Annotated in this window: 56 protein-coding genes and 1 pseudogene (2 of these 57 cut by a window edge); 25 read left to right on the top strand and 32 right to left on the bottom strand. The window is 71.3% G+C overall.

Going from position 1 to position 55,305, the window contains the following annotated elements:
• Positions 1-81: the final stretch of a hypothetical protein gene (locus tag VA596_RS43020; RefSeq protein WP_323335558.1), read on the top strand. It extends 111 nt beyond the left edge of the window; 81 of the gene's 192 nt are visible here — the last part of the coding sequence; its start codon lies beyond the left edge, outside the window; it ends in the stop codon at positions 79-81.
• Here VA596_RS43020 and VA596_RS43015 read toward each other — a convergent pair.
• Positions 51-3,320, bottom strand: a complete 3,270-nt coding sequence (locus tag VA596_RS43015; RefSeq protein ID WP_323335556.1) for a tetratricopeptide repeat protein — start codon at positions 3,318-3,320, stop codon at positions 51-53. The genes VA596_RS43020 and VA596_RS43015 overlap by 31 nt on opposite strands.
• 244 nt (positions 3,321-3,564) lie before the next feature.
• Entirely contained in the window at positions 3,565-4,293 is a 729-nt protein-coding gene (locus VA596_RS43010; protein WP_323335555.1) for an alpha/beta fold hydrolase, read from the bottom strand.
• A gap of 46 nt (positions 4,294-4,339) precedes the next feature.
• On the opposite strand from VA596_RS43010, the gene VA596_RS43005 reads away from it, so the two are divergent.
• The 3 genes from VA596_RS43005 (at position 4,340) to VA596_RS42995 (ending at position 7,354) form a co-directional block, all read left to right on the top strand.
• Positions 4,340-5,602, top strand: a complete 1,263-nt coding sequence (locus tag VA596_RS43005) for a cytochrome P450 (RefSeq protein ID WP_323335554.1) — start codon at positions 4,340-4,342, stop codon at positions 5,600-5,602.
• Positions 5,602-6,513, top strand: a complete 912-nt coding sequence (locus tag VA596_RS43000) for a LysR family transcriptional regulator (RefSeq protein WP_323335552.1) — start codon at positions 5,602-5,604, stop codon at positions 6,511-6,513. The genes VA596_RS43005 and VA596_RS43000 overlap by 1 nt, the downstream gene beginning before the upstream one ends.
• A gap of 94 nt (positions 6,514-6,607) precedes the next feature.
• Positions 6,608-7,354 carry an SDR family NAD(P)-dependent oxidoreductase gene (locus VA596_RS42995; RefSeq protein ID WP_323335550.1) on the top strand — a complete coding sequence of 249 codons (747 nt, stop codon included), beginning with the start codon at positions 6,608-6,610 and terminating at the stop codon, positions 7,352-7,354.
• Positions 7,355-7,371: 17 nt separating this feature from the next.
• Here the strand turns inward: VA596_RS42995 and VA596_RS42990 are convergent, their stop codons facing one another.
• Together VA596_RS42990 and VA596_RS42985 are read right to left on the bottom strand one after the other, a co-directional pair.
• Entirely contained in the window at positions 7,372-8,193 is an 822-nt protein-coding gene (locus tag VA596_RS42990) for a carbon-nitrogen hydrolase family protein (RefSeq protein WP_323335548.1), read from the bottom strand.
• Complete coding sequence (locus tag VA596_RS42985) at positions 8,190-8,984, bottom strand: DUF1295 domain-containing protein (RefSeq protein WP_323335547.1); 795 nt, start codon at positions 8,982-8,984, stop codon at positions 8,190-8,192. Before VA596_RS42985 ends, VA596_RS42990 begins: the two co-directional genes overlap by 4 nt.
• A 30-nt stretch (positions 8,985-9,014) precedes the next feature.
• Here VA596_RS42985 and VA596_RS42980 point away from each other — a divergent pair, with 30 nt between their 5' ends.
• Both VA596_RS42980 and VA596_RS42975 read left to right on the top strand, forming a co-directional pair.
• Complete coding sequence (locus tag VA596_RS42980; RefSeq protein WP_323335545.1) at positions 9,015-9,506, top strand: EXPERA domain-containing protein; 492 nt, start codon at positions 9,015-9,017, stop codon at positions 9,504-9,506.
• A 16-nt stretch (positions 9,507-9,522) separates the two neighbouring features.
• Entirely contained in the window at positions 9,523-10,734 is a 1,212-nt protein-coding gene (locus VA596_RS42975) for a threonine synthase (RefSeq protein WP_323335543.1), read from the top strand.
• On the opposite strand, the gene VA596_RS42970 is transcribed toward VA596_RS42975, so the two are convergent.
• The gene (locus VA596_RS42970) at positions 10,731-11,084 is read right to left on the bottom strand and encodes an arsenate reductase family protein (protein WP_323335541.1); all 354 of its coding nucleotides are present in this window, start codon (positions 11,082-11,084) and stop codon (positions 10,731-10,733) included. The genes VA596_RS42975 and VA596_RS42970 overlap by 4 nt on opposite strands.
• Before the next feature lie 53 nt (positions 11,085-11,137).
• Here VA596_RS42970 and VA596_RS42965 point away from each other — a divergent pair, with 53 nt between their 5' ends.
• Together VA596_RS42965 and VA596_RS42960 are read left to right on the top strand one after the other, a co-directional pair.
• Entirely contained in the window at positions 11,138-11,731 is a 594-nt protein-coding gene (locus VA596_RS42965) for a TetR/AcrR family transcriptional regulator (protein ID WP_323335539.1), read from the top strand.
• Complete coding sequence (locus VA596_RS42960) at positions 11,728-12,345, top strand: enoyl-CoA hydratase/isomerase family protein (protein ID WP_323335537.1); 618 nt, start codon at positions 11,728-11,730, stop codon at positions 12,343-12,345. Before VA596_RS42965 ends, VA596_RS42960 begins: the two co-directional genes overlap by 4 nt.
• A 458-nt stretch (positions 12,346-12,803) precedes the next feature.
• Here VA596_RS42960 and VA596_RS42955 read toward each other — a convergent pair whose 3' ends face one another.
• Positions 12,804-14,036 (bottom strand): RNA polymerase sigma factor, encoded by a 1,233-nt coding sequence (locus tag VA596_RS42955; RefSeq protein WP_323335536.1) that lies wholly within the window; start codon positions 14,034-14,036, stop codon positions 12,804-12,806.
• Positions 14,037-14,041: 5 nt separating this feature from the next.
• On the bottom strand, positions 14,042-14,392 hold the full coding sequence (locus VA596_RS42950; protein ID WP_323335534.1) for a YciI family protein: 351 nt from the start codon (positions 14,390-14,392) through the stop codon (positions 14,042-14,044).
• A gap of 91 nt (positions 14,393-14,483) precedes the next feature.
• Here VA596_RS42950 and VA596_RS42945 point away from each other — a divergent pair, with 91 nt between their 5' ends.
• The 3 genes from VA596_RS42945 to VA596_RS42935 are packed head-to-tail and all read left to right on the top strand — an operon-like array spanning position 14,484 to position 16,122.
• Entirely contained in the window at positions 14,484-14,954 is a 471-nt protein-coding gene (locus VA596_RS42945; RefSeq protein WP_410171972.1) for a hypothetical protein, read from the top strand.
• Positions 14,948-15,172 (top strand): helix-turn-helix transcriptional regulator, encoded by a 225-nt coding sequence (locus tag VA596_RS42940; protein WP_323335530.1) that lies wholly within the window; start codon positions 14,948-14,950, stop codon positions 15,170-15,172. The genes VA596_RS42945 and VA596_RS42940 overlap by 7 nt, the downstream gene beginning before the upstream one ends.
• Positions 15,169-16,122, top strand: coding sequence for an NAD(P)-dependent alcohol dehydrogenase (locus VA596_RS42935; RefSeq protein ID WP_323335528.1), 954 nt, complete (start codon positions 15,169-15,171; stop codon positions 16,120-16,122). The genes VA596_RS42940 and VA596_RS42935 overlap by 4 nt, the downstream gene beginning before the upstream one ends.
• On the opposite strand, the gene VA596_RS42930 is transcribed toward VA596_RS42935, so the two are convergent.
• The 4 genes from VA596_RS42930 to VA596_RS42915 form a co-directional block, all read right to left on the bottom strand.
• The gene (locus VA596_RS42930; RefSeq protein ID WP_323335526.1) at positions 16,112-16,933 is read right to left on the bottom strand and encodes a M48 family metalloprotease; all 822 of its coding nucleotides are present in this window, start codon (positions 16,931-16,933) and stop codon (positions 16,112-16,114) included. The two genes, VA596_RS42935 and VA596_RS42930, sit on opposite strands and share 11 nt — an antisense overlap.
• A gap of 53 nt (positions 16,934-16,986) precedes the next feature.
• Positions 16,987-17,805, bottom strand: coding sequence for an NAD(P)H-binding protein (locus tag VA596_RS42925; RefSeq protein WP_323335525.1), 819 nt, complete (start codon positions 17,803-17,805; stop codon positions 16,987-16,989).
• 77 nt (positions 17,806-17,882) lie between these two features.
• Entirely contained in the window at positions 17,883-18,248 is a 366-nt protein-coding gene (locus VA596_RS42920) for a YciI family protein (protein ID WP_323335524.1), read from the bottom strand.
• A 61-nt stretch (positions 18,249-18,309) separates the two neighbouring features.
• The gene (locus VA596_RS42915; RefSeq protein WP_323335523.1) at positions 18,310-19,701 is read right to left on the bottom strand and encodes an MFS transporter; all 1,392 of its coding nucleotides are present in this window, start codon (positions 19,699-19,701) and stop codon (positions 18,310-18,312) included.
• A gap of 25 nt (positions 19,702-19,726) precedes the next feature.
• Here VA596_RS42915 and VA596_RS42910 point away from each other — a divergent pair, with 25 nt between their 5' ends.
• A complete protein-coding gene (locus VA596_RS42910) occupies positions 19,727-20,158 on the top strand; it encodes a MerR family transcriptional regulator (RefSeq protein WP_323335521.1) in 432 nt (143 codons plus the stop codon).
• Here the strand turns inward: VA596_RS42910 and VA596_RS42905 are convergent.
• The 6 genes from VA596_RS42905 to VA596_RS42880 are packed head-to-tail and all read right to left on the bottom strand — an operon-like array spanning position 20,148 to position 27,537.
• A complete protein-coding gene (locus tag VA596_RS42905; protein WP_323335519.1) occupies positions 20,148-20,882 on the bottom strand; it encodes a BPL-N domain-containing protein in 735 nt (244 codons plus the stop codon). The two genes, VA596_RS42910 and VA596_RS42905, sit on opposite strands and share 11 nt — an antisense overlap.
• Positions 20,879-22,066 (bottom strand): heparan-alpha-glucosaminide N-acetyltransferase domain-containing protein, encoded by a 1,188-nt coding sequence (locus VA596_RS42900; protein ID WP_323335517.1) that lies wholly within the window; start codon positions 22,064-22,066, stop codon positions 20,879-20,881. Before VA596_RS42900 ends, VA596_RS42905 begins: the two co-directional genes overlap by 4 nt.
• Positions 22,063-22,200 carry a hypothetical protein gene (locus tag VA596_RS42895; RefSeq protein ID WP_323335516.1) on the bottom strand — a complete coding sequence of 46 codons (138 nt, stop codon included), beginning with the start codon at positions 22,198-22,200 and terminating at the stop codon, positions 22,063-22,065. The genes VA596_RS42900 and VA596_RS42895 overlap by 4 nt, the downstream gene beginning before the upstream one ends.
• Positions 22,197-22,862 (bottom strand): BPL-N domain-containing protein, encoded by a 666-nt coding sequence (locus VA596_RS42890; protein ID WP_323335515.1) that lies wholly within the window; start codon positions 22,860-22,862, stop codon positions 22,197-22,199. Before VA596_RS42890 ends, VA596_RS42895 begins: the two co-directional genes overlap by 4 nt.
• Positions 22,859-23,650 carry a dimethylarginine dimethylaminohydrolase family protein gene (locus VA596_RS42885; protein ID WP_323335513.1) on the bottom strand — a complete coding sequence of 264 codons (792 nt, stop codon included), beginning with the start codon at positions 23,648-23,650 and terminating at the stop codon, positions 22,859-22,861. Before VA596_RS42885 ends, VA596_RS42890 begins: the two co-directional genes overlap by 4 nt.
• Complete coding sequence (locus VA596_RS42880) at positions 23,647-27,537, bottom strand: Pls/PosA family non-ribosomal peptide synthetase (RefSeq protein ID WP_323335511.1); 3,891 nt, start codon at positions 27,535-27,537, stop codon at positions 23,647-23,649. Before VA596_RS42880 ends, VA596_RS42885 begins: the two co-directional genes overlap by 4 nt.
• Positions 27,538-27,990: 453 nt before the next feature.
• Between VA596_RS42880 and VA596_RS42875 the strand changes: the two genes are divergently transcribed.
• A complete protein-coding gene (locus VA596_RS42875; RefSeq protein WP_323335509.1) occupies positions 27,991-29,133 on the top strand; it encodes a serine hydrolase domain-containing protein in 1,143 nt (380 codons plus the stop codon).
• A 46-nt stretch (positions 29,134-29,179) separates the two neighbouring features.
• Here the strand turns inward: VA596_RS42875 and VA596_RS42870 are convergent, their stop codons facing one another.
• Positions 29,180-29,602, bottom strand: coding sequence for a MarR family winged helix-turn-helix transcriptional regulator (locus VA596_RS42870; RefSeq protein ID WP_323335507.1), 423 nt, complete (start codon positions 29,600-29,602; stop codon positions 29,180-29,182).
• Positions 29,603-29,698: 96 nt separating this feature from the next.
• Here VA596_RS42870 and VA596_RS42865 point away from each other — a divergent pair, with 96 nt between their 5' ends.
• Genes VA596_RS42865 through VA596_RS42855 form a run of 3 tightly spaced genes read left to right on the top strand, consistent with a single transcriptional unit; the run spans position 29,699 to position 31,580 of the window.
• Entirely contained in the window at positions 29,699-30,490 is a 792-nt protein-coding gene (locus tag VA596_RS42865; protein ID WP_323335505.1) for an alpha/beta fold hydrolase, read from the top strand.
• Positions 30,487-31,242 (top strand): MBL fold metallo-hydrolase, encoded by a 756-nt coding sequence (locus tag VA596_RS42860; RefSeq protein ID WP_323335504.1) that lies wholly within the window; start codon positions 30,487-30,489, stop codon positions 31,240-31,242. Before VA596_RS42865 ends, VA596_RS42860 begins: the two co-directional genes overlap by 4 nt.
• Complete coding sequence (locus tag VA596_RS42855; protein WP_323335503.1) at positions 31,239-31,580, top strand: putative quinol monooxygenase; 342 nt, start codon at positions 31,239-31,241, stop codon at positions 31,578-31,580. Before VA596_RS42860 ends, VA596_RS42855 begins: the two co-directional genes overlap by 4 nt.
• A 2-nt stretch (positions 31,581-31,582) precedes the next feature.
• Here VA596_RS42855 and VA596_RS42850 read toward each other — a convergent pair whose 3' ends face one another.
• From VA596_RS42850 to VA596_RS42840, 3 genes are all read right to left on the bottom strand, one after another.
• Entirely contained in the window at positions 31,583-32,773 is a 1,191-nt protein-coding gene (locus VA596_RS42850) for an RNA polymerase sigma factor (protein ID WP_323335501.1), read from the bottom strand.
• 4 nt (positions 32,774-32,777) lie between these two features.
• On the bottom strand, positions 32,778-33,131 hold the full coding sequence (locus tag VA596_RS42845) for a YciI family protein (protein WP_323335500.1): 354 nt from the start codon (positions 33,129-33,131) through the stop codon (positions 32,778-32,780).
• Positions 33,132-33,221: 90 nt separating this feature from the next.
• Complete coding sequence (locus VA596_RS42840; protein WP_323335499.1) at positions 33,222-34,073, bottom strand: helix-turn-helix transcriptional regulator; 852 nt, start codon at positions 34,071-34,073, stop codon at positions 33,222-33,224.
• A 101-nt stretch (positions 34,074-34,174) separates the two neighbouring features.
• Here VA596_RS42840 and VA596_RS42835 point away from each other — a divergent pair, with 101 nt between their 5' ends.
• Genes VA596_RS42835 through VA596_RS42820 form a run of 4 tightly spaced genes read left to right on the top strand, consistent with a single transcriptional unit; the run spans position 34,175 to position 36,472 of the window.
• A complete protein-coding gene (locus VA596_RS42835; RefSeq protein ID WP_323335497.1) occupies positions 34,175-35,035 on the top strand; it encodes an SDR family NAD(P)-dependent oxidoreductase in 861 nt (286 codons plus the stop codon).
• Positions 35,032-36,012 carry an alpha/beta hydrolase gene (locus VA596_RS42830; RefSeq protein WP_323335495.1) on the top strand — a complete coding sequence of 327 codons (981 nt, stop codon included), beginning with the start codon at positions 35,032-35,034 and terminating at the stop codon, positions 36,010-36,012. The genes VA596_RS42835 and VA596_RS42830 overlap by 4 nt, the downstream gene beginning before the upstream one ends.
• A complete protein-coding gene (locus VA596_RS42825) occupies positions 36,012-36,197 on the top strand; it encodes a nitroreductase family protein (RefSeq protein ID WP_323335494.1) in 186 nt (61 codons plus the stop codon). Before VA596_RS42830 ends, VA596_RS42825 begins: the two co-directional genes overlap by 1 nt.
• A complete protein-coding gene (locus VA596_RS42820) occupies positions 36,128-36,472 on the top strand; it encodes a nitroreductase family protein (RefSeq protein ID WP_323335492.1) in 345 nt (114 codons plus the stop codon). The genes VA596_RS42825 and VA596_RS42820 overlap by 70 nt, the downstream gene beginning before the upstream one ends.
• 4 nt (positions 36,473-36,476) lie before the next feature.
• On the opposite strand, the gene VA596_RS42815 is transcribed toward VA596_RS42820, so the two are convergent.
• From VA596_RS42815 to VA596_RS42795, 5 genes are all read right to left on the bottom strand, one after another.
• A complete protein-coding gene (locus VA596_RS42815; RefSeq protein ID WP_323335490.1) occupies positions 36,477-36,743 on the bottom strand; it encodes a hypothetical protein in 267 nt (88 codons plus the stop codon).
• A gap of 87 nt (positions 36,744-36,830) precedes the next feature.
• Positions 36,831-38,069, bottom strand: a complete 1,239-nt coding sequence (locus tag VA596_RS42810; protein ID WP_323335488.1) for an MFS transporter — start codon at positions 38,067-38,069, stop codon at positions 36,831-36,833.
• Positions 38,066-38,680 (bottom strand): DUF5825 family protein, encoded by a 615-nt coding sequence (locus tag VA596_RS42805; protein ID WP_323335487.1) that lies wholly within the window; start codon positions 38,678-38,680, stop codon positions 38,066-38,068. The genes VA596_RS42810 and VA596_RS42805 overlap by 4 nt, the downstream gene beginning before the upstream one ends.
• A gap of 10 nt (positions 38,681-38,690) precedes the next feature.
• Positions 38,691-40,538, bottom strand: a complete 1,848-nt coding sequence (locus tag VA596_RS42800) for a RiPP maturation radical SAM C-methyltransferase (RefSeq protein ID WP_323335485.1) — start codon at positions 40,536-40,538, stop codon at positions 38,691-38,693.
• 59 nt (positions 40,539-40,597) lie between these two features.
• Positions 40,598-40,795 (bottom strand): hypothetical protein, encoded by a 198-nt coding sequence (locus VA596_RS42795; RefSeq protein ID WP_323335483.1) that lies wholly within the window; start codon positions 40,793-40,795, stop codon positions 40,598-40,600.
• Positions 40,796-41,026: 231 nt separating this feature from the next.
• On the opposite strand from VA596_RS42795, the gene VA596_RS42790 reads away from it, so the two are divergent.
• Entirely contained in the window at positions 41,027-43,225 is a 2,199-nt protein-coding gene (locus VA596_RS42790) for an ATP-binding protein (RefSeq protein WP_323335482.1), read from the top strand.
• 102 nt (positions 43,226-43,327) lie between these two features.
• Positions 43,328-43,885 (top strand): RICIN domain-containing protein, encoded by a 558-nt coding sequence (locus tag VA596_RS42785; RefSeq protein ID WP_323335480.1) that lies wholly within the window; start codon positions 43,328-43,330, stop codon positions 43,883-43,885.
• A gap of 2 nt (positions 43,886-43,887) precedes the next feature.
• On the opposite strand, the gene VA596_RS42780 is transcribed toward VA596_RS42785, so the two are convergent.
• From VA596_RS42780 to fxsT, 4 genes and pseudogenes are all read right to left on the bottom strand, one after another.
• Positions 43,888-44,154, bottom strand: coding sequence for a hypothetical protein (locus tag VA596_RS42780; protein WP_323335478.1), 267 nt, complete (start codon positions 44,152-44,154; stop codon positions 43,888-43,890).
• A gap of 29 nt (positions 44,155-44,183) precedes the next feature.
• A pseudogene (locus VA596_RS42775) lies at positions 44,184-44,573 on the bottom strand (23S rRNA (adenine(2503)-C(2))-methyltransferase RlmN); the annotation flags it as partial.
• A gap of 797 nt (positions 44,574-45,370) precedes the next feature.
• Entirely contained in the window at positions 45,371-45,889 is a 519-nt protein-coding gene (locus tag VA596_RS42770) for a hypothetical protein (protein WP_323335476.1), read from the bottom strand.
• Positions 45,890-46,507: 618 nt separating this feature from the next.
• Entirely contained in the window at positions 46,508-49,081 is a 2,574-nt protein-coding gene (gene fxsT / locus VA596_RS42765; protein WP_323335474.1) for an FxSxx-COOH system tetratricopeptide repeat protein, read from the bottom strand.
• A 478-nt stretch (positions 49,082-49,559) separates the two neighbouring features.
• Here fxsT and VA596_RS42760 point away from each other — a divergent pair, with 478 nt between their 5' ends.
• Positions 49,560-51,887, top strand: coding sequence for a hypothetical protein (locus tag VA596_RS42760; protein ID WP_323335473.1), 2,328 nt, complete (start codon positions 49,560-49,562; stop codon positions 51,885-51,887).
• A 681-nt stretch (positions 51,888-52,568) separates the two neighbouring features.
• Positions 52,569-53,030, top strand: a complete 462-nt coding sequence (locus VA596_RS42755) for a hypothetical protein (RefSeq protein WP_323335471.1) — start codon at positions 52,569-52,571, stop codon at positions 53,028-53,030.
• A 153-nt stretch (positions 53,031-53,183) separates the two neighbouring features.
• Here the strand turns inward: VA596_RS42755 and VA596_RS42750 are convergent, their stop codons facing one another.
• A complete protein-coding gene (locus tag VA596_RS42750) occupies positions 53,184-53,456 on the bottom strand; it encodes a hypothetical protein (RefSeq protein ID WP_323335749.1) in 273 nt (90 codons plus the stop codon).
• A gap of 29 nt (positions 53,457-53,485) precedes the next feature.
• Positions 53,486-54,592, bottom strand: coding sequence for a 23S rRNA (adenine(2503)-C(2))-methyltransferase RlmN (gene rlmN, locus VA596_RS42745; RefSeq protein WP_323335469.1), 1,107 nt, complete (start codon positions 54,590-54,592; stop codon positions 53,486-53,488).
• 112 nt (positions 54,593-54,704) lie between these two features.
• On the opposite strand from rlmN, the gene VA596_RS42740 reads away from it, so the two are divergent.
• Positions 54,705-55,305, top strand: the 5' portion of a protein-coding gene (locus VA596_RS42740; RefSeq protein WP_323335468.1) for a glycosyltransferase. 599 nt of this gene lie beyond the right edge of the window; only the first 601 of its 1,200 coding nucleotides appear in the window; the start codon lies at positions 54,705-54,707; its stop codon lies beyond the right edge, outside the window.

Here is a 55,305-nt window from a genome sequence, read left to right as displayed (position 1 = left end):
GACCGCGACGCCCAGCGCCTCGAAGGCGACCTGGTCGCCGAAGAGCGCCACTACTCCGCGATGCGGGCCAGCCGCTCCTGAACCAGGATCGCCCCGGGAACGCGTTCCGCGGCGTAACACGCCGACGCGCGTTCCCAGTGTTCCCGCGCGGCATCCGGGTCACTCAGTCCACAGTGGACGTCGCCGAGCCCGCGGTGGGCGCGGCCCTGCTCCGGCAGGCACGCCGTTTCCTTCGCCGCGGCAAGGGCTTCACGGTGGTACGTCAACGCCTGGTCGTGCGCGCCACGCGCGAGCGCGACGAAGCCGAGACTGTTCAGCACGCGGGATTCCACGCCGCGGTCCCCGCATTCACGAGCGATGCCCAGCGCCTCTTCGAGGTGCTGGGCCGCTTCGTCGTGCCGGCCTTGCCCGAGCCGGACGTCACCCAGGTGCTTCAGCGCAACACTGCGGTTGGTCGGGCTTCCGTTCTCCTGCGCGAGTTCGAGTGCCCGCTCCAGGTGGGCCTCGGCTTCGGCATACCGGCCGCGCGCATGCTCGATGTCGCCGAGGATGCCCAGCGCGTACCCCTCGCTGACGCGGACGCCCATGGCGCGGATGTGCTCGAGCCCGGCCTCGAGCGAGCCGACGGCCTCGTCGTGGCGGCCCAGTGCCGCCAGCGAGTCGCCGATGTTCACCAGCGCGTAGCCCTCGCTCGTGCGGTCGGCGATTTCCCTGGCCAGGTCGAGAGCTTCGCCGAGATAGCCGATCGCGTCGCCGTAGCGGCCGATGCCGCGGCTGGTGCAGCCGAGCACCACCAGGACCAGGCCCTCGCTGGTGCGGTCGCCCGATTTCCGGGCCAGTGACAGGGCTTCGGCCGAGTACTCGATGGCTTCGGTGAACCGGCCCAGCGCGCGGCAGGCCAGGCCCAGGGTGTTGAGCACGTGGATCTCGGTGACCCGGTTGCCGGACTCGCGGACGATGACGAGCGCCTCTTCCAGGTACCGCACGGCTTCCCGCGACCGGCCGACCCGCCAGTGCCCCAGCGCGATCAGCGTCAGCGGGTCGGCTTCGCCCGCCCGGTCACCGGCGTCCTGGGCCAGCACGGACGCGTGCGTGTGCAGCACCAGCGATTCCTCGTGGTACCCGCCGACGTCGAGGTAGTGCCACAGGATCCCGGACAGCAGCCGCAGGTGCTCCGGCCGGCCGTGCCGGGTCGCGTGCGCGGCGACGGCCAGCAGGTTGCGGCGCTCGGCCTCCAGCCACGCCGGCGCGTCGAGCACCTTGACGTCCGGGTCCGGCACCTGCGGGCGCAGGTGGCGTTCCAGCGGCAGGACGGCGTCCATGGCCTGCGCAGCGGACCGGACGTAGAAGTCGAACAGCCGCTCCTGCGCGTCGTGGCTCTCGTCCGCGTCCCCGGCCGCCAGCTCGGCGGCGTAGACGCGCAGCAGGTCGTGCAGCTGGACGCGGTCGTGGCCGGACTCCTCGGCGAGGTGGGCCCGCACGAGCGTGCCGGTCAGCCGTTCGGCCTCCGGCAGCGGCAGCTGCGCGAGCGCGGCGATCGCGGCCGGGGTCAGGTCGCGGCCCGGGTGCAGGCCGCAGAGCCGGAACACGCGGGCGGCGTCGGCCGCCAAGTGCCGGTAGGACCACGAGAACACCGCGCGCACCGCCGTCAGCGGGTCGCCGCCGCCGTCGAGCAGGTCCAGCCGCCGCCGTTCGTCGGCCAGCTCGGCCTCCAGCGCCGCCAGCCGCTCCCCCGGGCGGCTCAGCGCCAGCTCCGCGACCAGCCGCAGCGCCAGCGGCAGCCGGGCCGAGTACCCGATCAGCGCCGAGGTCGCCGCCGGCTCGTCGTCGACGCGCCGGCCGACCAGGGTCCGCAGCAGGTCACGGGCCTCGATGTCGGTCAGCAGGTCGACCAGCACGCGGCGGGCGCCGTCGCGGGCGACCAGCCCCGGCAGCGCGTCCCGGCTGGTCACCAGCACCAGGCAGGACGGCGAGCCGGGCAGCAGCGGGCGGACCTGCCCGACCGACCCGGCGTTGTCCAGCAGCAGCACCATCCGGCGGCCGTCGAGCACGGTGCGGAGCTTCGCGGCCCGCTCGTCGGGCTCGGCGGGGATGTCCGCGCCGTCGACGCCGAGCGCGCGCAGGAACCCGGACAGCGCGTCCCCCGGCTCGATCGGCCGGACCGTGCCGTAGCCGCGCAGGTCGACGTACAGCTGGCCGTCGGGGAACTCCGCCCGCGCCCGCCGCGCCCAGTGCACGGCCAGCGCGGTCTTGCCGACGCCCGCCGTCCCGGACAGCACGGCGATGCGCGCGCCGGTGTCGGCCTCGCCCCGGTGCAGCAGCTCGTCCAGCTCGCCGAGCTGGGCCGTGCGGCCGCGGAACCCGTGGACGTCGGCGGGCAGCTGGGCGGGCACCGAGGCCGGCTGCTCCGGGACGCCGAAGTCCTGCGCCAGCACCTGGCGCTGGGCCTCGCGCAGCTCCGGGCCGGGTTCGATGCCCAGCTCGCCGTCCAGCCGCCGCCGGACCTCGTCGAAGACGCCCAGCGCGGCGGCCTGCCGCCCGGACGCGGCGAGCGCCAGCATCAGCCGCGCGTGCGCCGACTCGTTGAGCGGCTCCTCGGCGGTCAGCGCCCGCAGCTGCACGGCCGCGTCCTCGGGGTGGGCCGCGGCGGCCCCGGCGTAGGCCAGCACGGTCTGCGCCCGCCGCATCGCCAGCGCCAGCCGGACCGGGTGCTGCCGGAGCCGTCCGACGTCGGCGAGCGCCGGGCCGCGCCACAGCCCCAGCGCCTCGCGGTAGGCCTCTTCGGCCGCCTCCGGCTCCCGCTCGGCCCGCTCCACCAGCGCGTCGAACCGCAGCAGGTCGAGGTCGTCCTCGCCGACGGACAGCCGGTAACCGCCCTTGTCCGTGGTGATCGGGTCGGCCGGGCGCAGCGCGCGCCGCAGCCGCGCGACGTAGGTGTGGACCAGCTCGAGGCACGACGGCGGCGGCTCGTCCCAGATGACGTCGACGAGGTCCTCCCGCCGCACGGTCCGGTTCGGCTGCAGGGCCAGCAGCGCGAGCAGCAGGCGCTGCTTCTCGGCGCCGATCTCGACCGGACGGTCGCCGAACCGGACGTCCAGCGGCCCGAGCACGCCGATCCGGACCGGCTCCGGCGGGGCTTCGGCAAGCGCTTCCCGGAGCTTCCGCTCGGTCTCCGGCCGGGGGCGCCGGACGCTGCCGCGCTCGGCGTTGCGGATCGCGCGCAGGCTCAGCCCGGCGCGCTCGGCGAGCTCCGCCTGGGTCAGCCCGGCGCGCACCCGCTCGTCGCGCAGCCATCCGGCGAACGGCAGGCCATCGTCCACAAGCGTCCTTCCCCGCGTGCCCCCTCGCGCCGAACGTACCGCCCCAGCATCGTCAACGTGCCGCCCAGGCTGTACCACCGAACGGCGAAGATCTCTGTTTACGCAGGTGACAGGGGGTGACGGCCGGATGGTGCCGAGTACAGCCGTTCGTCCACCGGACCTTTCTAGGCTGTGCGGGTCCGGTGGTGACGAGGGGCTCGCGGTTCAGCCGTCGCATGGGGTACGACGGCTGCACCCGCGGGCATCAGACGCCGAGGCGCTCGAGCAGGGCGCGGATGGCCGACGGGTCCTCGACGTGGGCGTTGTGCCCGAGGCCGGCGAGCGTGACCGCGTCCGGGTCCAGCGCGCGCAGCTGCTCCGGGCGGCTCATCGGGTCGTGCTCGCCCGCCGCCAGCACGACCGGGCACCGCGCCGCGGCGAGCAGGGCAGTCATGTCCGGCACGCCCACACCGAACGCGGCCGGGTCCATCGCGAGACGCCAACCTCCCTCCGTCTCGCGGAGCCCGGCCGGGTCGGTGGGCGCGATCCCGAGCAGCCCCGAGACCTTCAGGTACGCCTGGTCGGCGTCCGCCTGCGTCTCGAAGACCCGGGGCGGCCGCGCCGCGAACGACGCCGCGCGTCCCAGCTCGTCCTGGCTCCACTCGACCTTCACGCCCAGCGCCAGCACCCCGGTGACCTCGACGTCGTACTTGCCGGAGGCGAGCTCGAGCGCGAGCACCCCGCCGAGCGAGTGGCCGGCGACGACCAGCGGCTTCCGGTCGGGCAACGCCCGCGCGACGGCCGTCGCAAGCGTCTCGAAGCTGTAGTACGGCAGCGGCGCCGACAGGCCGTGGCCGGGCAGGTCGGGCACCAGCACGCGCCGCGGGACGGCCTCGGTCAGGTGGGCCCACACGGCGCCGGTCGCGCCGAGCCCGTGCAGGAAGAGGATGGCCGGTTCGCCCTCGCCGCCGGTGCGCATGTTCAGCGTGTCCATCGCAGCAGCCTCCCCCACGCCGCGGCACGCGGCTAGGGTCGGCTTCGTGGGGATCACCGATCCGGACACCTACGTGCGGGGTGTCCCGTACGACGAGCTGGCGCGGCTGCGGCGCGAGACGCCGGTGGTGCGCGTCGGCGACTTCTGGGCCGTGCTGGCCCACGCCGACGTCCGCACGGTGCTGCGCGACCCGGCGCGGTTCTCCTCGCAGCTCGGCGGGACGCAGATCCGGGACCCGGCGACCGAGGCCGACCTCGCGTACGTGCGCCGGATGATGCTCAACATGGACCCGCCTGAGCACGGCCGGCTGCGCGGGCTGCTGACCAGGGCGTTCACCGCGCGGGCGATCGCGAAGCTGACCGAGCAGATCGAGACGTCGGCGCGGGAGCTCGTGGCCGGCGTCGCCGATCAGGGCGCATGCGACTTCGCGAAGGTCGCCGCCGACCTGCCGCTGCGGACGCTGGCCGCGGTGTTCGGCGTGCCGGAGCAGGACCGGCGGCTGATGTACGACTGGAGCAACCGCGTGATCGGCTACCAGGACGCCGAGTACGCGGTGAGCGCGACCGTGTCGCCGGACGAGGTGACCGGCCTGGCGCGGGCCGCGCTCGCCGTCCGCCCGTCGCCCGGCCCGGACGGCCGCATGCCGGACCCGCGCACGCGCGCCGGGATGCCCGACCTCTACGCGTACGCGAACGCCCTCGGCGAGTACAAGCGCGAGCACCCGGGTGACGACGTGATGAGCACCCTGATGCGCCACGTCGGCGACGACGGCGGCCGCGTCTCGCTCGCCGAGTTCGAGAACCTCTTCTGGCTGTTTTCCGTGGCGGGCAACGAAACCCTGCGCAACGGCCTGCCGGGCGGGATGCTGGCGCTCCTGTCGCACCCCGCGCAGTACCGGCGGCTTCTGGCCGACCGGTCGCTGCTGCCGTCCGCGGTGGAGGAGATGCTGCGGTGGTGGACGCCGGTGATGAACTTCCGCCGTACCGCGACTTCCGGCGTCTCTCTGTCCGGTGTGGACATTCAGGCCGGGGACAAGGTGGTGGTCTGGTTCTCGGCGGCCAACCGTGATCCTGCGGTGTTCGCCGACCCGGACACGTTCGACATCGCGCGGACCCCCAACGACCACCTGACCTTCGGCCACGGCCCGCACTTCTGCCTCGGCGCGCAGCTGGCCCGGGTGCAGCTGCGGGCGATGTTCACCGCGGTGCTCGACCTGCTGGGCGAGGTTTCCCTGGCGGGAGAACCGGTGCGGCTGCGGTCGACCTTCCAAAATGGACTGAAGTCGCTGCCGATCCGGTGGGCGCGCTGATGGAGCTGCGCGAGATGCGGGCGTTCGTCGCCGTCGCCGAGGCGGGCGCGCTGTCCAAGGCGGCGCGGCAGCTGCACGTCAGCCAGCCCGCGCTGTCCCAGACGATCACCGCGCTCGAGCGGCGGCTCGGCGTCCAGCTGCTGGTGCGGGCCAGCACCGGCGTGCAGGCCACCGAAGCCGGGATGACGTTGCTGACCGAGGCCCGCGCGGTGCTGGCGCGCCACGACCAGGCCCTGGCCGCCATGGCGCGGCACACCACGACCGGCGGCGGCGTGCTGCGGGTCGGCGTCCCGCTGGAGCTGCCGCCGGAGCTGGTGCCGGCCGCGCTCGCGCGGCTGGCCGAGGCCTGCCCGGACACCCGGGTGCAGGCCCGGCACCTGTCGTCGGTGGCGCAGGTCGCGGGGCTGCGGGCGGACGAGCTGGACGTCGGGCTGGTGCGCGAGCGCCCGGCCGGGCCGGACCTCGACGCGGCCCTCGTCGTCGAGGAGAACGTGGGTGTCCTGCTGGCTGCCGACGTCGCGGAGAAGCTCGCCGGGCCGGACGGGGTGCGCCTGGAGAAGCTGGCCGGGCTGGAGTGGTTCGCCTTCGCCCGCGCGGGCAGCCCGGCGTGGTACGACGAGCTGGCCGCGATCCTCCGCAGCCACGGTCTCGACGTCGGCGCGGACGTGCCGGAGGAGCAGCGGATGATCGTCGAGCTCAAGATCCCGGCGGTCAGCACCGGCGGCGCCTACGCCTTCGCCCCGCCGGCGTGGCCGTACCCGATGCCGGACACGGTCCGGTGGCTGCCGCTGACCGGCAACCCGATCGTGCGGCGGACGTGGGCGGTGTGGCCCGCGGCTTCGCACCGGCGTGACATCGCGGAGTTCGTCGCCGCGCTGGAAGACCATCAGCGCGGCGGATCGCGGGTATAAGCAGCGCCGAGCACGAATGCGGAAGTCCTGTCCGCGTCTGCTCCTTGAACCCGGTGACCGGGGAACACCCGGCAAGGGATCAGGAGAAGCAACCATGACTGCAGATCTGTCCGGATCGACGGCGTTGGTCACCGGCGGGACGAGCGGGATCGGCCGGGCGACGGCGATCGCGCTGGCCCGGCTGGGCGCCCACGTGGTGGTGTCCGGCCGGGACGCGGACCGCGGCGCGCAGGTCGTCTCGCGGATCCGGGAATCGGGCGGCAAGGCCGACTTCGTCGCGGCCGACCTGACCGGCGTCGCGGCGGCCCGTGAGCTGGCGGCGCGGGCGCGGGAGGTGGGCGGGCACGTCGACGTGCTGGTGAACAACGCCGGGATCTTCCCCACCGGGCCGACCGCCGACACGGCCGAGGCCGACTTCGACCGCGTCTACACGACGAACGTGAAGGTGCCGTTCTTCCTCGTGGCCGAGCTGGCCCCGGAGATGGCCGCCCGCGGCCACGGCGCGATCGTCAACGTGTCCACGATGGTCGCGGCGAGGGGCATGGCGGGCATGACGCTGTACGGCTCGTCGAAGGCCGCGGTGGAGCTGATGACCAAGGCATGGGCGGCGGAGTTCGGCCCGTCGGGCGTCCGCGTCAACGCGGTCAGCCCCGGCCCGACCCGCACCGAGGGAACAGCGGTCTTCGGCGACGGCCTGGACGAGCTCGCGGCCGCGGGCCCGGCCGGCCGAACGGCGGCCCCGGAGGAGATCGCGGCGGCGATCGCCTTCCTGGTGACGGCGGAGGCGAGCTTCGTCCAGGGCGCGGTACTCGCGGTGGACGGCGGGCGTTTGGCGGTGTGAGGCCGGCCGGGACGGCGTCACCTCAGGAAGGTGACGCCGTCCCGTGGGCGCTCGTCCACCGACAGCGCGAAGACGTCCGGCCGGGCGTAGTGACCCGAGACGTCGAGGCTGTGGCGGGCCCTCACGACTTCCTCGAGGTCGATCTTCGCCGTGATCAAGCCTTCGCCGGTCCTCAATGGACCGGCCAGGACGTCGCCCGCCGGGCCGACGATCACGCTTCCGCCGCGGAACGGGTCGTCACCCGATGCCTCGTACAGGCACGCCGAGATCACGAAACAGCGGCCCTCGTCGGCGATGTGGCGCATCGACGCCTGCCAGACGTCGCGGTCGTCGGCCGTCGGGGCGCACCAGAGTTCCACGCCCTTCGCGTACATCGCCGCGCGCAGCAGCGGCATGTGGTTCTCCCAGCAGATCGCCGCGCCCGCGAGGCCCGCCGCCGTCGGGATCGCCGGGAGGGTCGAGCCGTCGCCGCGACCCCAGACCAGGCGCTCGCGCGCGGTCGGGACCAGCTTGCGGTGCTTGCCCACCAGCCCGAGCGACGGGTCGAGGAACACGACCGTGCTGTACAGCGTCGAGCCGTCCCGCTCGATCACGCCCACCACCAGGCTCGCGCCGGTCCGCACCGACAGCTCGGCCAGCGCCCTGGTCTCCGGGCCGGGCACGGTCACCGACGCGCGGAAGTAGTCCGCGAAGGGCTCCCCGCGCGGATAGCCGCCGATGACGGCTTCCGGCAGCACCACCAGCGCCGCGCCGGACACACGGATCTCGTCCTCCCAGCCGAGCAGCCCGTCGAGCCCCACGGCTCCGGTCTGGAGCGCCGCGACGACCGGCGTCGTCACCCGTGAACCCGCTCGCGCTTCGGCCACCACGGGACCACCGCGGACGTCCGGCGCTGGTAGTCCGCGTACTCCGGATAACGGCCCAGCGTGATGCTCTCGGTGAACTTCGTCGAACCCACGAACAGCAGCGTCAGCAGGATCGCGCCCAGGACCGTCCACGTGAGACCCGCCGCGACCACGCCGAACGCCGCGATCACCCACCACTGGGCCTGCTCGAAGAAGAAGTTCGGGTGCCGCGAGTAGCGGAACAGGCCGTCCTGGCGGAAGCGCGTCGGCGCGCGGCCCGCGTGCTTCTCGCGGTGGAACGTCCACTGCTGCTGGTCGGCGACCGTCTCGCCGACCAGGAACGCGGCGAAGATCACCGCGACGACGACGTCCCCGACGCCGAACGCGCCCTGGTGATCCAGCGCCGTCATCGCGGGCAGCGTGATCAGCAGCAGGATCGCGTTCTGGTACAGCGAGATGAAGAAGAAGTTGAACACCTGGAACTGCCAGGGCGCGAGCTTCTCGCGCAGCACCGCCCACCGGTAGTCCTCGCCGCCGTGGGCGTAACCACCCTTCCGGGCGAAGTTGAACGTCAGCCGGATGCCCCAGGCCGCGACCAGCGCGAACATCACGTCCAGCCGCGCGTCGGCGAACCCGGCGGCGCCGGCGAAGATCCCCAGGTAGGCCACCGGGACGATCGACCAGATCCGGTCGACCCAGGAGTACTCCCTGGTCAGCACCGAAAGCAGCCAAGTGCCGAGCGTCACCCCGGCGAAGACGTACAGGCAGACCCGCAGCGCGTCCATCTCCTCACAATAGGACCTAGGATCGATCACATGAACCTGCCGCTGCGGGACCGGAAGATCGACGTCTTCTTCGCGGTGCTGTTCTCGGCCTTCACGATCACTTCGCTGATCAGCGACCTGCTGCCGACCGTGGGCGTGGACTTCTCGCAGCCCTCGGACAACTTCTTCGTCAACTCCAACTACTGGTACGCCCACGACGCGGACCAGCTGTTCATGCACCCGCCGGACTGGATGCGGATCGTCACCGGGCTCTCGGCGTTCGTCTACATGCCGTTCTACGTCGTGCTCGTGTTCGCGCTGCTCAGTGGCAAGAACTGGATCCAGCTCCCGTCGGTGATCTACGCGACGATGATCGTCACGCTCACCGGGGTCGTCGTGTTCGGGGTCGAGTTCTTCGGCGACCCGGCGATGCGCACCGGCAACCCGGCGAAGTTCCTCGCGTTCAACCTGCCCTACGTCCTGGTGCCGCTCCTGCTGCTGATCCGGATGCGCGCGCCGAAGCCGTTCACCCGCCGCTTCTGACGCTTCCGGAGACGCCGTGCCGTACTCGTTCCTCAGCCACCTCGACTGCTCCCGGACCGGCGAGCGCGCCGACGCCGACGTCGTCCAGGGCCTCTCGCCGGCCGGGGCGCCGCTGCTCGCCCGCTATGACCTCGACGGCGTCCGCGAATCCGTGACGCCGAAGGAGATCGCCGGGCGCGAGCCGACGCTGTGGCGCTACCACGAGGTGCTGCCGGTGCGCTCGGCCGAGCACGTCGTGAGCCTCGGCGAGGGCATGACGCCGTTGCTGCGCCTGCCGCGCTACGGCCGTGAGCTGGGGCTGTCACGCCTTTGGATGAAGGACGAGGGCCTGGTGCCGACCGGCACGTTCAAGGCCCGGGGCGCGGCCGTCGGCGTCTCACGGGCGGCCGAGCTGGGGGTGCGCGGGATCGCGATGCCGACCAACGGCAACGCGGGCGCGGCCTGGGCGCTGTACGCGGCCCGCGCCGGTCTCTCCAGCCTGGTCGCGATGCCGGACGACGCCCCGGCGATCACCATGCGCGAGTGCGTCGCCGCCGGCGCCGAGCTGTACCGGGTGGACGGCCTCATCGGCGACGCGGGGAAGCTGATCGCGTCGGCGGTCCAGCGTCGTTCGGACGTGCAGGACGTCTCGACGCTGAAGGAGCCGTACCGCATCGAGGGCAAGAAGACGATGGGCTACGAGATCGCCGAGCAGTTCGGCTGGCGGCTGCCCGACGTGATCCTGTACCCGACCGGCGGCGGGGTCGGGATCATCGGGATCTACAAGGCGCTGCTGGAGATGCGGGAGCTGGGCTGGGTTTCCGGCCCGCTGCCGCGGCTCGTCGCCGTCCAGGCGACCGGGTGCGCCCCGATCGTCGAAGCGTTTTCACGCGGTGCCCGGGAGAGCGTGCCGTTCCCGGACGCCCGGACCGTCGCCTTCGGCATCACGGTGCCCAAGGCCCTGGGCGACTTCCTCGTGCTGGACGCCGTCTACGCGACCGGCGGCACCGCGATCGCCGTCACCGACGAGGAACTCCTTGCGGCGCAACGGGAACTCACCGAGCGCGAAGGCACGTTCGTCTGCCCCGAAGGCGGAGCGTGCTTCGCCGCGTTGCGGCACCTTCGCGAGTCCGGCTGGCTTCAGGGCGACGAAGACGTCGTCGTGCTCAACACCGGCGCCGGGATCAAGTACCCCGAGACGGTGCCGCTCGACGTGCCGCTGCTGGCGAAGACCGACTCGATCCCTTAAAGGACCGACTGCACCGCTTCGGGGGTGCGGGCGACGACGGTGGTGCCGTCGTCCGCGGTGATGATCGGCCGCTGGATCAGCTTCGGGTGCTCGGCCAGGGCGTCGATCCAGCGCGCGCGGTCGGCCGGAGTGCGGCCCCACGTCTTGAGGCCGAGTTCCTTGGCGATCGCCTCGGTGGTGCGCGTGATGTCCCACGGCTCCAGGCTCAGCCGCTTCAACACGGCCTTCAGTTCCTTCGCCGTCGGCGGGTCGTCGAGGTAGCGGCGGACGGTGTACTCCGCGCCGGCTTCGTCGAGCATCGACACCGCTGACCGGCGCTTCGCGCACGCCGGGTTGACCCAGATCTCCACCGGCGCAGCCTACCGCGATGGTTTTGGAGCACGTGTTCTGTTACCGTCGGAGCATGCCCCGCCCCCGCGTCCACGACCTCGACGCGCTGCTCGACGTCGCCGAGCGGCTCGTCGCGGCGTCGGGCGAGGTCACCGTGCGTGGCCTGGCCGCCGAGGCAGGCGTCCCGAACGGGACGATCTACCACGCTTTCGGGTCACTCAGCGCGTTGCTCGCGCAGGTCTGGCTGCGCGCGGCGACCGCGTTCCTCGACCTGCAGACCGCACGGGTGGACACCGCTTCCTCTCCGGTGGCAGCGGTCGTCGCGGCGGCCGACACACCCGCGGTGTTCGCTTCGGTGCGCCCCGACGGGGCCCGGATGCTGCTGCGGGTCAAGGCGGACCGGCTGTTCGGGCCCGAGCTGCCCGACGAGCTGGCGGACGCCCTGCACGCGCTGGACAAACGCCTGATCGCGCTGCTCGTGCGGCTCGCGCGCCTGGTGTGGGACCGCGGCGACGGCCTGGCCGTCGAGGTGATCACCACCTGCGTCGTCGACCTGCCGACCGCGTTCTTCCGGCGGGACATCACCGATCCCCTGGTACGGGCGAGGCTCGCCGCCGCCGTGCGGGCCGTGCTGACCGTGCCCCCTCGAGAGAAGGACCGACCGTGACCGTGCTGCACCTGGGTGACGACGAAAACCGCTTCTCGCCGGACTGGCTGCAGCGCGTCCATTCCACTTTGGACGAAGTGGGCGACGTGCTGGTGACCACCGGCGGCGGCAAGTTCTATTCGAACGGCTTGGACCTCGACTGGCTTCTTGCGCACGGCGACCAAGCCACGAAGTACGTCGCCGAGGTGCAGGAGCTGTTCGCGCGCGTGCTGACGCTGCCGGTCCCGACGGTCGCGGCGATCAACGGCCACGCGTTCGGCGCGGGCGCGATGCTCGCCATGGCGCACGACTTCCGCGTGATGCGCGCCGACCGGGGCTACTTCTGCTTCCCGGAGGCCGACATCAACATCCCGTTCACGCCGGGGATGGCGGCCCTGATCCAGGGCAAGCTGACGCCGGCCGCGGCGATCGCGTCGATGACGACGGGACGCCGTTTCGGCGGCGCGGACGCGCTCGCCTTGGGCTTGGTGGACGAAACCGCACCTGAATCCGACCTCGTGAAGGTGGCTTCGGAGCGGGTCGCGGCCTTGGCGGGCAAGGACCCGGGCACCCTGGGCGCGATCAAGGCGACGATGTTCGCCCCGGCCGTCACAGCCCTGCGCACCCCGGCTTAGCCCTCCGGCCCCCGGTATCCAGCTTACCGGTGGCCACCGACAGTCCGGCCTGGCTCACCCTGCTTGCAGGTCCGTGAATGTCGCATTGAGGGACTTAGAGTCCCTCAATGCGACATTCACGGCTTTTGGTTCCAGGTGAGGCGGCGGCAGACGTCGGCGAGCTTGCCCCGGCAGCCACCGCCTTCCGCGCACTGGCCCGATGTTCTGACGGTGCCCTTCACGGCCTGCGCACTCGGATGAGGTGGCGGCGCAGGTGAGCACGCTCGTCGCGGCCGTCGCCGCCGGCCCGATGTCCTGAAGGTGCCCCTCATGGCTGTTAAGCCCATAAAGGTGCCCCTCACGGCTTTGCGCACTCGGTGGGGCGGCGGAGGTCACCCCGGCCGCTGCCGACAGAGGTCCGCCTGGTTCCAAAGCCGTGAAGGCCACCTTGAGGGACCCTGAGTCCCTCAAGGTGGCCTTCACGGACTTGTGCACTCGGTGAGGCGGCGGCGTAAGTGGGCGCGCTCGGGTTCCGTACCCGCCAGGGCCAGGGCGTCCCGGTAGGCCGCCGCTGCCTCCGGTAAGCGGCCCAGGCGGCTGAGCAGCTCGCCTCGGGCCGCCGGAAACGGGGCGTAGGACTGCAGGCGAGGGTCGTCGGCCAGAGTGTCGAGGAGAGCCAGGCCCGCCGCCGGGCCGTCGCGCATCGCCACTGCTACCGCGCGGTTCAGCTCGACCACCGGGGACGGGGCCAATACACGCAGGACGTCGTACAGCCCGACGATCTGCGGCCAGTCCGTGCCCGCCACGTCCGGTGCCTCGTCGTGCAGGGCCGCGATCGCCGCCTGGACGCCGTAGAGGCCGGGTGGGCCGCCGGTCAACGCCACCAGGACCAGCGCCGCTCCTTCCGAGATCATCGCGCGGTCCCAGCGGGTGCGGTCCTGGTCGTCGAGCAGCACCAGGTCGCCGTCGCGGCCCGTTCGGGCGTCGTGGCGGGCGTGGACCAGCAGCATCAGCGCCAGCAGGCCCGCGACCTCCCGTTCCGCGGGCAGCAGCCGGCGCAGGATCCGGGCCAGGCGGATCGCCTCCTCGGCCAGGTCCAGGCGCTGCAGGTCCGGGCCCGAGCTGGCCGCGTACCCCTCGGTGAAGATCGAGTAGACGACCTGGAGCACGCCCGGCAGCCGGCCGGGCAGCTCGTCGGCGTCCGGCACGCGGAACGGGATCCGGGCCGTGCGGATCCGGTTCTTCGCCCGCACGATCCGCTTGCCCATCGTCGCGCTGGGCACCAGGAACGCGCGCGCCACCTCCGGCGTCGTCAGGCCGGCGAGGCAGCGCAGGGTCAGCGCCGTGCGGTCCTCCGCGGGCAGCGCCGGGTGGGCGCAGGTGAAGAACAGCTGGAGCCGCTCGTCCGGCAGTTCTCCGTCCGGTGACGGGGCGGGCGCCGCGCGGTCGGCCTCCACCTGCAGCACCGCGAGCCGGGCCGCGTAGGCCTGGTCGCGGCGCAGCCGGTCGACGGCCTTGCGCCGGGCCGTCGTCATCAGCCAGGCGCCCGGCTTCGGCGGCACGCCGTCGACGGGCCAGTGCACCAGCGCCGCCTCGATCGCCTCCGACGTCACCTCTTCGGCCAGGTCGAGGTCGCCGAACCGGCGGACGAGCGCGGCCAGCAGCAGCCCGCGCTCCTCCCGGAACACCGCTTCGACCGCCGATTCCGGCACCGTCGTCAGTCCCCGTAGGACGCGAGCGGCCGGACGACGATGGTCCCGCCGTCTCGGGCGCCGGGGCAGCGCGCCGCCCACTCGAGCGCGACGTCGAAGTCCGGCACGTCGACGACGAAGTAGCCGCCGAGCACCTCCCGCGATTCGGCGAACGGCCCGTCGGTGACGATCCGCTCGCCGCGCTCGTCGACGCGGACCGCGGCGGCAGTGGTGAAGTCGGCGAGCGAGTTCCCGTGGACGTGGACCCCCGCGTCCTTCATGGACTTGTCGAACAGCATCCAGTCCTCGGGGGTGCTGCAGCCGGTGGGCGCGCCTTCGGCGTCGAGCGAGGCGTTGATCAGCATCAGGTACTTCATGGTGGTCCTCCGTCAGGTCGTGCCCGGTTGCCGTACGACACCACTACGAACGGCGCGCGGCACCTTGGACACCCTCGCCGGAGATTTTCGCATGTCAAGAATCTTTGACTTGATGTTCGGTTTGTTTTACTTTGAGGAGGTGACGCACGAAGAGAAGCGCGCCTGGATCCTCGGGATCACCGCGATAGCGAGCTACGCGGTCTACCTCGCGGTGATCCTCGGCCGGGCCGGCGGACGCCCGCTGGCCGAAGTCCCCTACGCCGCCGTCCTGCTGTGGGCGGTCGGCGCGTCGATCGTCGTGTCGATCGTGGCGAGCATCCTCGCCGCGGTGATCTCGAAGGACGGCGGGAAGGACCAGCGCGACCGCGAGATCGCCCGGTTCGGCGAGTACGTCGGCCAGGCGTTCGTCGTCGTCGGCGCCGTCGCGGCGCTGCTGCTGGCCATGGCCGAAGCGCCGCACTTCTGGATCGCCAACGCCGTCTACCTCTGCTTCACGCTCTCGGCGATCCTCGGTTCGGCCGCCCGGATCGTCGCCTATCGCCGGGGTTTCCAGCCGTGGTGAAACCGACCCGCGTCACGAACTCGCTGCGCGCCCTCCGCTTCGCGCACGCCCAGATGACCCAGGCCGACCTCGCCGCCCGGCTCGGCGTCACCCGCCAGACCGTCATCGCGATCGAGCAGGGCCGCTACTCACCTTCGCTCGAGGTGGCGTTCCAGATCGCGCACGTCTTCGGCGTCCCGCTCGAAGAAGTGTTCCAGTACCCGGAGGAGTCCCCGTGAAAGCCATCGTCCAAGACCGCTACGGCAGCCCCGACGTCCTCGAGTTCCGGGACGTCGCGAGACCGGTGCCCGGAGCCGGCGACGTCCTCGTGCGGGTGCACGCGGCCGGTGTCGACCCGGGCGTCTGGCACCTGACCACCGGGCAGCCGTACCTGTTGCGGCTACTGGGTTTCGGGCTGCGCGCACCGAAGGTTCCGGTGCGGGGCCTCGACTTCGCGGGCACGGTCGAGGAGGTCGGCGACGGCGTCACGCGCTACCGTCCGGGTGACGAGGTGTTCGGCACCTGCGACGGCGCGTTCGCCGAGTACGCCGTCGCCCGGGAGAACCTCGTCGCGACCAAGCCGGCTCGCCTGTCGTTCGAGCATGCGGCGGCCGTCGCGGTCTCGGGCTGCACCGCGCTCCAGGCCCTGCACGACGTCCGGCCGGAGCAGCACGTCCTCGTGATCGGCGCGGCCGGCGGCGTCGGCTCGTTCGCCGTCCAGCTGGCCAAGCACGCCGGCGCGGAGGTGACGGCCGTCTGCAGCACGGCGAAGACGGACCTGGTCCGCACGCTCGGCGCGGACCACGTCGTCGACTACACCCGCGGGGACTTCACGACCGGGCAGTACGACCTGATCGTCGACACCGCCGGGCTGCGCTCGCTCAAGCACCTGCGCCGCGCGCTGACACCGAAGGGCACGCTGGTGATCGTCGGAGGTGAAGGCGGCCGCTGGCTGGGCGGCATCCAGCGCGTGGTCCGGGCCGCGCTGCTGAACCCGTTCGTGCAGCACCGCTTGAAGGGCCTCATCTCCGCCGTCCGCGGCGCGGACCTGGAAACACTCCGCGAGACGATCGAAGCCGGCCACCTGACGCCGGTGCTCGACCGGACCTACCCGCTCGCCGACGTCGCCGCCGCGATCAGCCACGTCCGCGAGGGGCACGCGGCGGGCAAGGTCGTGCTCACGGTCTGACGCCGTGCTCCTTCAGCCGCTTGATCCGGTCGATGTGGGCCGGGTGCCCGGCCAGCAGCCGGGCCCACAGCCGCCGCTCGTCCCCGCGGTGCAGCGTGATCCACTCCTTCAGCAGCGCGACCAGCTCCGGGCCGTAGCCCAGCCGCGCCGCCATCAGGTCGGCCCGGTACTCGCCGAGCCGTTTCGACCAGGCGAGCACCGGGCCGAGCAGCGGCGCCAGCAGCAGCCACGGGTCGAGGAACGCGAGCGCGGTGAGGATCCCCAGGCTCAGCAGCACGGTGACGAGCACGGCCACCGCCCGCCCGAAGGCCGCGAACGCGCGGCCGACGTACGGCACGACCAGGGCGAGCAGCCGGACGAGCCGGGTCAGGATCCGGGCCGGGAGCTCCAGCCACCAGACGAGCAGCGAGATCCGCGTGTGCCCGGCGAGGTGGTGGCCGAGCTCGTGCGCCAGGATTGCCTCCAGGCTCGGCGGCGGCAGGTCGAGCGCGGCCCGCGTCACCGCGACGGTCCGGCCGCCGGCGGCGAAGGCGTTCAGCTCGCGGGACCGCTCGACCCACAGCCGGTACCGGCCGCCGTCGACGCCCGCGGCCGCGCAGACCGCCTGCCAGGACGGGGTCAGCCGGGCCAGCTCACGCGCGGTCGGCGAGCGCATCCCGAACACCAGCGGCAGCAGGAAGTGCTCGAACGCGGGCACGAACGTGATCGCCCCGGCCACCACCCACCCGGCGGGCGGGACCCAGAAGTACGGCGGCCAGGCGAGCTTCCCGATCAGCGCCAGCACGAGCAGGCTGCTAGCGACGACGGGCACGGAAAGCACGAGGCCCAGGACGGCGGACAGGTCCGGTCGTGCGCGGCCCGGGCTCACCGGAACGCGTCGGCGTGCGCCGCGGCCCAGTCGGCGAACGTCCGCGCCGGGCGGCCCGTCACCTCCGGGACCGCCGGGTGGACCGTCGCTTCGTCGAGCGTGCCCTCGACGTAGAAGTTCCAGAACGCCTCGACGTACTCGCGCGGCATGCTCGCCTCGAGCTCGGCGCGCGTCTCGTCGTTGGTCAGGCCCACACAGCGCAGGTCCCGGCCGAGCACCCCGGCCAGCACCGCGACCTGGTCGGCGGGCCGCAGCGCGACCGGCCCGGTCAGGTCGAGGATCTCGCCGTCGTGGCCGCCCGCGAGAGCCTTCGCGGCAACCGCAGCGATGTCGAACGGGTCGACGCACGCGACCGGGACGTCCGGGAACTGCGCACGGATCGTGTCACCCTCGCGCAGCTGCGGCAGCCAGCGCAGGGCGTTGGACGCGAAGGCGCGCGGCCGCAGGAACGTCCAGGCCAGGCCCGAAGCCCGCACCGCGCGCTCGGACCGCGTCATGTAGGCCGAGACGGCGTTGCCGAGGTCCTCCAGCTCGGCCGACCCGCCGGACAGCAGCACGATCCGGCGCACGCCGGCGTCGCGGGCCCGGTCGAGGATCTCGTCCGGGTAGCCCGAAAGCAGGAAGATCCCTTCGACGCCCTTCAGCGCGTCACCCAGGCTGCCCGGGTCGTTCAGATCGCCCACGACGGCTTCGGCGCCGTCCGGGAGCGTGGTTTCCGGCCGCCGCACCAGCGCTCGGACCGGCGCACCTGCCCCCGCGAGGGCCGAAACCAGTTCGGCGCCGACGTTTCCGGTCGCGCCGGTGACCAAGAACATGCGCCCTCCCCAGGTGTCCCGGGGGAGAGTACTGCCGTCCGGCGGCGGGCGGAACTCGTCCGCCGCCGGACGTGGCGTCAGCCCGGGATTTCGTCGAACTCGACGACCTGGCGCACCTCGACCTCGATCTCGGCGTCGAACAGCTCGGCGTAGGACTTCGCGAACGCGACGGCGTCCGCCAGGTCCTCGGCGTTGATCAGCGCGAACCCGCCGATGACCTCCTTGGCCTCGGCGAAGGGGCCGTCGGTGACGCGGACCGCCGCGCCGCGCGGCTTGCGGACGAGCGCGCCCTTCTCCGACGGGTGGACGCCCTCCGCCGTGATCAGGCGGCCGTTCTCCGCCGACTCCTGGATGAACCCGCCCATCTTCTCGATGAACTCCGGGCTGGGGTTCCAGGCCTCGGGGACGGTCTCGTCGAGGCGGTGCATCATGAGGAAACGCATGGCTGACTCCCTGGTGTTCTCGGCCGTGGTCCGGTTCGTTCCCGGACTCGGTGAGCGGCCTTCACCCCCGCGTCGATCGGCCGCTCGCGGCGTTCGACATTTTTCCGGGGAGAATTTTCCCGGAGATTATCCCGGCGCCCGTTCCCGTGCTGACCAGGGCCAACACGACGAGACCGGCGCCGAGCCCGGCCACCACCCAGCCCACGCCGGGCACCGCGCCGGCGATCGCGACGCCCAGGGTGGTGCCGGTCTGGCGCCCGGTCGAGGCCAGTGAGGCCGCCACCCCCGCCATCGACGCCGGCATCCCGGCCATCGCGGTGTTCGTGATCGGCGGGTTGACCGTGCCGAGGAACAGGCCGAACAGCAGGGAGACCGCGAGCACGACGGCCAGTGGCGTGGCCGGCCCCAGCCACACCGACGCGGCGCCGCCCAGCGCGAGCGCGATCCCGGCCACGACCAGCGGCCGCCGCGGTCCGCGGGTGCCGACGACCCGTCCGGTGACCGGCGACAGCACGAGGACCAGCGCCCCGACCGGGAGCAGGCACAGCCCGGCGTCCAGCGCCGACAGCCCGCGGACGTCCTGGAGGTACTGCGTCGTCACGAAGAGGAACGCGCCGAAGCCGCAGAGGGCGAAGACCGCCATCACGATCGCCGCGCTGAACGGCACGCTGCGGAACAGCCGCAGCTCCAGCAGCGGGTCGGTGCGTCGCGGCTCGTAGGCGAGGATTCCCGCAACGCCGAGCGCGGCCACGGCGAGCAGGCCGAGGACCACCGGTGACGACCAGCCGAGGTCCCGCGACGCGATGAGCGCGGAGACGACGCAGCCGAGCACGAGCACCACGAGGACCTGGCCGACGGGGTCGAACCGGCGAGCACGCGGCGCGCGGGACTCGGGCACGGCCAGCGTGGTGGCCACGATCGCGGCGGCGGCGATCGGGACGTTGACCCAGAAGACCGCACGCCAGCCGAAGGCGTCGACGAGCACCCCGCCGAGGATCGGCCCGAGCACCAGCGCGAGCCCGGACATCGCGCCGAACACGCCGATGGCGCGGGCCCGCTCGGCCGGCGCGGGGTAGGTGGTGGCGACGACGGCCATCGCGACCGGGTTGAGCATGGTGCCGCCGACGGCCTGCAGCGCCCGCGCCGCGATCAGCCACCCGATGCCCGGCGCCAGCCCGCACAGCAGCGACCCGGCCCCGAAGACGGCGAGCCCGACGGTGAAGACCCGCTTGCGGCCGAAGCGGTCGGCCGTCGACCCGGCGAGCACGAGGAACCCGGCCAGCACCAGCGTGTAGGCGTCGATGGTCCACTGCTGCCCGGCGAGGGAAGCGTGCAGGTCGCGGCGGATCGACGGGAGGGCGACGTTGACGATGGAGATGTCCATCACCACGAGGACGATGCTGACGCAGCAGATCGCCAGCACCAGCCCCCGGTTGACTCTCGGAGCGTTCATGGTTTCCGACGGTAGGATTTAGAGCGTGCTCGAAGTCAACGCTGCGCCCATCCCGGCGGCCGGGCTGACGATCGCCGACGCCGCCCGCCGCACCGGCGTCAGCGCCCACACCCTGCGCTACTACGAACGAGCCGGCCTGGTGGTCACCCGCGTCGACCGCACCTCCGGCGGCCGTCGCCGCTACCGGAAGCTGGACCTGGACTGGATCACGGTCTGCACCCGCCTGCGCGCGACGGGCATGCCGATCAGGACGATCCGCGAGTACGCGGAGCTGGTGGCGGCCGGGCGCGGCAACGAGAAGGACCGGCTGGAGCTGATGGAGGCCCATCGCGCCGAGGTCCTGGCGAAGCTGGCCGAGCTGCAGGAGAACCTGCAGCTGATCGACCACAAGATCGGCGTCTACCGGGGGCGGCTGGAGGCCGGGGACGCGGACCGGCTCTGGGCGCCTAGGGGCTGAGCGTCCGGTCCACGAGCTGGAGCCCGAGGTCCGGCGTCACGCCGTCCGGGTTCGTCAGGCGCAGGTCGCGGTACCACGACTCCGGCGCCTCCGGGTGCGGGCCGACCACGCCGACGCGGCCTTTTCCGTACGGCGTGACCAAAGCCGCGATCTTGTCGTTCGTGTAGCGCGCCAGCACGGTCACGGAAGCGCCGGGTTGCAGGACGAAGTCCGGGCCGTCCTGGAAGTACATCCGGCGGCGCTGCCCCTGCCAGTCGACCGGGATCACCGTGTCCCGGGTCGAGCGCACCTCCGCGCCCGAGGTGGCGATGTACTGCTCGGTGTCGCCCGGCAGCAGGCTGAACCCCGGGGTCGCGCCCGCCAGGTAGCCGCCCAGGCAGAACCCGAGGTAACGCCCGCCGCCGCGGACGTAGCTCGTGATCACGTCCGCGTAGCGGCGCATCGCGCGCCAGCCGTCGTCGAGGCTGCCGCCGCCCGGCTGGGCGTACACCGCCGCCTTCGCCAGGGACTCCGCCGTGAGCGGGAGGTTCTCCTCCGGCCCGCAGAACTCGACGCGCAGGCGCGTGCGCAGCAGGTCCGCGACGGCGTCCGAGCAGGCCCCGGTCGACGCCTTCCCGCGGTAGACCAGCGCCAGCGGCCGGGTGTCCGGTGCGGGGCCGCCGCACGCGGCCAGCAGCCCGGCCGCCACGGCGCCCGTCAGGACCAGCCGGCGCGAGACCGTCACGTCGCGACCTGCAGCCGCGGTTCGGGCGCCACCCACCGTTTCGCCCGCGTGGCCAACGCCGTGACCAGAGCCTCCAGCGGTCCCTTGCCGGCCGTCGCACGCCAGGCCAGGCCCACCACCAGGACCCCGACGACCTGCAGCGCGTAGCCGACGCCGGAGGTGTAGACGTCGTAGTCGGAGTTCAGGAACATGATGTGTGCCGTGTAGAAGGTGAGCGTCATGCTCCCGGCCGCCGCGAGCGGCGCGAAGACGACCTTCGCCACCCGCAGGCGGCCGAGCAGGAGCAGCAGGCCGAGCAGGGCCATCGCCGCGCCGGTGGTGCCGACCAGGTCGGGCGCGGTGCCGGTGTGCGGGCCGTCGACCGCGAGCCACCACGCGGTCGACGTCGGTGTCGTGCCGTCGCCGCCGAGGTTGAGCAGCTCGGTGGTCTCCGGTGCGGTCAGGACGCTGCCCGGCTGCGCGGCCCAGATCGCCGCCAGGCCGCCGAAGCGGTTCAGCAGCACCCACGACACGGCCGCGGCGCCGACGGCCATCGTGACCCCGGTGACCAGCAGCGCGACCGCCACTTTCACGCGGCTGAGCGTCAGCCGCCCGATCACGATCCCCGCGCACAGATAGGCCGTCCACGAGAGCGCCGGGTACTCCCCCGTCAGCGACAGCTCGGTCAGCAAGCGCACGGGATGTTCTGCGGCGTAAGCGAAACCGTTGTTCAGCAGGGTCGGCTCGGGCAGGCGTGGCTGCAGCAGGTGGGTCAGCGGCGGGACCCCGGCCACCACCGCCACGCCCACCCCGGCGACCGCCCAGCTCGGCAGCAGCACCAGCGGGATCGCGAACAGGAACAGGATCGCGTAGTACGGCAGGATCACGACGGCGAGTTCGGCGTCGGTGTACCCGAGCGCGAGGCCGATGACGCCGATCGCGAGCCCGCGCACGGCCAGCATCGCCGCGGTGGGCCCGAAATCCTCGCGCCGCACGCGACGACGTCCGGTCATGAAGGCGATCCCGAGCCCGGCCAGCACGGCGAACGTCGCCGCCGCACGACCACCGAAGATCGCGAACGACGTGGACGGGTGGCCCGGCGAGCTTTCCTCGACCAGCGAGTGCACAGCCATCATCCCGAGCAACGCGATCCCGCGCGTCGCGTCGACGGCGGTCAGCCGGACCTTGGGCGTGGCCGCGGTCATCGAGCCATCACCGAGCGGCCACCGAAGATCGCGAACGCCGTCGACGGGTGCCCCGGCGAACTCTCCTCAACCAGCGAGTGCACAGCCATCATCCCGAGCAACGCGATCCCGCGAGTCGCGTCGACCGCGGTCATCGGGCCATCACCGAGTCCACCAGGTCGAGCCCGAGGTCGTGGCCGTAGCGCAGCAGCGGCGGCCGGAGACCGCCGTCGGCGTACCAGTCCCGGGTGGCCTCCGGGTGCGGCCCGACCACGCCGACCCGCCCGGCGCCGAACGGCGCGACGAGCGCAGCGACCGTGCCGTTCGGGTAGGTGGCCAGGACGTCGGCGGCGTCCGGCCGCTCGAGCACGAACACCGGGCCGTCCTGGAAGTAGAGCTTCCGGGCGCGGCCGCGCCAGCGGACCTTCACGACGGCGTCCTCGTCGTCGTCGACGGTCGCTCCCTCGGTGTCGATGTAGCGGTCGGTGTCGCCGGGCAGCAGGCCGAACCCCGGCGTCGCACCGGCGAGGTACCCGCCCAGGCAGAACCCGAGGTACCGCCCGCCGCCCTCGACGAAGCCGCGGATGTCGTCGCGGTGGCGCCGCAGCTTCCGGTACGCGCTCCCGAGCGTGCCGCCGCCGGGCTGGGCGTACAGCGCCGCCCCGGCCAGCGCGGCCTCGCCGACCTTGAACTTCTCGTCGGGGCCGGCGAACCGGACGTCGAAACCGTGCTTGCTGGTGCGCAGCAGGTCGGCGACGGCCTCGGGGCAGCCGGGCAGGGACGCCGGACCGCGGTAGACGAGGGCGAGCGGCCTCACGGGTTGCCCAGCGTCAGGGCCGTGCAGCGCACGCCACCCCCGCCCTTGCGCAGCTGGGCCGTCTCCAGTTCGACGACGGTCAGCCCGCGCTCCCGCAGGGCACCGGCCAGCGCCGGGACGCCGCTGGTCATGGTGACCGTGGTGCCGTCGCTCACGAGGTTCAGCGCAAACGCTTCCGCCTCGGCTTCGCTGACCTCGATCAGCGTCCCGCCCAGCTCCCGCAGCCGGGCCTGGCTCGGCTCGTCGAGCGCGGCCGGGCAGTACGCGAGCACGCCCGGCGCGACGACGGCGACCGCGAGGTCCAGGTCGTACCAGCGCGGGCCGGTCGTGCGCAGCGGCACGATCTCGTAGCCGAGGACGTCGGCGACGACGTCGTGCGCGCGGCGGTCGGTGCGCTGCCCGTACCCGGCCAGCAGCAGGTCGCCGTACGCCAGCGCGTCACCCTGCCCGCTGAACGCGTACGGGCTCTCCGTGACCTCGAAACCGTTGGTGCGGAACCATTCCCGGTGGTACGGCGTCTCGGCGCGACGTTCCGGTGGCAGGTTCGCCAGCACGGCGCGGCGCCCGCGGACGACGGCGGCGTTGGCCGTGTAGACCATGTCCGGGCACTCCGGCGCGGCGTCGAGGAACTCGACCTTGCGCCCGGCGGCCAGGTGCGCCGCCACGAGCGCGTCGTGCTCGGCGACGGCCGCCGCGGGGTCGGGCTGAACGGCCGTGTCCATGTACGGGTTGATTTCGTAGTCGACGCGGAAGTGCCGGGCGTCCGACATCAGGAGCGTGGTGTTCACGCCGTAAGTCCTTTCGCCGTCAGGAGCTGGGCGGGGATGCCGCGCCAGGAGGTGCGCGAGCCGAGGTGCTCACCTTTCATGAGCAGTGACAGCGACCCCAGAGACACGCCGTCGCCGACGACCGCGTCGTAGAGGACGATCGCGCGGGTGCCGACGGTCGCGCCGTCGCCGACCGTGACGACCGACATCTTCATCACGCGGTCCTCGAACAGGTGCGTCTGCAGGGAGACCTCGGTCCCGATCGTGGCGTCGTCGCCGACGCGCACCAGGTCGAACTCGGTCAGGTAGGTGGTGCCGAGCCACGTCCGCCGGCCGATCCGGGCGCCGAACCAGCGCAGCAGCGGCGGCAGCATCGGCGTGCCGACCAGCATGCCCAGCCCGGCCGGGACGGCGGCCGACTCGTAGAGCCCGGTGACGAACTCGCTGCGCCGCACGAACGGGCTCCACAGCGGCTCGACGCGCGGGGTGTACTGGCCGACGACGTTGCGTTTCGTCGCCGCGCAGAACCCGATCACGCCGAGCCCTGACGCCATCGCGACCAGCGGGGAGACCAGCGCCGGCACCGGCAGGTCGCGGCCGAACGCGAGCCCGGACAGCGTCAGCAGGAACAGGTAGAAGCTCAGGGCCAGCAGGGACGCGGGCAGCGTGGCGCGCGCGAACTCGATGGCGAGCCGCTGCCGGACCACCCGGCGCGGCGGCCGGAACGTCTGCTCCTCCGGGAAGTCACCGCTGTCCTGCCGCCGCGGCAGGTGCATCGCGGGCGAGCCGAGCCACGACGAGTCGCCCGGCACGTGCTGGCCCGGCGGCACCGTGCCGACGCCGACCAGCGACCCCTCCCCCAGTTCCGTGCCGGCCGGGACGACCGAGGCGTTGCCGACGAACGCGCGCCGTCCGACGTCGGTGGTGAGGAACGCGACGCGGCCGCGGGCGAACGTCGCCGCGCCGACGGTCGCCATGTCCGCGACGAAGCTTTCGCTGCCCAGGGTGAGCAGGTCCGGGTCCAGGTGCCCGGCCGTGGACACCTCGGCGCCGCGGCCGACCCGCGCGCCCAGCAGCCGCAGCCACGGGACGGTGTAGAGCGTGGCGTACAGCGAGTTCGTGAAGGTCAGGCTGAACTCGAGGAGCTTGTCCGCGACCCACTTGCGCACCCCGAGGCCGGACCGGACGGGGTGGACCCCGACCGGGGTCGACGGCAGCACGAGGCGCCGTCCGAGCGCGACGACCGCGCAGACCGTCAGCACGAAGACCGGCCCGGCCAGCAGCGTGGCCACCACGCCGGCGAGCACGCCCCAGCCGAGCAGCGCCCACCACACCAGCGCCACGCTCGGCAGGATCAGGCAGATCGCGCCGACCTCGAGCGCGCCGAGGCCCAGCAGCGTCAGCAGCATCTGGTGGAACCGCCAGCCGCGCGCCACCGGCGCTTCGCCCAGCATGTCCTCGACGGCGGGCGAAAGCGCGTCGACGCGCTCTGGCGGAGATCCCGACCAGCGCTGGCCGTCCGGCACGGCCTCGCCGCGGCCGAGCATCGACTGCTCGGCCAGCGCGGCGTCCGCCCCGACCGAGGAACCGGGCTCCAGCACGGCGTTCGCCCCGACGAACGCGCGGGCGCCGACGGTGATCTCGCCGACGGTCACCCAGCCGTCCTCGACCCGCCACGGCCGCAGCACCGCGCCGTAGCCGATCGCGGCGTCGTCCCCGATGCGCACCAGGGACGGCAGGGACACCGAGCTGGTGGCGATCACCGCGCGCTTGCCGACGCGGGCGCCGAGCAGCCGCAGGTACAGCGGCATCAGCCCGGACCCGCTCACCACCGGCAGCGGGCCGACGCTCAGCAGCAGGTCCAGCGTCCACAGCCGCAGGTACGTCGGGCCCCACAGGCGGTAGCGGCCGGGGCGGATGCCCGCCGAGAGCGGCCGGACGATCACCAGCGGCACCAGCCAGCGGACGCCGAGGTAGCTGACCAGGATCGCGACCAGCAGCTGCGCGAGGACCGGGACCGAGACGTCACCGTTGTTCCAGGTGTAGACGTAGGCGACCGGCAGGGTGATCACCAGCAGCAGCAGGTAGATCACGGCGGTCTGCACGGAACCGGCCGCCGCGATCCGGCGCGCGCGGTGGCGCAGCGGCTCGTAGCGCGGCTCGCCGGACGCGGCCGTCGCGGGTTTTCCCAGGTGTGCGGCGAGATCCCGGACCTGCGGGTGGGCGTACAGGTCGCGGACGGCGATCCCGGCGCCGGCGTCGTGCTCACGCAGCCGGGAGACGACGGTCGCGGCGAGCAGCGAGTGGCCGCCCAGGTCCGTGAAGAAGTCCGCGGTCACCGAAAGGTCGTCCGGCGCCATGGCGAACGCTTCCGCCCACACCCGGGCGAGCAGCTCCTGGGTGGCGCCCTCCGGCGCGACGACCGGGCCGTCCAGCGTCCGCTTCCGCCCTTCCGGCACGGGCAGCTCACGCCGGTCGACCTTGCCGCTCGGCATCATCGGCAGCACCGGGAGCGTCACGAAGAACCCCGGCACCATGTAGGCGGGCACCTGCTCGCGCAGGGTTTCCCGCAGCCGCCGGAACAGCTCCGTCTCGTCTTCGTCCGAAGTGGACACCACGTAGCCGACCAGCTCGGGCGCGCCGGGAGTCACCTCGACCATCGCCGCGGCGGCCGCGGACACGTGCGCGTCGGCCAGCAGGACGCTCTCGATCTCGCCGAGGTCGACGCGGTGGCCGCGGATCTTGACCTCGGCGTCAGCGCGGCCCAGGTACTCGATTTCCCCGCTGTCCCAGCGCTTTCCGAGGTCACCGGTGCGGTAGACGCGCTCGCCGCGGTAGTCGAAGAACTTGTCCGCCGTCAGCTCCGGGCGGCCGACGTACCCCTTCGCGACGCCGGGGCCGCCGATGCAGATCTCGCCGACCTCGCCGTCCGGGACCGGGCGACGGTCGTCGTCGAGCAGGACGACGGTGTAGGTCGGCACCGGCACGCCGATGGTGACCGGCCGGCCCGGGAGCAGCTCGCACCAGGTGGCGGTGACGGTGGCCTCGGTGGGGCCGTAGGTGTTGAGGATGCGGCGCCCGGGTCTCGCCCAGCGGTCGACCAGCTGCCGCGGGCAGGCTTCCCCGCCGACGAGCAGGTTGCGCAGCAACGGAAGCTCGTGCGGGATGGTCGCCAGCAACGTCGGCACGCAGTAGAGGACGGTGATCCGCCGCTCGGTGAGGAACTCGGCCAGCTCGGCGCCGAGCCGCCGGGAGTCCTCGGGCCCGGCCACGAGCGTCGCCCCGACCGCCCAGGTCGGCCAGATCTCCTCGATCGAGAAGTCGAACGAGATCGTCATGCCCTGGTAGACCCGGTCGTCCGGGCGCACGTCGTAGAGCTCCGGCACGACGTCGAGGAAGTTGCGGATGCTGCGCTGCGCGACCTCGACGCCCTTCGGCCGGCCGCTCGAGCCGGAGGTGTAGATGATGTACGCGCTCGGGTCGGGGTCGAGCAGGTCGTCCTCGCGCAGGTCCGGGCGGTCGTCGCGGCCGCCGGCGGGCACGTCGGCGAGGTCGAGCACCGGGCAGGCGGCGTCCCCGGTGCGCCCGGCGAGCGAGGCCGTCGTCAGGAGCAGGTCGGCCCGCGAGTCCTCGGTGATGTAGGCGATCCGGTCCGCGGGCGAGGCCGGGTCGATCGGCACGAAGACCCCGCCGGCCTTGCCGATGCCGAGCAGGCAGGCGTAGGTGTGCGCGCTGCGTTCCACGAGGATCGCGACGCGGGCCCCGCGCCGGACGCCGGAAGCGCGCAGGTGGTGCGCGAGCCGATTGGCCCGGCGGTCCAATTCCGCGTAACTCAGCGACTCGTCGCCGACTTCGACGGCGACGGCGTCCGGAACGCGATCCGCGGTGTGTTCGAAAACGTGGTGCATCCGCCGGATCGGCGCGCTCACCCGCGCGGGGGATCGCCTCACGACCGCCGGATCGGACGACAAGTCCGTGAACACCACCGAACACCCTCCACAAGCCACACGTCCCGCCTTCACCCGAACGGCGAAGGTCAGCGGAGACAGACTGCGACATACGGTGCAGTCCATTCACCCGTTGGTATGGCATCCATGTTTCACGGAGGGAACGATGTTGGCAACTCACCCACGGTGACATACCGCACAGAAATCGGACCAATCCGCGGCGGAAGGTATTGTTTCGCGCCCGCGTGCACTATTCGTCCCCGGAGAATTCGCCGCCCATTCATCCGGACCCATGCGAATCCGCGAATGGTAGTGCCAGCGCTACCCAGGTTCCGGCGGTCAGCGCTACTGATCTTCGCGCCGGGTTCGGCCAGCATTCAAGGGGTCGAATCCGGTCGAAGAAGGAGAAATCCGATGCAGAGCAAAGTGCGCACGGGGGCCGTGGTCCTGACCGCGGCGGGCCTGCTGGGCGCCGCCCTCACCACCGCGGCGGCCGCGGGCCCGGCCCCGGCGTCCGCCACCCAGCGGAGCCTGGACACGCTGGTGCAGCAGGAGAAGTTCCCCGCCGCGCTCGCGTCGGTGACCAAGGACGGCCGCACGACGGCGCTGGTCGCCGGCTCCTCCCGGCTCGGCGCCCAGGTCCCGGTGCCGCGCGACGGCAGCGTCCGGGCGGGCAGCAACACGAAGACGTTCACCGCGGTCGTCGTCCTGCAGCTCGTGGGCGAGGGCAAGGTCGAGCTGGACGCGCCCATCGAGCAGTACCTGCCCGGTGTGGTGCGCGGCGCGGGCATCGACGGGACGAAGATCACCGTCCGGCAGCTGCTGCAGCACACCAGCGGCCTCCCGAACTACACCGCCAACATCGGGCTGGAGGACTTCGGGAAGATCCAGCACAAGTTCTTCCAGCCGCACGACCTGCTCGCCGCGGCGCTGGCCCAGCCGGCCGACTTCGCCCCCGGCACCAAGTGGGAGTACAGCAACACGAACTACCTGCTGGCGGGCATGCTCATCGAGCGGGTGACCGAACGCCCGGTGCAGGAGCAGATCACCGAACGCGTGATCCGGAAGGCGGGCCTGCGCCACACGTACTGGCCGCAGCCCGGCGACCAGGCCATCCAGGGCCCGCACCCGCAGGGGTACGCCACCAAGACCTTCACCGACCCCACGATCGTCGACGCGACCGAAATGGACCCCTCCTGGGGTGGCGCGGCCGGTCAGCTGATCTCGACGCCGAGTGATCTTGCCCAGGTCGACCGCGCGCTGCTCGACGGCAAGCTGCTGGCGCCCGCGCAGCTGGCCGAGATGCGCAAGACGGTCGAGTCGACGCTGTTCCCCGGCTGGCGCTACGGCCTCGGGCTGATGAGCATCCCGCTCAGCTGCGGCGGCGTGTACTGGGGCCACGGCGGCGACATCGAGGGGTACGAGACCCGCGGCGGCGCCACGGAGGACGGCCGGTCCGTCGGCCTCGCGGTCACCGCGCTGCCGGGCACCTTCGGCGACGCGGAGAAAGCGGCCACCGCGGTGGTGTCCACTGTGGACACGGCCTTCTGTTCCTAGGACCACGGGAATGCGAGCCGTGGCGGCAGGCCTCGGACGCGCGCGGTCAGACGGTCGGGTCCGGGCCGAGCGCGGCGTCCAGCAGCTCGCCCAGCTGGTCCAGCTGAGCCGCCGACAGGCCGCTGAACGAAGCCTCGGCGACCTCGTCCACGAGGTCCTGGCCGGCGGCGCGCAGCCGCGCACCCTCCTCGGTGAGCTGGTGCCGCACGGCCCGGCCCGGCCCCGGCACCCGTTCGATCAGCCCGCGGTCGGCCATCCGCGTCGCCAGCGAGCCGAAGGACTGGTCGGTCTGGAACGTCAGCACGGCGAGGTCGTGCAGCGAGGCGTCCGGTTTCCGGTACAGGTGGCGCAGGGTGTCCCACTGCACCAGCGAAAGCCCCAGCGGCGCCAGGGCCCGGCTCAGCGCTCGGTGGTGGCGGTACTGCAGGCGCTTGACGGCCAGGGCGACCTCGGGCGGGCGGTGCGTCATGCGGGTCAGCGTAACTCATCGAGACCAGGTTGCTTACCTAAGGAACCTGATATAAGGTTCCTTAGGTAAGTCCCCGCCGACCCCGAAGAAGGACCCATGACGAAGCTCCCCACGGCCGGCAGCCTCCGGCCCGTCCGCACCGAAACCCGCACGCTCGGCCCCGTCGAGGTCACCGTCCAGGACCGCGACCGCACCCGGCCGTTCCTGCTGCTGCACGGCGGCGGCGGGGTGGCGACCATGGCCGGCTTCGCCGACCTGCTCGCCGAACGCACCCACTCCCGGGTGCTGCTGCCCACCCACCCCGGCTTCGGCGGCACGCCGAAGGCCGCGGAGCTGACGAACGTCATCGACCTGGCCCGCCTGTACGTCACCCTCCTGGAGGAGCTCGACCTCACGGACGTCACCGTGGTCGGCAACTCGTTCGGCGGCTGGCTCGCCGCCGAGATCGCCCTGCTGGAGAGCCCGCGGGTCAGCGGCGCGGTGATCATCGACGCCGTCGGGCTCGAGGTCGAGGGCCACGCGCCGACCGACGTGCGCGGGCTCACCCTCGCCGAGATCCAGGCCTTTTCCTGGCACGACCCGAGCAAGGCACCCGTGGCGCCGGCCGGGGGCACCGCGCCGAGCCCCGACATCGCGGCGCTGATCGGCTACGCCGGCCCGGCCATGATCGACCCGACCCTCGCCAAGCGCCTCGGCGGCCTCGACCTGCCCGTCCACGTCGTCTGGGGGGAGAGCGACGGCATCGTCACGCCGGACTACGGCCGGGCCTTCGCCGCGGCGATCCCGATGTCGAAGTTCACCCTCATCCCCCGCAGCGGCCACCTGCCGCAGGTCGAAACGCCCGAAGAGCTGCTGGGTGCCCTGCTGGACCTGGGCGGTGTCGCGTGAGCGCGTCCTTGACCGTGACCCGGATCGGGCACGCCTGCCAGCTGATCGAGATCGGCGGGATCCGCGTCCTGACGGACCCGTGGTTCACCCAGACCCCGACGTACTACCAGGGCGAGCCGGTCGCCGCGACCGTCGGTTCCCTGGGCCGGGTCGACGCGCTGGTGGTCACCCACGAGCACTACGACCACTGCGACCTCGACGCCCTCGTCGACGGTGGCTTCGACCTGGACACCCCGCTGCTCGGGCCGGGCACCGTCGCGGCCATCGCGCGGGACAAGGGGTTCCGCGACGTCCGCGTCATCGAGGCCTGGGAGTCCGCCACGGTCGGGGACCTCACGGTGACCGCCACCCCGGGCGAGCACGGCGTCCACGAAGTCACCTTCGTCATCCAGGCCGGCGGGCGGACCGTCTTCTTCGGCGGCGACTCGCTGCGCGTCCCGGAGCTGGACACCATCCCGGAGCGCTTCGGCCACGTCGACCTGGCCATCCTGCCGACGAACGGGCTGTGCATCCGGCCGATGGACCTGCGGCAGGTGGTCATGGACGCCGAGGAGGCGGCGGGGCTGACGGCCGCGCTGAAGCCGACCCTGGCCGTCCCGCACCACTACGCGTTCCACAGTGGACGGCTGGGCGACCGGATGATCACCAAGGGCGACCAGGATCCGCGCCACTACGCCGACGCAGTCGCGCGCCTCGCCCCGGAGATCGACGTCCGCCTGGTGCTGCCGGGAACCGTGGTGACGGTCCCGTGAGCGACCGGGAGTTCATGCCCGCGGTGCCCGGCGACCTCCCGCCCGGCGAGCGGCCGATGGTGGCCGTCGTCCGGGCGGTCCCGGGCCACGAGGACCAGCTGGCCGCGGCCATCACGACGCTGTCCGCCGCGGTGCGGCGCGAGCCGGGCTGCCGGGAGTTCCGGCCGTTCCGCGACGCCGCGGACCCCGGGACCTTCCACCTGTACGAGGTCTACGCCGACACGGACGCGTTCCGCGCCCACCTGGCGACCGACCACGTGGCCCGGTTCTTCACCGAGCTGGCTCAGCACAGCACTTCGGACGCGGGGGCGCTGGTCCAGCTCGTCGACCTGGTGTGACGTCACGGGGTGAGGCGCGCCCGCCGCGTCCGGAGGAACGCGCGTTCCGTGTCGTTCGCCGCCCAGGCGATCGCCTGGTCGTAGGCGGCGACGGCCTCCGGGATCCGGCCCAGCCGGGCGAGGAAGTCCGCGCGGGTGGCCGGCAGCAGGTGGTAGCCCGGCAGGTCCAGGTCCTCGATCGCGGCCAGCGCCACCGCCGGGCCGTGGACCTCCGCGACGGCGACCGCGCGGTTGAGCGCCACGATCGGGGTCGGCGTGTGCCGCAGCAGCTGGTCGTAGAGCGCCAGCACCTGCGTCCAGTCGGTCGCCGGGCCGTCGGTGTGCACGGCGTTGATCGCGGCCTGCAGCTGGTAGGGCCCGGGCCGGGCGCGGCGCAGGCACCGCCGCACCAGCTCGTGCCCCTCGGCGATCAGGTCCCGGTCCCACCGGGACCGGTCCTGCTCCGCGAGCACCACCAGCTCCCCCGACGGCCCGACGCGCGCCGGGCGCCGGGCTTCGGTGAGCAGCAGCAGCGCCAGCAGCCCGAGCACCTCCGGCTCGTCGGGCATCAGCTCGGCGAGCGCCCTGGCCAGGCGGACGGCGTCGGCGGACAGGTCCGTCCGCAGCAGCTCCCCCGACGTCGACGCGTACCCCTCGTTGAAGACCAGGTAGAGCACGGTGAGCACGGGCGCCAGCCGATCGGGGAGCTCCGCGGCGCCGGGCACCCGGTACGGGATGCCCGCGTCGCGGATCTTCTTCTTCGCGCGGACGATCCGCTGGGCGATCGTCGCCTCCGGCACCAGGTAGGCCCGCGCGATCTCCGCCACCTCCAGGCCGCCGAGCAGCCGCAGCGTGAGCGCGGCCTGCGCGAGCGGCGACAACGCCGGGTGGCAGCAGGTGAAGATCATCCGGAGCTGGTCGTCGCGCACCGGTCCCCCTTCCCCCGGCTCGTCGGGTGCGTGCAGCAGCAACGCCTGAGCGTGGCGGGCCTCCCGGGTGGACTCCCGGCGCAGGCGGTCGATCGCACGGTGGCGGGCGGTGGTCACGATCCACGCGCCGGGGTTGGGCGGCGGCGCCTCGTCGTCCCACTTCTGGAGAGCGACCGCGAAGGCGTCCTGGACGGCCTCCTCGGCGAGCCCGATGTCCCCGAGCAGGCGGGTGAGCGTGGCCACGCACCGGCCGTACTCCGTCCGGTAAACGGCGTCGAGATCCATCCGCTCAGGCTTCCGGGATGTCGTGGAACGGCCGCACCTCGATCGGTTGCCCGCAGGCCAGGGCGCACTTTTCGGCCCAGGCGAGCGCCTGGTCGAGGTCGTCGCAGCGGACCACCCAGAACCCGCCGAGCTGTTCCTTCGTCTCGGCGAACGGGCCGTCGGTCATCGTGGTGGTGCCGGTGCCGGGCCGCACGACCGTGGAGGCGTGCGACGGCAGCAGGCCGCCGACGAACACCCACGAGCCCGCCGCCTTCATCTCGTCGGTGACCCGGCCCGTCCGGGCCATCTGCGCCCGCATCTCCTCGTCGGTCTCCGGCTGTGTTTCGTCGTACTGGACGGCGAGCAGGTACTGCTTCACGGCGAACTCCTTCTGCGGTTCGGGTCTCTCACCTCGGCTACGAACGAGCCCGGCGCCATTCGACACCACCGCGGAAACGCGTCGCCACCGTCACTCGGCGAAGCTGTCCGTGCCCAGCACCGTGAGCAGGGCGAGCTTCTCGTGGCTTTCCGTGCCCGGGGTCGCGGTGAAGACGAGCAGCGACTGGCCCTGGTCCGGCTCGAGCAGCAGCTGGCAGTAGAGGTCCAGGCGGCCGACCTGGGGGTGCGCGAACCGCTTGGTCTCGCTCCACCGCAGGCCCACCTCGTGGCGCTCCCACAGCCGGGCGAACTCGTCGCTGGCCTGCCGCAGCACGGCGGCCAGCTCCGCCGCGGGTGAGCCGGGACCGTCCCGGGTGACGGCCCCGCGCAGCAACGCGACGTTGGTCCGGCCGTTCTCGTCGTGCTCCTCGGGGGCGTACCGCTCGCGGGCGGCCGGATCGGTGAACCAGCGGAACGTCGCGCTGCGGGCGTGGCCGGTGTAGCCGGTCTGGTCGCCGAGCAGCGCCACCGCGGACGGCGTCTGCAGCAACGTCTCCCCCAGCGGCCCCATGACCTGCGCGGTGGTGCCGGCCAAGCCGTCCATCACCCGCATCAGCCCGGGGCTCACGTGCCGCGACCGCAGGTCACGCCGGGTGGTGCGGTGGCCGGCGAGCAGGAACAGGTGGTCGCGCTCGTCCGGCGTCAGCCGCAGGCCACGGGCGATGGCCGCGATCATCTGCTCCGGCGGCTGCGGGCCATGGCCGCGTTCGAGCCGGGCGAAGTAGTCGGCGGACATCGTGCACAGCTCCGCCACCTCCTCACGACGCAGCCCCGGGGCGCGCCGCCGTACCCCGCGGCGCAGCCCGACGTCCTCCGGCTGCAGCGCCGTGCGCCGGGTGCGCAGGAACGCCCCCAGGGTCGCGCGGTCGAACGTGTCGTTCATGGTCCTCATCGTCGGCGCTCCGGCCGGGTTTAGCCACGGTCTGCCAATCAGTGGCTGAGCGTGTCCTTCCTCGGCCCGGCGGCGGTCCGTTCACTGGGGACATGACCAAGTGGACAACGGAAAACCTGCCGGACCTGAGTGGACGGACGGTCGTGATCACCGGCGCGGGCCGCGGCCTAGGCCTGATCACGGCCCGGGAGCTGGCCCGGGCCGGCGCCCGCGTCGTGCTGGGAGTGCGTGACGTCGCCAAGGCCCGTGACGCCGTCGCCGGCCTGCCCGGCACCTTCGAGATCCGCTCGCTCGACGTCTCGGACCTGGCGTCGGTGCGGGCGTTCGCGGGCGCCTGGTCCGGCGGCCTCGACATCCTGATCAACAACGCGGGCGTGATGGACGTCCCCGCCGCGCGCACGGGTGACGGTCTCGACCTGCAGACCGCCACCAACCACACCGGGCCGTTCCTGCTCACGAACCTGCTGCTGGCGCACGTCACCGACCGGGTCGTGCACGTCACCAGCCAGCTGCACACCCGGGGCCGGATCGACCTGGCCGACCTCGACTGGCGCACCCGCAAGTACAACGGGATGGCCGCCTACCAGGCGTCGAAGCTCGCCGTCGTGCTGTTCTCCCTGGAGCTGCAACGACGGCTGACCGCGCAAGGCAGCGTCGTCCGCTCGGTGCTGGCCAGCCCGGGCATCGCGCGCACCGCGCTGGCCGCGCACTCGCGCTCGAACGTCGTCAACCGGTTCAAGTTCCTGACCAACTCCCCGGAGCGGGGAGCGCTGTCGGTGCTCTACGCGGCGACCGAAGACGTGCCCGGCAACGCCTACGTCGGCCCGGACGGCCCGGGTGGCCTGCGCGGCTACCCGGCCGTGCGCCGGCAGGGCAAGGCCGGTCTCGACGAGGCGCTGGCCGGCCGGCTGTGGGAAGCGACCGCCGACCTCGTCGGGGCGGTGGCCCGGTGACGTACCTGGAAGCGGCCGACCACGCCGGGATCTACGTGCCGCACGGCTTTCCGGAACAGACCGTGGACCTCGGCGAGATCCGGATGAACTACGCCGTGGCCGGGGCCGCCGACCTCCCGGCGATGCTGCTGATCCCCGCGCAGACGGAGTCCTGGTGGGGCTACGAGGCGGCCATGCGGCTGCTGGCCGATCGCTACCGGGTGTACGCGGTGGACCTGCGTGGCCAGGGCCGGTCCACCTGGACGCCCGGCCGTTACAGCCTGGACGTCTTCGGCGGTGACCTGGTCCGGTTCGTCGACCGGGTGATCGGGCGTCCGGTGGTGGTCTGCGGACTGTCGTCCGGCGGGGTGATCGCGGCCTGGCTGTCGGCGTTCGCGGCGCCCGGCCAGGTCCGCGCCGCGGTCTACGAGGACGCCCCGCTGTTCGCCTCGCAGGCCGATCCCGCGGTCGGACCGTCCATCCGGCAGGGAGTCGGGCCGATGTTCCGCCTGTGGCACAAGTGGCTCGGTCCACAGTGGAGCATCGGCGACTTCGACGGCATGCGCGCGGCGATGGCCCGGGAGATCCCGCCGTGGATGCTGGCCGCGCTGGACCGGATGGCCCCGGCCGGCACCGGCGGGCCGCCGACGTCCCCGCCCCAGGACCTCCTCGAGTACGACCCCGAATGGGGCGACGCGTTCGCGTCCGGGCGTGCATCGCTCACCTGCGACCACGAAACCATGCTGAGCCAGGTCAAGGTGCCGGTCCTGGTCACCCGCCACTTCCACCACGTCGACCCGGACACCGGCAACCTCCTCGGCGCGCTCACGGACCTGCAAGCGCGGCGGGTGCGTCAGCTGATCGAAGCGACCGGCAACCCGTTCACCTACCGCAAGTTCGAGGACATGCCCCACTCGATGCACGGCCACGACCCGGCCACCTACGTCACCACGGTCACGGCCTGGGCCGACGAACTCCCCGCCACGAGGAGCGCCTGATGCGGCTCGACACGGCCGGCCAGCGGCTGCTGTTCACCGAAGCTCGCACCGTCAAACGGTTCTCGGCCACGCCGGTCGGCGACGACCGGCTGGCCGGGATCTGGGACCTGGCGCGGTGGCCGCCGACGTCGTCGAACACCAGCCGCTGGACCGCGGCTACCACGAGCTGGCCGCCCCGCACCTGAAGGACCACCTGGCCGCGGACGAGGTGAACCGGCTCGACCTGGGCCGGTTCAGCGCGGCCCTGCAAGCCGGCTACTTCGTCCTCGCGGTCCGCGCCGCGGGCCTGCACGCCGGCCCGATGGGCGGCTTCGACCACGACGGCGTCGACCGCGAGTTCTTCCCGGACGGACCGTGGACCGCGCTGCTGCTGGTCAACGTCGGCCACCCGGCCTCCGAAAACCCTTGGCGCGCAAGACAACCCCGGCTCGCCGCCGACCGAGCCCTGCGCTGGGCGTGAATCGTCAGCGGTCGAGCCACGGAGCGAGCAGCTTCTCCAGGTCCGCATCCGACAACGCCCGCGGCCCGCCGTGGAACTCGTGCCACCGCGACGCGTCACACGCCGCCGTGTACTCGACCTCGAAGGCGCGCATCAGCACGTACATGAACGTCACCGAACTGAACCGCTCGCCCAGCAGCGTCCGAGCTTCCCGCGCAACGTCCGTCGCGCCGGTGAAATCCGTGAGCTTCAGCTCGTCCGCAGCCGGGTCCAGCAGGCTCGGGGCATACATCAGGGCAGTTTCTCCATCACGGAAGCAGAAAGCGGATCGCGCACCGTGCACGCTACTCCGCCCGCGATCACCGGCTCCCGCGGGACGTCACTGCTCGCGGGCGGACCAGGCCGCGGGCACGATCGCGACGAGGATCCCGGCGACGGCGAGGGTCAGGGTCGCGCGCGTGCCCACGGATTCGGCGAGGGCGCCCGCGGCCAGTGCGCCGAGGGGCATGGTGCCCCAGATGAGCACGCGCATGCTCGTGTGGACACGGCCGCGCAGGGCGTCCGGGGTCAGGTGCTGGCGGCGGGTCATCACGATCACGTTGTAGGTCGTGCCGCCGGCGGCGTGGACGACGATCCCCGTGGCCGCCAGCACCAGGCCGATCGGGCCCGGCTGGGCGAGCGGGAGCAGCAGGTGGGGCGGCCACGTCAGCAGCGGCACCAGCCAGTTGGCGCGAGCCGCCCCGACGCGGCGGGTCCAGCGGCCGGTCGTCGCGGCGCCGACGACGCTGCCCACGCCCGACAGGGCCAGCAGCACGCCCGCACCCGCCGCGTCCAGGTGCAGGTCGTGCGTGAAGAACAGGATCTCCAGGGAGATGATGCCCGCGGTGAAGAACGCGGCGACGGAGCTCGCGACGGCCAGCGGGCGGAGCTGGCGGTGACCGGCGATGTAGCGGAGGCCCTCGGCGATCTCGGTGCGCAGCCGCACCTCCCGCGGCCGCGGCGGGATCGGCGGCACGTCGGCCCGGACGCGCGACAGGAGCGCCGCCGAAGCCAGGTAGCCCGCCCCGGTGAGCACCAGCCCGGACGCGGCACCGATCACGCGGGTGAGCACGCCACCGATGCCGGGCCCGGCGGCCGCGGCGACCGACAGGGTGATCTGCAGGCGCGCGTAGCCGGTTTCCAGGTTCTCCAGCCCGATCACCACCGGCAGGTACGCCTGGTAGGCGGCGTCGAAGAACACGGTCGCGACGCCGACGAGCACCGCCGTGACGAGCAGCTGCCCGAAGTCCAGCACCCCGGTCCAGCCCGCGACCGGAAGCCCGAAGAACAGCAGGGCCCGGACGAGGTCGGCGCCGACGAGCACCGCGCGGCGGCGGCGGGTCCGGTCGATCCAGGCACCGGCGGGCAGCCCGATGACCAGGAACGCCACGGTCTCCGCCGCGGTGAGCAGTCCCATCTGCAGCGGAGTGGCGCCGAGGGTGGTCGCGGCGAGCAGCGGCACCAGCGCCGTCGCGGCGGCGGTCCCCAGCTGGGAGGCGGCGTCCGCGGTCCACAAGAACCGGAACGCGCGGTGCCCGCGCAGCCCGGCCGCCGACGTTTCCGGCGACGCGTCGGTCACGGGACCACCCGGCCGGGCGGCGGACGCCGATCCGCGTGGTACGGCAGCACGACGGCGTACCCGTCGTCCAGCCGCAGGGCGAGCTGGTGCGCCGCCAGCTGGTCGACGAGATCGGCCTCGGCCCCGCCGGACGGCGGCCGGTCCGTGCCGGCCAGGGTCCGGAACGTCTCGACCCAGCCGGCTTCGACGTGGACGCGGTTGATCGGCCCGCCCGGGCGGCTGTCGTGGATGAGGACGAACCCCGGGCCGTACCGGTAGGTGCAGCTGCCCGGCTCGTGGGCCGCACGCCAGCGGCGACCGGGTTCCCCGCTGCCTCGGGGTGGCGGGAGATGGCACAACGCGCGTTCGGGAACGGTGTCCGGCAACGGTTCCCGCAAGGTCCAGTCCACCGGGACGAACGCCGCCGCGGCGGCCGCGAGCAAGCGCACCATCGTCGCGTCGCGGTGCGCGGATTCGCCGAAGGCGAGCGGCTCGGGCAGCCGCAGACCCTGTGCACGCCCGGCCAGTCCCGCCACGAAATCCAGTGCGTCGTCGGGATCGGCGTCGATGCGGCCGAAGTCGAGGTCGACCGTCTCGGGCCACGCCGGGTGCGGAGCGGACAGGGTACGCATGGGGCTCCTCTCAGGCGGACGGCGTGAGCACCGGCAACGGCAGGCAGGTCTTTCGCGTCACCGTGGGCGAGGTGGGCAGGGTGATCCACAAGGTGCCGTCGGTGAAGACCAGACCGGTCTCCCTGAGCCGGCGGAGCCAGCGGCCGAAGTCGCCGGCGTCCCATTCGTGGTTGTGTTCGGCGAGCACCCGGTGCGGGGTTCGGCCGGTCTCCAGTGCCCGCCAGGCCGCGATTTCCCGCGGGTCTTCGAGCACGTGGTCGGCCGGGGCCCAGCCGTGGCGGCGATCCCGGATCACCACGACGTCGTCGATGGTGCGGGCGATCAGCGCGCTCCCCGGGTACCCCGCGGTCCACGCGGCCAGCGCGCCGACCAGCGGCGCGACCTCCTCGGCCGTGAGCCCCTGGTCCGGGGTGTCGAAGGAGTAGACGAGCTCGGCGAGCCGCTCCGGGTCTTCGACGTCGTGGACGAGGCGCGACCCCGCTGCCGGGCGGCGCTCGGTGAAGCCCTGGCGCGGGTCGTCGAAGTTCGGCGAAAACCGTTGCAGGGCAATGCGTGCCGCGCCGCTGGGCGGTTGCAGGTGCACCAGGGCGGGCAGCTGGGCCACGACCGCGGCGTAGTCCGCCACGCGTTCGCCCGGAAACCCGTACAGCCAGTTCCAGCTGACGGTGAGCCCGGCCGAGGCACCGTCGCGCAGCATCCGCACGTTGTGGGCCCCGCGGACGCCCTTGCGCATCCGGTGCAGCACGTCGTCGACCAGGCTCTCGACACCCGGCTGGACCTCCCACACCCCGGCCGCCCGCAGCGCGGCGACGTCCTCGATCTGCGCGTTGGCCTTGATCTCGTAGTGGATGCGCAGGTCGTGGCCGGCGCCGGCCAGCTCCGGCAGCGCCGACCGGTAGTACTCGTTGGGCAGGATGTTGTCGATCGTGGTGACGTCGAGGATCCGGTGCCGGCGCACCAGGCCGAGCACCTCGTCCACAAAGGACCCGGCGGGCTTGGCCCGGTAGGTCATCGCGGTGCCGTTGAGGCCGCAGAAGACGCAGTGGTGTTTCGCGCCCCACCAGCACCCGCGGGAGGACTCCACGACCAGCTCCGGTTCGACGCGGGCAGCGACGGAGGGGGGAATGGCGGCGAACCAGTCGTCGTAGTCCGGGATCGTGATCGACGCCGGCGGGACCAGCCGGGACGGGCCCGGGCTGACCCGGGTGGCGCCGTCGTCGTCACGCCAGCACAGCTGGGGCACGTCGTCGAGGCCGTCGCGGGTTCCGGTCGCGTCGCATTCGGCCAGCGCCCGAAGCAGTCTCGGAAAACTCACGTCGGCTTCGCCGCGCAGGACGTAGTCGACGAACGGGTACTCCCGGTGCAGCGCCACGCCCATCGGGCCGTCCGTCGCATAACCGCCGACGAGGATCCGCACGCCGGGCCGCCGGTCCTTGATCCGCCGGGCCACCGCGAGGCTGGCGATGGTCTGGCTGAAGGTCGCGCTGAAGCCGACCAGTTCCGGTTCGCCGGCGAGAATCGCGTCGGCGGCCTGATCGGCGAATTCCTCCGCGAGCTCACGCACCGCCGCGGCGGTGCGGAAGGGCAGGCCGGCGCGGCGGGCCAGATCCCGCATCCCCGCATAGCCGAATTCGGATCCGTTGAGCGCGCCCGCGAAGATCCATTCACCGAGTGAATGGTGGAACCCGGTGTCCGCCAGTTCCGCGTAGTCGCCCACGGTCAGGCCGGCCCGCAGCATCACGTCGGCGAATGCGAGACTGCCGTGATAGGAAACCGGGACCGGAAGTCCCTCCCGCGCGCACGCCGCGCGCAGGACGCCGAGGGCGAGGGAGGGGCGGTGCAGCGAGTGCCACGGCATCGACACCAGGCAGGTGCGGGGCACCCGCCCGCGGGGCGCCGATACGCCTGATCCGCCGGTCAGTGCGGTTTCGCAGCGGTCGAACCGGCTTCGTTGTACATGGTCACGCCGCGGCCGGTGCCGCCGCGTTCGTCACGCTCGGCCAGGCGCGTCACGGTGAGCGCGGCGGTGGTCCGGACCTCTCGGCCGACATCGGAACGTTCGCCGGATTCCGCGAGATTCGTCGTCGGGAGTGCGCCGGCAGGTGTGGATTTCATCTTTCCCCCTCGTTTCGACACGAATTCCGAAACCCGGTGCCGCACCGGCGAAGGTCGTCCGCCGGCCGCCCCGCAACCACAGGGTAAATCCCGCCGGCCTCTTTGGTAAGGCGGTTACCCGAATCGAAATGGTCAACGCCATCCCATCACGGAAACGAAACCCGGCCTTCGGTGGCGAGCTTCCCGCCTGCCGCGGCTCGATCCGTCGCGCGGCATCTCTACTATGGCGCGGTGCAACCGGGGCAGACGCTGTCCGAGATGGTCGCCGGACTGCGGAGCAGCCGCGGCCTGTCGCAGGAGCAGCTGGCGGAGCGGAGCGGGATCAGCGTCCGCGCCATCGGCGAGATCGAGCGCGGCGCCACGCGGCGCCCGCACCGCGAGACGCTGCGCGCCCTCGCCGGTGCGCTCAACCTGACGCCGGACGAGCAGGAGGCGTTCGCGCGGAGCGCCCGCACCGCGCCGCCGCCGGACACGCGTGGGCGGCGGTCCGTACGCCCGGCCCTGCCGGCGCCGGTCACCTCGATCGTCGGGCGGGCCGACGACCTCGCCGCGGTGCTCCGGCTGGTCCGGAACCCCGCGGTGCGGCTGGTCACGATCACCGGCACCGGCGGGGTCGGCAAGACGCGCCTGGCGCTGGAGGCCGGCTGGCAGGCGGCGAGCCGGTTCGAGGCCGTGCACGGCCTGGACCTCAGCGCGCTGCGGGAGGCCGACGACGTCCCGCAGGCGCTGGCGGAATCCTTGCGCACGCCCGACCCGGCCACGGCGATCGGCGACGGGCGGTGGTTGCTGGTGCTCGACAGCTTCGAACACGTCGCCGCGGCGGCCACCACGGTCGCCGCGCTGCTCGCCGGGTGCCCGCGGCTGACCGTGCTGGTGACCAGCCGGGCGCCGCTGCGACTCCGGGGCGAGCACCTGTGGCCGCTGACCCCACTGTCCACTCCGGACAGTGACGACCCGGCGGCCATGGCGGGCCACGCGGCCGTCGAGCTCCTGGTCGAGCGCACCGCCGCGGTCCGGCCGGGTTTCGCGCTCACCGGGGACAACGCCGCCGCGGTCGCCGCGCTGTGCCGCCGGCTGGACGGCCTGCCGCTGGCGCTGGAGCTGGCCGCGGCACGACTGCGCACCCAGGCGCCGTCACAGGTGCTCGCCCAGGTCCGTGACCTGCACGGGGACACGGTGGATCTGGCCGACCGGCACCTGAGCCTGCGCCGCACGGTCGAGTGGAGCACCCGCGGGCTCACCGAGCCCGACCGGCGGCTGTTCGGCCTGCTGGGGGCGTTCGCCGGCGGCGCCGACCCGGCCGACGTCGAGGCCGTGTTCGGTGGCCGGCCGCATGCGCTGGCGACGTTGGCCGCGCACAGCCTGGTCACCGTCACGGACCGGGCCGGGCACCCCCGGATCGGCATGCTGGACACCATCCGGGAGGTCGTGGAGGACCAGCTCACCGGCGCCGCCGATCGGGACGGGCACGCGGAACACTTCTTCCGCCTGGTCCGCGACGGCGATCCGCGGCTGGGCGACGAGCAGGACAACGTCCGCGCCGCCATCCAGCACGCCGTCGACGCCGCGCCCGCCCTGCTGCAGGTGGCGACCGTGCGCGCGCTGACCGGCCACTACGTCGCCCGGGGCCGGTTCGCCGAGGGACGCCGGATGCTGGCCGGGGCGGCCGGAGCCGCGCCCACCGAGCAGGCCCGTGCGTGGGCCTGGCACGGCGCCGCGGTCACCGCCAACCAGAGCGGCGACCCGGAGGCGGCGCTGGCGCTCGCGGCGTCCGCCGCCGAGGCCTTCGGCGCCGATCCGGACGGCCGGGCCGCGACCCTCACCCTGATCGGCAACGCCCACAAGTTCGCCGGCCGGTACGCCGACGCCGCGGCCGCGTACACCGACGTCCTGGAGCAGGCCCGGAGCACCGGCGACGCGCGCCGAGAGACGATCGCGCTGAACAACCTGGGCGCGCTCGCGCACGACCGCGGCGCGTACGCGGAGGCGATCGAGTACCACGCGGCCGCGTTGCGCCGGAAATACGAGCTCGGCGACCGGCGCGGCGTCGCGGTGGCGCAGCTCAACCTCGGCGCCGTGCGGAACGACACCGGCGACCACGCCGGTGCGGCCGTCCTGCTGACCGAGGCCGCGGCGACGTTCGCCGCCCTCGGCGAACCCGGCTCCGAGGCGTTCGCGCTGGCGCTGCTGGCCCAGTCCCACGCCGGGCTGGCCCGCTGGGACGACGCCACGGCGACCGGCAAGCGAGCGCTGGACCTGGCTCGCCGGGCCGAGCACGCCCAGGCGACCGGGCTCGCGCTGCTCGCGCTCGGCGAGACCGCCGCCGCCAACGGCGACCCGGGCAGCGACGCCCTGCTGCGCGAGGCGCTGACGTTCCCGATCGGCCTTCCGGACCAGGCCCGCATCCGCAAGCACCTCGGCGGCCGCTGAGTTTCCGCCGCCTTTTCCGCCGGTTCCGCCTGGAGTCCCGCTGCGGTGCTCCCTAGTGTTCCCCCGCGTCACCGGCCCGCATTCGTGCCTTCGAGGAGATCCATGCTGCACCTGCCCCGCGCGATCCTGGTCCCGCTCGTGCTCGCCGTCGTGGCGCTGACGGGCGCTGCCCCCGCCCACGCCGACGTGACCGTCATGCCGCCGGTGAGCGGTGACGTGCTGGCGTGGCAGCCCCTCAGCAGCAGCCCGCCGACCGGCCTCAAGTGCATGCAGGTCGACAAGGGACGCTACGACGACTTCGCCCCGGTGGACCAGTTCACCTGCGAGTACGGCAAGAACCAGAGATGGCGGATGGGCCAGGCCACCGACGACCCCACCGTCTTCTGGCTGCAGAACGTCGCGACGGGCAGGTGCCTGGACGACTACGCGTACGGAATGGACCAGGGCAACCCGATCATCCAGTACAACTGCCTCGTCGGCACGAACCAGCAGTGGCGGATGATCTGGGACTACTACTACGGCAACGCGCAGTTCCAGAACGTCAACAGCGGCCTGTGCCTGTCGGTGGACGGCATCACCACCAGCAACTACCGCCGCCTGGTGCAGAACCCCTGCTACGGCTTCGTCAACGAACGCTTCGAGCCGATCCTGCCGAACTAGGGTCAGCGCTCGAGCCAGGGAGCAAGCAGCTTCTCCAGGTCCGCGTCCGACAACGCCCGCGGCCCACCGTGGAACTCGTGCCACCGCGACGCGTCACACGCCGCCGAGTACTCCACCTCGAACGCCCGCATCAGCACGTACATGAACGTCACCGAACTGAACCGCTCACCCAACAGCGTCCGAGCCTCCCGCGCGACCTCCGTCGCACCGGCGAAGTCCGCGAGCCTCAACGATTCCGCAGCCGGATCCAGCAGGCTGGGGGCATACATCACAACAACCACTCCACGATCGAAACGACTTAACCTTCAGCAGCGAGCTGACCACAGGCCGCGGCGATCTCCTGGCCACGGGTGTCCCGCACCGTGCAAGCGACCCCGCCCGCGTTCACCAACCGCACGAACTCCCGCTCCACCGGCTTCGGCGACGCATCCCACTTCTCGTCCACCGTCCAACGCTCGTTCACCGGCACCAACGTGTCCCGCAACTCGTCATCCGGCGTGTGCAGCGACACCGCCAGCCGCACCTGCATCTTCTCGTCCACCAGCTTCCGGATCGCCGGCGCCAAACCCACGGTCGACACCGTCACCGACCGCTGCCCGATCCCCAGCCCCCCCGGCGCCGGATCCGTGATCCGCCGGACCGCGGCCACCACGCGCTTATAGTTGGCCAGGGGCTCACCCATCCCTACCCTATTACAAAGGACAGTGACCGACGTCTATGCAGGTCAGAACACCGCTACGCGTGCCTGTGTTCCTCGTCTCCGGCGAAACCACCGCCGCGACCCCGGTGCCGGCCACTGCGCGCATTGAGCGGAATTTCACGAATAGCCCCTCTGCCAGTCAGCCGTTCTTGGACTACTGCCTACCTTCCGTACCACCAAGGCACTTCCGACTCGCCGAAGACATCACAAACGTGGACACTGGGAACCGACCGTCCGGCGGGTGGAAGTCCACGGTCGCCTCGACCTCTTCGGCGCTGAGCAAGGTCAGCCCGGCATCCCGCAGCAGCTCGATGATCCGCTTCTCCTCCGCCTGCCTGTCCTCACCGAAACCGGTGACCACGTCAGCGCGCGCCAATTCGCGACCGGCATCGCTGTACGTCGGCAACGAGTACGGCCCCACCGCCGACAGCCACAGCGACCACGTCGACCGACTCCGACGGCGCGGCTGCAGGGTATACAAAACACTGACGTCCAGCGGGTCAGTCCAGTCCTCGACGTGGAAGAACTTCCCTCAGCGCGTCGGAGAAGAACCCGTACTACCGGTTCTGGAGGTCTCCATAGGCACGGCGGGCATGTTCGAGGAACTCCTTCGACCGGTCTTCCATCCCTAATGCAGCGCGCCGAACCCGGTGACCGCCTCGCAACGCCCGGATACCAGCGTCCCGGCGAAAACCTCCGCCGGGACACCAGTGCCCGCCACCGCGCGCATTGAGCGGAACTTCAAGAATAGCCCCTCTACCAGCCAGCCGTTCTTGGACTACTGCCTATCCTTCGTGCCACCAAGGCACGTCCGACTCGCTGAATAGCATCACGAACGCGGAAACCGGAAAACGACCGTCCGGCGAGTGGAAATCCACGGTCATCTCAATCTCTTCGGCACTGAGCAAGGTCAGCCCGGCATCCCGGAGCAGCTCGATAATCCGCTTCTCTTCCGCAGGCCTGTCTTCACCGAAATCGGTGACCACGTCGCCGCGCGCCAATGGCGTATCGGGGTCGTTGCCGTACGCCAGAAACGCGTACGGCCCGACCGCCGACAACCACAGCAACCAGCCCGATCGGCTCCGCCGATGCGGCGACAAAACGTACGAGAAACTGACGTCGTCCGTCCGATCAGTCCACTCCTCGACGTCGAGGAAATCCCCGAATCCGCGCAGGAGCGACTTCCACGGGTTGTTCTCCTGAGCGTCGGCGAAGAACCCGTAGTACGGATTCCGGAGATCCCCATAGGCACGGCGGGCATGCTCGAGAAACTCCTCCGACCGGTCTTCCCTCCCTAATGCCATGGCGTTCCGTGCATTCCCTTCTTGGGGTGCGTGCTGACGCGCACACTCCACTGCCGCTTACCCGACGAACTGCGGCCGACAGGATACGGCAGCCGGAGTTTCCGGATATTCGGCATCCCCTTCTTGGGCTTGCCGAATGCCGCGCCGAGCCTGGTATGGAAGTTCGCCCACTTACGGCCGTGGAAGAAGGCCGAAACCTCCTTCTTCCCCGTCTTGAGGTGGTTGATGTAGTCGGCGTTGCCCTTGATGTGGCCCGCTTGTCGGCCGTGTAGTACTCGACCAGCTTCGGGTCCTTTGACACTGCACCTCCTCCTTCTCACTTGCCGCAGAGAGTACGACTTCGCGGGTACGCTGTTATAGGCCCGACTGGTGCAAGGCCGCCGGGAAGATACCGACCCGGCAGCCCCGCCACGTGCAGTCACCCGAAGCCAGCCGAGGTCGGACAGATGAGGCCAACCTCAGGCCGGCGGCTGGTGTTCGGCATCGACGTCCAGCTCGTCCGAGTCGAGGTGCCGCCACAGCGCGACACGGACCCGAGCAAGCCCTGCGATCGGCGTTGAGAGTCAGCGGCGTCTCCACCTTGTCCTGCTCGACGCCGGCGAGGTGACGATCACAAAGTCAGCCCGACCCGCAGCAATGGCGGATCGCAACCGCGGTCAACGGACCACCCTCGGGGTGGCCGACGACCGAGCGGAGCTCCTCCGACCGAGCAGTCTCCTGAAGCTCGGCTGGGAAGAGGTCACTGCACCACAGTGGTTCAAGGATTCCCTTAACGGCGTCGGGATTGCGTTCGAGGAAGTGAGCGATGCTGGGCCACCGAATGCGGATGATGGTCCACAAAGCCAGCGTATCGCCGTCCACCGTGATGCCTTCGAGGGTCCGAACCGCTCGCATGATGGTGTAGGTGTTGAGGAACAACTTGGTGCTTCTCGGATTCGGGCTCAACATCGGCGCGAACTTCCGCAGGGTGTGTTCGGTGTGCGCACGCGTCTCGGCGGCATCGAAGGCACGAGCTGCGTCCGTGACCACCGTGTCGCGCAGCTCCGGTGGGGTGTCAAGCAGCGACTCGAGGATCAGGTCCTCATCTCCGGTGGCCGCCTCGACACGGGATCGGGCCTCAGCTATCCGACGGGAATCGGCCGAGGAAGCGTCGGTCTTCAACCCGAGGAGGCCACCGAGGAAGTGGCGCTGAGTCGCGGCACTCAGCGACGGCATCGGCACCGTCAGCTGGAACAATTTTTCTAGGAACTGGTAGCCGAGTAAGTCGGCGTCACCATACTGACTCGTATAAGCCCGGCGAAGCCACGAACCGTCCGCCGCAACGACGAAGAACGCAGCGGACGGCAGGTCTTCGACACCTGGTCGAATCCTCGGCGCGTCCCGGACGAGCGTCTGCACGGCCTCCAGGAGCTCGACCACGTACTCGTCCTGGCACCGGTCCAGATCGTCGATAAAGAACACCACCGGCTTACGAGAGCGGCGCAGCAGCCAGTCGAAGTGCTCGGCCACCCGCATCATCGGATTGGTGTCCGATTGCTCGAACAGCCGAGCACCTCGTGCCGAATCCCATAACAGCACCCGACCTGCCACCCGGGCACCAGCCCACAGCACACCCAGCGCAGTGACGACGGGTCCGACGGTCTTGAGCAGGTCGCCGACCGGCTGCGCGTTCCCCAACGCCCACTTGACCAGCAGCCCGATTCCACCGGCCAGGACAGCCAGCACGATCAGCGCCAGAAGGTAGGGCGCACCCGAGCGCCTCGCTCGTTCGAGTGTCTCCCTGACATACAGCCACCGCCGAGCCCACCAGCTTCGGTCCCGGGCGATGTCCTGGCGAAGTGTTGTCAGCAGCGCCCACCATGGTGGTGACAGCCGGGAGTGCTGCCAGGCGTCGAACCAGACCACCAGGAACCCGGCCGTGGACAGGCGTCTGCCCAGCAGGTGGAGCAATGTGCTCTTGCCGGATCCCCATGCGCCGTCCAGGTGCACCAGGAATGACGTGCGAGGATCCCGGCGTCGGGTTTCCCGGAGTCGGCCGGTCAACACCTCAGCCAGCGCGTCCCGCTTGAGCAGGTCGATCTCGGCTGGTGCGTCCGTCGACCAGTCGACGTCCGTGCCGACACGACCTTCGAGGGTCTCGGCCAGCCGCGTCAACATGGCGGCTTCCCGGCTGGTGAGGCCTTCGGCGAGCCGGGCTCTCACCAGGGCGTGCAGTTGCAGTGTATTGGCCCGATTGTCGACCTTAGCCAGCCCGTAACGGTTGATGGTCCGCAACGCGCGCGCCATCGTTCGCCGATCCCGCAGCGCACGGCCCAGTTCGGGCGGCACGTCAGGGTCGGCGACTGGCCGTAGCAATGCGCGGTCGACGCGGTCGGCCTCGAAGAACGAAAAGAGTCGCAGCAACCAGAAGGTGGCAGGGCTGTCGTCGGCCACCCGCGAAAGCAGGAGCGCCCAAGGCACCTCGAGTGGGCTGAATCTGCCCTCACCCATACCCTCCAGGAGTTCGACCCGAGCGGCCTCGAACTCCTCCAGGTACTCATCGGCAGAACGATCCGCCTCATTGAGGTAGGACACGGCTGAGGACAGTGCTAAAGGCATGTCGCCCAGCACCTGAGCGAGCAGGTCGGCTTCGAACTCCAACAGCGCCGGACGACGTTGACACAAGTAGGCGATGCTTTCTTCACGACTGAGGACGTCGACCGGAACTGAATTCACGCCTAGGTCTGGCAGCGAGCTTCGCGCGGTAATGAGGACGTGTCCAGCACCCCGCGGTAAGAACGGCGAGACGGCGTCCACCTCATCGGCCGCGTCGAACACCATCAGCCACTGCGAGGTGGGCAAGCCGCCGACTATCGCCTGGACGATGTCCGCGGGCTCCTCTCGATCTCGGAGATCCACCTCAAGCAGGTTCGCGAGGTCGGCGAGTGACCGTCGGATCGCGGCCTCATCGGTGGCGGGAACCCACCACACGGCATCGTATTCGGACAGATACCGGTAGACGTACTCGATCGCCAGCTGAGTCTTCCCCGACCCAAACATACCTCCGATCGCCGCCATCACAACCGGAACCGAGCCGTCGGAAAACCGTTCATGCAGATCCTCGAGAAGATCGGCGCGGCCAGTGAAATGCGGATTGCGAGGGGGCACGCCTCCCCAGATGGATGGACGCCCGTCAGTCCTGGTCTCTGACATCGCCGAAGCTTGCTCCAAGATCGCCGGAACGACATCTCCGGCTGGTCACAACGTCCGTATGAAGCCAGTCGCCACGGCCCCTCGCCTTGTTACGTAACGGACCATTCGGCGATGAGACGGCAAGACCGTGCGGTCCCGGACCTCGAGCAGACCGGCTTGTCTGGATCCGAACCTGCCGCGGCAACATCGAGACACGCTGCCTCGTAGCCGCACACCGCAGATGACGAAGGTCAAGCACCCACGTCCGCATACGCTCCACCAATCGGAGGTCACCACACCTGGCAGTCGAGATAACAGCCCTCTCAGACTTTTGCAGCCTCGCGCGCCCCTTGATGAAACATCGACATCGGCCGCAGCGACTACACAGCGTAGCGAAAGCAGGTGGTTCATGTCAGACCCCGTCCACGGCACAGCCGAGCTCCCACAAGTCACATTCGCGACACTCCATCGAGCTCTGCGACCCGCAAGGGTCGCGATCGTGTTCGATGGCGACGGCGATTGGTCTTACCGGGCCCGCCGAGCTCTTTACCTGGCGACCCAAGTCTGGGGAGGCGCCGGCTTCGCGTTAGTCCCGCATTATCAGGGTGTAGTACGCCCCGAGCTACTCAAGGCGGTGCGGGCCTACGACCCCGACTTCGTAGTCCATACTGCACTCACGCTTGAAGAACGCGCCTACCGGGACGACGACGTGAGCGTCGAGGACGCTAGGCGGCTGGCAACCTTGTTCTCGCCCGATCCGTACTCGCGTACCGATCGCGAGGCCCGCGATCTTGTCTCCGAGGCGTGTTCCGAGTACATCCACAGAAATCCATCTCAGCCAGGTGGCCACGCAGCAGTCCCATACTTCACGGTTCCGTCACGTGACTTCACCACCGCCAGCGACATTCGACGCGGCCACGAAGGCCCTGTGGTGTCATGCCCACCCGAGTGGGGCGGCCTCACGGGAGCAGCTGTAGCCGCCTACGCCGGCGTGGTGGAAGCACCGAACCCTGCTGCCATCGAGCCGACCATCGATGAGGATGAGCGCCAGCGAATCACGGCATGGCTTCTCGGCGAGGGGCTGGCTGGCCTGCCTATGAACCTCGTGTATTCAGGTGGCGTCGGCCTCAGTGTCCACCCCCACGAGACAAGCTTAGCCCACGTACTGACAAAGACCGGCCTTGTCACCGTGAGCTCCGGAATCCCGGAAACAAAGCCAGCACTCATTACCCTCGGCGACACCGCCGACGACTTCGCTGTCGCCCAGCTCTGGAAGCAGACCTATGGAAGGGGCATTTGGCTGCCCTCAATATGCGGAACAAAGCATGACGAAACGCCGTGGGGGCTCGCCATGGGCCTGAATTCTTTGGCTGACAACCTGCAACAGCAGGGAAATACTATGCTGTACACGTCCATGTCGATGTCAATTGACGAAGTCAAGGACGTTCATGATCGGCTCGCCACAAGTATTGATGTCGCACCCCAAGCCCCCGAAGAGTTCATGGGGACCGCGGAGCCGGGCACGCTCACGTGGTCACGGATGAGCACGACCGAACTCGCCGTTGACGACCAGTATGACGAAATACTGACAGTTCCTGTCACGATCGACGAGACCGGAACCCAGACGATGGCCAGCCAGCCACCCCCAGCCCACCTCACAGACCCACGCCTATCCCGTCTCGACACCATGACCTGGCAGATCGACTACGCCTGGCAGTCACACGGTCCAGTGCTCAGTCGCGGTCTTCCAGGCGAAGAAGTACTCGCACCCACAGGTAGCTCCTGGCAGCCGGCCATGGCACGCGCGAGCCGGCGCGGCGTCAGCCATAGATCTGCCCGCTACGACTTCGTAAGCGGCGGCATACAACGAATCAACCGGATCGCCCGTCCCGCCCTGCGCAACCCGAGTCTCGCAGCCTGGATAGAGGCCAAAGCACGCCAACACGACCACAGAACGAAGTCCAGCACCGCCGGCGTGCGAGCCAACCGACTCGCACACATGCTCGGCGGCCGTGGCCCGTTCCTCGACATGTTCACCGGACCTTTGCTCTCATCATTCGAAGGCATGCAGGTCGACACACCCGACAGCGCCAAGGCCTTCCCCGATAACGACGGAGTCCAGCTGCGACGGCAAGAAGGAGTCCTGGCATTCTCAGGCTTCCTACGTCGCAGCGGCCTAGAAGAGGCAACACTCCGACAGCATCTCGACCAAGCGCTGCGCGCCGGCGTCCTGATCCGAGGACTCGTGCTGCGGTGCCTGATCTGCGAAGCGCTCCAGTTCACCCGACTCGACAAGCTCGGCCAGACCTGGACCTGCGTCCGCTGCGACTCCCCCAACAGCCTCGACCAGGAGCACTGGAAGGCACCAGCTAGCGAGCCAGCCTGGTTCTACGACCTTCACCCCATCGCCCGCAACCTGCTCGTCGACAACGGCGCAGTCCCAGCCCTGCTTGCGGCACGGCTACGCGCCGACGCCCAGCCTGGCGACTACCGCGACGTCACAGAACTCGAGTTCCACACCAGCGGCTCCCGGATCGCCGAGATCGACCTCATCTCCTACCACGACGACACTCTCATCGTGGCCGAGTGTAAGCGCAACGGCCGACTCAGCGGAAATTCGAGGGAGATCCGTCGTGAAGTAGAGAAGAAGTGCCGGGTAGCGAAGCTCGTTCAAGCCGATCAACCGACTTTCGCCACGACCGATGTCAACTGGCCTGACGGAAATCAGAAAGCAATCCGCGATGCGGTTAATGGCTTCCGATGGCCGACCTGGGGGATTCCCAAGGTCACGTTTATCACGGCATTAGGCACCGATGCCAGGGCCTGAAAGTTCTGCGCCTGACCGTGCGCCATAACGACCCACACCTTCAACAAAGTCAGGCCGCCAGTGGCAAGAAAATCTCCGACACAAGTGTCAAATGCCACGTTTGCAGGTCCCGCTTGCAAATGAACGCCGACAGGATTGTCAGTCAAGGTCATCTCGTGAGATACTCTGACTAGCTCGTCAGTTGAGGCTAGGGGTTGGAGCGATCGGTTCGATTCCGACGTGGACCCTCCTCTGCATTGCCTTCATCGGTCTCGTTCTACTTCGGTTGGCAAGTTTGGCCCTAGGCAACATCAAACCAAACGAACCGCGAGAGACGAAACGAGGAGGCACTATGAAAAGTTCAATCCGCAAAACGATGTCTGCAGTACTTGAGACGGTGTGGGCGGTCGGTGGGAGCGTCCTGGCTGGCGTACCACTCCTAGCCTGAGCTGACGAGCTCGCAGCTTGGCTGCAGACTTCTCGCGTGGTCGGTGCGAACCTTGGACCAGTTTCGATCAGAACTTCCAGCCTTTGGCCGGCACGAACCCGACAAGGTTCACGCACCGCACGCCGACTACGTTGCACACGTCAGAATGCGCGGCTTGTGCAGATTGCCACTGAAGGTCGCGTCGGTGCGACGACGACCATGCGCGCGAGTGTCGATGACCCGCTGTAGCCGTGCGCAACCGTCATACTGCTGAAGTGAGATCGCCTGCGCTTGAGGTCGTCTGCCAGCTCGCCGACTGGTCGCACTGGGTGCCCTTCACCACAGCCCGCGAGTCGGCACCCCGGACACCCGGTGTCTACCTCGCGCGCGAAGGCGCCACCGGCGACTTGGTCTACGTCGGCATGGCCGGCGAACGCCATGGCCAAGGCATTCGCGGGCGTCTAACCGTCTATGCACGCGGCAAAGCCCTCGCCAGCGGCCTCGGCGAAGCCGTCCTCGACCGCGCACTTACCGACTCGCAGTGGCTGCACGACCGCATCCGTGAAGTCGACGGCGGCTATGCCCGCCGCGCAACGCAATGGGGCGTACTCGCCTTCGAACGAGCCGATCTACACGTCTCGTGGACCGTCACCACCGACGGCCCGGCAGCACGAACACTCGAGAAGGAGATACTCTCCGCACTCACCGAACACACGCTCTGGAATCGACTCAGGTAATCGACGAGGCGCCGTGTTCTCCGCCCGGCTCGCCCGCAGAGCCGTGTTCCTACTCGTGAGGGGCAGGCCGAGCGGCCCGTGCTGTTCACCCGGGCCGAGCCATCTAACTCGGCAAACGTCGCGGAGGACTACACGCGGTAAGCGCCACCAGGATCAGCGGCTAAGCCAGGGAGCAAGCAGCTTCTCCAGGTCAGCGTCCGATAGAGCCCGCGGCCCACCGTGGAACTCGTGCCACCTCGACGCATCCCATGCAGCCGTGTACTCCACCTCGAACGCCCGCATCAGCACATACATGAACGTGACCGAGCTAAACCGCTCCCCCAGCAACGTCCGCGCCTCGCGCGCCACTTCCGTGGCGCCGCGGCCAACCACGTCCGCGAGTCGAAGCTCGTCCGCAGCCGGATCCAGCAGGCTGGGGGCATACATCACAACAACCACTCCACCATCGAAACGACTCAGCCTTCAGCAGCGAGCTGGCCACAGGCCGCGGCGATCTCCTGGCCGCGCGTGTCCCGGACCGTGCACGCGACACCGCCGGCGTTCACCAACCGCACGAACTCCCGCTCGACCGGCTTCGGCGACGCGTCCCACTTGCTGCCCGGAGTCGGGTTCAGCGGGATCACGTTCACGTGCACCAGCTGACCCAGGTGCTTGCGCAGCCGCTTCGCCAACAGCTCAGCCCGCCACGGCTGGTCGTTGATGTCCCGGATGAGCGCGTACTCAATGGACACCCGCCGACCCGACGTGTCCGCGTAGTACCGAGCCGCCGACAAAACCTCGTCCACCGACCAACGCTCGTTCACCGGCACCAGCGTGTCCCGCAGCTCGTCATCCGGCGTGTGCAGCGAAACGGCGAGACGCACCTGCATCTTCTCGTCCGCCAGCTTCCGGATCGCCGGCGCCAGACCCACGGTCGACACCGTCACCGACCGCTGCCCGATCCCCAGCCCACCCGGCGCCGGATCCGTGATCCGCCGGACCGCGGCCACCACGCGCTTGTAGTTGGCCAGGGGCTCACCCATGCCCATGAAGACGATGTTCGACAGCCGTCCGGGCCCGCCCGGCATCTTGCCGTCGCGCATGACCGCCGCCGCCGAGCGGACCTGGTCCACGATCTCCGCCGTCGACAGGTTGCGGTCGAGGCCGCCCTGGCCGGTTGCGCAGAAGGGGCACGCCATGCCGCAGCCGGCCTGGCTCGAGATGCACAGCGTCGCGCGGTCCGGGTAGCGCATCAGGACGCTCTCCAGCAGCGTGCCGTCGTGCGCGCGCCACAGCGTCTTGCGGGTCGCACCGTCGTCGGCCGCCAGCGCGCGGACCTCGGTCAGCAGCGTCGGCATCAGGTCGGCGACCAGCTTTTCGCGGGACGCCGCCGGGATGTCCGTCATCTCCGCCGGGTCGACGGTCAGCCGGGAGAAGTAGTGGTTCGACAGCTGCTTCGCGCGGAACGGCTTCTCCCCCAGCTCGGCCACCGCGGCCGCGCGGTCGGCCACCGAAAGGTCGGCGAGGTGGCGCGGCGGCAGGCCACGCTTGGGGGCGTCGAAGACGAGCGGAAGGGCAGTCATAACCCCTCCAGTGTCCCACGCGGCATCCGGCACCACCGAAGCCACCCGCACGGCTGTTCCCCAGGTCACGACCCGGCGCGAACCCGGTTGCGGGTTCTGGGAGGCTCGCCGGGTGAAGATCCTGTTCGCGACCGCCCCCGGCTACGGGCTGACGCTGCCGGTCGTCCCCCTGATCTGGGCCGCGCGGGCCGCCGGGCACGAGGTCCTGCTCGCGACGTCGTCGGAGATGGTCGACGCCGGCGCGCGGGCCGGGCTGCCCGCCTACGACGTCTTCCCGCAGCGGGACGTCTGGAACGACCTGATGGGCAGCGTCTCGGGCAACGGCACACCCGAGGACGAACTTCCCGAGGAGTACCGGCTGGCCCGGCGGGCGGGTAACCCCTTCGGGCTGTTCACCGTGACCATGACCGAGGGCACGATCAAGGCCGGGCGGCTGTTCGGCGCCGACCTCGTCGTCCACACCTCCGACCACGCCGCCGGGATGCTCGCGGCCGTGGCGCTCGGCGTGCCCGCGCTCGAGGTCGGCAACCGGGTTTCGTGGTCCGTACGCGACGCGGACTGGCGGGCCGAGCACCACGTCTTCGGCGAGGACGAGGTCAGCGACCTGATGCGGGCCAAGCTCGGGATCGGCGACGCGCGCCCGGCGGTGCTCGCCAGGGTCGACCCGCGCGCGCCCAGCATGGGCGGGCTGGCCGCCGGCCAGGAGCACCCCG

The sequence above is a fragment of the Amycolatopsis heterodermiae genome (genome assembly GCF_034929455.1).
In the GTDB taxonomy this organism is placed as follows: Bacteria; Actinomycetota; Actinomycetes; order Mycobacteriales; family Pseudonocardiaceae; genus Amycolatopsis; species Amycolatopsis heterodermiae.
This window is presented reverse-complemented; position numbering and strand designations above follow the sequence as displayed.

Excerpts from the sequence above, each read along its gene's own strand:
- VA596_RS42985 (WP_323335547.1), bottom strand. The coding sequence starts at position 8,984 with ATGGACGCGCTGCGGGTCTGCCTGTACGTCTTCGCCGGGGTGACGCTC.
- VA596_RS42750 (WP_323335749.1), bottom strand. The coding sequence starts at position 53,456 with ATGTATGCCCCCAGCCTGCTGGATCCGGCTGCGGACGAGCTTCGACTC.
- VA596_RS42870 (WP_323335507.1), bottom strand. The coding sequence starts at position 29,602 with ATGACGCACCGCCCGCCCGAGGTCGCCCTGGCCGTCAAGCGCCTGCAG.
- VA596_RS42780 (WP_323335478.1), bottom strand. The coding sequence starts at position 44,154 with ATGTATGCCCCCAGCCTGCTGGATCCGGCTGCGGAATCGTTGAGGCTC.
- VA596_RS43000 (WP_323335552.1), top strand. The coding sequence starts at position 5,602 with ATGGAGCTGCGCGAGATGCGGGCGTTCGTCGCCGTCGCCGAGGCGGGC.
- VA596_RS42800 (WP_323335485.1), bottom strand. The coding sequence starts at position 40,538 with ATGCCGTGGCACTCGCTGCACCGCCCCTCCCTCGCCCTCGGCGTCCTG.
- VA596_RS42770 (WP_323335476.1), bottom strand. The coding sequence starts at position 45,889 with ATGGCATTAGGGAGGGAAGACCGGTCGGAGGAGTTTCTCGAGCATGCC.
- VA596_RS42895 (WP_323335516.1), bottom strand. The coding sequence starts at position 22,200 with ATGACCGCGGTCGACGCGACTCGCGGGATCGCGTTGCTCGGGATGATG.
- VA596_RS42795 (WP_323335483.1), bottom strand. The coding sequence starts at position 40,795 with ATGAAATCCACACCTGCCGGCGCACTCCCGACGACGAATCTCGCGGAA.
- VA596_RS42875 (WP_323335509.1), top strand. The coding sequence starts at position 27,991 with ATGCAGAGCAAAGTGCGCACGGGGGCCGTGGTCCTGACCGCGGCGGGC.
- VA596_RS42850 (WP_323335501.1), bottom strand. The coding sequence starts at position 32,773 with ATGGATCTCGACGCCGTTTACCGGACGGAGTACGGCCGGTGCGTGGCC.
- VA596_RS42980 (WP_323335545.1), top strand. The coding sequence starts at position 9,015 with ATGAACCTGCCGCTGCGGGACCGGAAGATCGACGTCTTCTTCGCGGTG.
- VA596_RS42965 (WP_323335539.1), top strand. The coding sequence starts at position 11,138 with ATGCCCCGCCCCCGCGTCCACGACCTCGACGCGCTGCTCGACGTCGCC.
- VA596_RS42825 (WP_323335494.1), top strand. The coding sequence starts at position 36,012 with ATGCGGCTCGACACGGCCGGCCAGCGGCTGCTGTTCACCGAAGCTCGC.
- VA596_RS42995 (WP_323335550.1), top strand. The coding sequence starts at position 6,608 with ATGACTGCAGATCTGTCCGGATCGACGGCGTTGGTCACCGGCGGGACG.
- VA596_RS42945 (WP_410171972.1), top strand. The coding sequence starts at position 14,484 with ATGTCAAGAATCTTTGACTTGATGTTCGGTTTGTTTTACTTTGAGGAG.
- VA596_RS42785 (WP_323335480.1), top strand. The coding sequence starts at position 43,328 with ATGCTGCACCTGCCCCGCGCGATCCTGGTCCCGCTCGTGCTCGCCGTC.
- fxsT (WP_323335474.1), bottom strand. The coding sequence starts at position 49,081 with ATGTCAGAGACCAGGACTGACGGGCGTCCATCCATCTGGGGAGGCGTG.
- VA596_RS42900 (WP_323335517.1), bottom strand. The coding sequence starts at position 22,066 with ATGACCGCGGCCACGCCCAAGGTCCGGCTGACCGCCGTCGACGCGACG.
- VA596_RS43010 (WP_323335555.1), bottom strand. The coding sequence starts at position 4,293 with ATGGACACGCTGAACATGCGCACCGGCGGCGAGGGCGAACCGGCCATC.
- VA596_RS42865 (WP_323335505.1), top strand. The coding sequence starts at position 29,699 with ATGACGAAGCTCCCCACGGCCGGCAGCCTCCGGCCCGTCCGCACCGAA.
- VA596_RS42840 (WP_323335499.1), bottom strand. The coding sequence starts at position 34,073 with ATGAACGACACGTTCGACCGCGCGACCCTGGGGGCGTTCCTGCGCACC.
- VA596_RS42950 (WP_323335534.1), bottom strand. The coding sequence starts at position 14,392 with ATGAAGTACCTGATGCTGATCAACGCCTCGCTCGACGCCGAAGGCGCG.
- VA596_RS42920 (WP_323335524.1), bottom strand. The coding sequence starts at position 18,248 with ATGCGTTTCCTCATGATGCACCGCCTCGACGAGACCGTCCCCGAGGCC.
- VA596_RS42925 (WP_323335525.1), bottom strand. The coding sequence starts at position 17,805 with ATGTTCTTGGTCACCGGCGCGACCGGAAACGTCGGCGCCGAACTGGTT.
- rlmN (WP_323335469.1), bottom strand. The coding sequence starts at position 54,592 with ATGACTGCCCTTCCGCTCGTCTTCGACGCCCCCAAGCGTGGCCTGCCG.
- VA596_RS42880 (WP_323335511.1), bottom strand. The coding sequence starts at position 27,537 with ATGCACCACGTTTTCGAACACACCGCGGATCGCGTTCCGGACGCCGTC.
- VA596_RS42835 (WP_323335497.1), top strand. The coding sequence starts at position 34,175 with ATGACCAAGTGGACAACGGAAAACCTGCCGGACCTGAGTGGACGGACG.
- VA596_RS42815 (WP_323335490.1), bottom strand. The coding sequence starts at position 36,743 with ATGTATGCCCCGAGCCTGCTGGACCCGGCTGCGGACGAGCTGAAGCTC.
- VA596_RS42915 (WP_323335523.1), bottom strand. The coding sequence starts at position 19,701 with ATGAACGCTCCGAGAGTCAACCGGGGGCTGGTGCTGGCGATCTGCTGC.
- VA596_RS42805 (WP_323335487.1), bottom strand. The coding sequence starts at position 38,680 with ATGCGTACCCTGTCCGCTCCGCACCCGGCGTGGCCCGAGACGGTCGAC.